General features: G+C 68.5%; 44 protein-coding genes and 2 pseudogenes (1 of these 46 only partly in view). 12 read left to right on the top strand and 34 right to left on the bottom strand.

What is annotated here, in order from left to right; genetic code table 11:
- The 9 genes from MMR14E_RS28950 to MMR14E_RS28910 form a co-directional block, all read right to left on the bottom strand.
- Positions 1-201, bottom strand: a 201-nt coding sequence (locus tag MMR14E_RS28950; RefSeq protein ID WP_331319095.1) for a hypothetical protein, incomplete at its 3' end; no start/stop codon positions are given.
- Positions 185-1,312 (bottom strand): hypothetical protein, encoded by a 1,128-nt coding sequence (locus MMR14E_RS28945; RefSeq protein ID WP_331319094.1) that lies wholly within the window; start codon positions 1,310-1,312, stop codon positions 185-187. The genes MMR14E_RS28950 and MMR14E_RS28945, both read right to left, overlap by 17 nt.
- Positions 1,309-1,722, bottom strand: a complete 414-nt coding sequence (locus MMR14E_RS28940; protein WP_331319093.1) for a DUF4383 domain-containing protein — start codon at positions 1,720-1,722, stop codon at positions 1,309-1,311. The genes MMR14E_RS28945 and MMR14E_RS28940 overlap by 4 nt, the downstream gene beginning before the upstream one ends.
- Positions 1,723-1,737: 15 nt before the next feature.
- A complete protein-coding gene (locus MMR14E_RS28935) occupies positions 1,738-3,192 on the bottom strand; it encodes an FAD-binding oxidoreductase (protein ID WP_331319092.1) in 1,455 nt (484 codons plus the stop codon).
- 589 nt (positions 3,193-3,781) lie between these two features.
- Positions 3,782-4,114, bottom strand: a complete 333-nt coding sequence (locus MMR14E_RS28930) for a nitrile hydratase accessory protein (RefSeq protein WP_331319091.1) — start codon at positions 4,112-4,114, stop codon at positions 3,782-3,784.
- Positions 4,115-4,125: 11 nt separating this feature from the next.
- Positions 4,126-4,749, bottom strand: coding sequence for a nitrile hydratase subunit alpha (nthA, locus tag MMR14E_RS28925; protein WP_331319090.1), 624 nt, complete (start codon positions 4,747-4,749; stop codon positions 4,126-4,128).
- Between the two features lie 10 nt (positions 4,750-4,759).
- A complete protein-coding gene (gene nthB, locus MMR14E_RS28920; protein WP_331319089.1) occupies positions 4,760-5,494 on the bottom strand; it encodes a nitrile hydratase subunit beta in 735 nt (244 codons plus the stop codon).
- Between the two features lie 29 nt (positions 5,495-5,523).
- On the bottom strand, positions 5,524-6,531 hold the full coding sequence (locus MMR14E_RS28915; protein ID WP_331319087.1) for a GTP-binding protein: 1,008 nt from the start codon (positions 6,529-6,531) through the stop codon (positions 5,524-5,526).
- A 215-nt stretch (positions 6,532-6,746) separates the two neighbouring features.
- On the bottom strand, positions 6,747-7,424 hold the full coding sequence (locus MMR14E_RS28910; protein ID WP_331319085.1) for an HD domain-containing protein: 678 nt from the start codon (positions 7,422-7,424) through the stop codon (positions 6,747-6,749).
- Positions 7,425-7,542: 118 nt separating this feature from the next.
- On the opposite strand from MMR14E_RS28910, the gene MMR14E_RS28905 reads away from it, so the two are divergent.
- Positions 7,543-8,508 (top strand): GlxA family transcriptional regulator, encoded by a 966-nt coding sequence (locus MMR14E_RS28905; RefSeq protein WP_331319083.1) that lies wholly within the window; start codon positions 7,543-7,545, stop codon positions 8,506-8,508.
- Between the two features lie 82 nt (positions 8,509-8,590).
- Here MMR14E_RS28905 and MMR14E_RS28900 read toward each other — a convergent pair whose 3' ends face one another.
- The 7 genes and pseudogenes from MMR14E_RS28900 to MMR14E_RS28870 all read right to left on the bottom strand — a co-directional run bounded on the left by MMR14E_RS28900 (position 8,591) and on the right by MMR14E_RS28870 (position 15,014).
- Positions 8,591-8,785 (bottom strand): tautomerase family protein, encoded by a 195-nt coding sequence (locus tag MMR14E_RS28900; protein WP_331319082.1) that lies wholly within the window; start codon positions 8,783-8,785, stop codon positions 8,591-8,593.
- A gap of 82 nt (positions 8,786-8,867) precedes the next feature.
- Positions 8,868-9,134 (bottom strand): annotated as a pseudogene (locus tag MMR14E_RS28895) (SDR family NAD(P)-dependent oxidoreductase); the annotation flags it as partial.
- A 26-nt stretch (positions 9,135-9,160) separates the two neighbouring features.
- Complete coding sequence (locus MMR14E_RS28890; RefSeq protein WP_331319080.1) at positions 9,161-9,865, bottom strand: ABC transporter ATP-binding protein; 705 nt, start codon at positions 9,863-9,865, stop codon at positions 9,161-9,163.
- Positions 9,862-11,751: a branched-chain amino acid ABC transporter ATP-binding protein/permease gene (locus tag MMR14E_RS28885; RefSeq protein ID WP_331319078.1), complete on the bottom strand. Its 1,890-nt coding sequence runs from the start codon at positions 11,749-11,751 to the stop codon at positions 9,862-9,864. The genes MMR14E_RS28890 and MMR14E_RS28885 overlap by 4 nt, the downstream gene beginning before the upstream one ends.
- A complete protein-coding gene (locus MMR14E_RS28880) occupies positions 11,751-12,626 on the bottom strand; it encodes a branched-chain amino acid ABC transporter permease (RefSeq protein WP_331319077.1) in 876 nt (291 codons plus the stop codon). Before MMR14E_RS28880 ends, MMR14E_RS28885 begins: the two co-directional genes overlap by 1 nt.
- Positions 12,627-12,636: 10 nt before the next feature.
- Positions 12,637-13,944, bottom strand: a complete 1,308-nt coding sequence (locus tag MMR14E_RS28875; RefSeq protein ID WP_331319076.1) for an ABC transporter substrate-binding protein — start codon at positions 13,942-13,944, stop codon at positions 12,637-12,639.
- 44 nt (positions 13,945-13,988) lie between these two features.
- A complete protein-coding gene (locus MMR14E_RS28870; RefSeq protein ID WP_331319075.1) occupies positions 13,989-15,014 on the bottom strand; it encodes a carbon-nitrogen hydrolase family protein in 1,026 nt (341 codons plus the stop codon).
- A gap of 137 nt (positions 15,015-15,151) precedes the next feature.
- Here MMR14E_RS28870 and MMR14E_RS28865 point away from each other — a divergent pair, with 137 nt between their 5' ends.
- From MMR14E_RS28865 to MMR14E_RS28840, 6 genes are all read left to right on the top strand, one after another.
- Positions 15,152-16,135, top strand: coding sequence for a LysR family transcriptional regulator (locus tag MMR14E_RS28865; RefSeq protein ID WP_331319073.1), 984 nt, complete (start codon positions 15,152-15,154; stop codon positions 16,133-16,135).
- A gap of 418 nt (positions 16,136-16,553) precedes the next feature.
- Complete coding sequence (locus MMR14E_RS28860) at positions 16,554-17,666, top strand: ABC transporter substrate-binding protein (RefSeq protein WP_244435107.1); 1,113 nt, start codon at positions 16,554-16,556, stop codon at positions 17,664-17,666.
- 11 nt (positions 17,667-17,677) lie between these two features.
- Positions 17,678-18,538 (top strand): ABC transporter ATP-binding protein, encoded by an 861-nt coding sequence (locus tag MMR14E_RS28855; RefSeq protein ID WP_331319072.1) that lies wholly within the window; start codon positions 17,678-17,680, stop codon positions 18,536-18,538.
- A 97-nt stretch (positions 18,539-18,635) separates the two neighbouring features.
- Positions 18,636-19,385: an ABC transporter permease gene (locus MMR14E_RS28850; protein WP_419149842.1), complete on the top strand. Its 750-nt coding sequence runs from the start codon at positions 18,636-18,638 to the stop codon at positions 19,383-19,385.
- A 47-nt stretch (positions 19,386-19,432) separates the two neighbouring features.
- The gene (locus tag MMR14E_RS28845; RefSeq protein WP_331319071.1) at positions 19,433-20,353 is read left to right on the top strand and encodes an acetamidase/formamidase family protein; all 921 of its coding nucleotides are present in this window, start codon (positions 19,433-19,435) and stop codon (positions 20,351-20,353) included.
- 269 nt (positions 20,354-20,622) lie between these two features.
- Positions 20,623-20,778: a hypothetical protein gene (locus MMR14E_RS28840; RefSeq protein WP_331319070.1), complete on the top strand. Its 156-nt coding sequence runs from the start codon at positions 20,623-20,625 to the stop codon at positions 20,776-20,778.
- On the opposite strand, the gene MMR14E_RS28835 is transcribed toward MMR14E_RS28840, so the two are convergent.
- The 3 genes from MMR14E_RS28835 to MMR14E_RS28825 form a co-directional block, all read right to left on the bottom strand.
- Positions 20,775-21,302 (bottom strand): hypothetical protein, encoded by a 528-nt coding sequence (locus tag MMR14E_RS28835; RefSeq protein WP_331319068.1) that lies wholly within the window; start codon positions 21,300-21,302, stop codon positions 20,775-20,777. The two genes, MMR14E_RS28840 and MMR14E_RS28835, sit on opposite strands and share 4 nt — an antisense overlap.
- A gap of 119 nt (positions 21,303-21,421) precedes the next feature.
- Positions 21,422-21,754 carry a DUF302 domain-containing protein gene (locus MMR14E_RS28830; RefSeq protein WP_331319066.1) on the bottom strand — a complete coding sequence of 111 codons (333 nt, stop codon included), beginning with the start codon at positions 21,752-21,754 and terminating at the stop codon, positions 21,422-21,424.
- A 311-nt stretch (positions 21,755-22,065) separates the two neighbouring features.
- Positions 22,066-22,833 carry an alpha/beta fold hydrolase gene (locus tag MMR14E_RS28825; protein WP_103986509.1) on the bottom strand — a complete coding sequence of 256 codons (768 nt, stop codon included), beginning with the start codon at positions 22,831-22,833 and terminating at the stop codon, positions 22,066-22,068.
- A 209-nt stretch (positions 22,834-23,042) separates the two neighbouring features.
- On the opposite strand from MMR14E_RS28825, the gene MMR14E_RS28820 reads away from it, so the two are divergent.
- Entirely contained in the window at positions 23,043-23,987 is a 945-nt protein-coding gene (locus MMR14E_RS28820) for an AraC family transcriptional regulator (protein WP_331319061.1), read from the top strand.
- Between the two features lie 179 nt (positions 23,988-24,166).
- Here the strand turns inward: MMR14E_RS28820 and MMR14E_RS28815 are convergent, their stop codons facing one another.
- The 4 genes from MMR14E_RS28815 to MMR14E_RS28800 all read right to left on the bottom strand — a co-directional run bounded on the left by MMR14E_RS28815 (position 24,167) and on the right by MMR14E_RS28800 (position 28,776).
- Entirely contained in the window at positions 24,167-25,243 is a 1,077-nt protein-coding gene (locus MMR14E_RS28815; protein WP_331319099.1) for an NAD(P)/FAD-dependent oxidoreductase, read from the bottom strand.
- Positions 25,222-25,875 (bottom strand): methyltransferase domain-containing protein, encoded by a 654-nt coding sequence (locus tag MMR14E_RS28810; protein ID WP_331319059.1) that lies wholly within the window; start codon positions 25,873-25,875, stop codon positions 25,222-25,224. Before MMR14E_RS28810 ends, MMR14E_RS28815 begins: the two co-directional genes overlap by 22 nt.
- Before the next feature lie 337 nt (positions 25,876-26,212).
- On the bottom strand, positions 26,213-27,286 hold the full coding sequence (locus tag MMR14E_RS28805; protein WP_331319057.1) for a type III polyketide synthase: 1,074 nt from the start codon (positions 27,284-27,286) through the stop codon (positions 26,213-26,215).
- Positions 27,283-28,776: a DHA2 family efflux MFS transporter permease subunit gene (locus MMR14E_RS28800; protein ID WP_419539465.1), complete on the bottom strand. Its 1,494-nt coding sequence runs from the start codon at positions 28,774-28,776 to the stop codon at positions 27,283-27,285. The genes MMR14E_RS28805 and MMR14E_RS28800 overlap by 4 nt, the downstream gene beginning before the upstream one ends.
- A gap of 407 nt (positions 28,777-29,183) precedes the next feature.
- Here MMR14E_RS28800 and MMR14E_RS28795 point away from each other — a divergent pair, with 407 nt between their 5' ends.
- A complete protein-coding gene (locus MMR14E_RS28795) occupies positions 29,184-30,770 on the top strand; it encodes a sensor histidine kinase (protein ID WP_331319056.1) in 1,587 nt (528 codons plus the stop codon).
- A complete protein-coding gene (locus tag MMR14E_RS28790) occupies positions 30,763-31,353 on the top strand; it encodes a response regulator transcription factor (protein WP_331319054.1) in 591 nt (196 codons plus the stop codon). Before MMR14E_RS28795 ends, MMR14E_RS28790 begins: the two co-directional genes overlap by 8 nt.
- Positions 31,354-31,500: 147 nt before the next feature.
- On the opposite strand, the gene MMR14E_RS28785 is transcribed toward MMR14E_RS28790, so the two are convergent.
- The 4 genes from MMR14E_RS28785 to MMR14E_RS28770 form a co-directional block, all read right to left on the bottom strand.
- Positions 31,501-32,280, bottom strand: coding sequence for an alpha/beta hydrolase (locus tag MMR14E_RS28785; RefSeq protein WP_331319053.1), 780 nt, complete (start codon positions 32,278-32,280; stop codon positions 31,501-31,503).
- A gap of 233 nt (positions 32,281-32,513) precedes the next feature.
- On the bottom strand, positions 32,514-33,734 hold the full coding sequence (locus tag MMR14E_RS28780; RefSeq protein ID WP_331319051.1) for an IS256 family transposase: 1,221 nt from the start codon (positions 33,732-33,734) through the stop codon (positions 32,514-32,516).
- Positions 33,735-33,959: 225 nt separating this feature from the next.
- Complete coding sequence (locus MMR14E_RS28775) at positions 33,960-34,355, bottom strand: tautomerase (RefSeq protein ID WP_331319050.1); 396 nt, start codon at positions 34,353-34,355, stop codon at positions 33,960-33,962.
- A gap of 14 nt (positions 34,356-34,369) precedes the next feature.
- Positions 34,370-35,182, bottom strand: a complete 813-nt coding sequence (locus tag MMR14E_RS28770; RefSeq protein ID WP_331319097.1) for an SDR family oxidoreductase — start codon at positions 35,180-35,182, stop codon at positions 34,370-34,372.
- 118 nt (positions 35,183-35,300) lie between these two features.
- Here MMR14E_RS28770 and MMR14E_RS28765 point away from each other — a divergent pair, with 118 nt between their 5' ends.
- Entirely contained in the window at positions 35,301-36,254 is a 954-nt protein-coding gene (locus MMR14E_RS28765) for a GlxA family transcriptional regulator (protein ID WP_331319048.1), read from the top strand.
- 425 nt (positions 36,255-36,679) lie between these two features.
- A complete protein-coding gene (locus MMR14E_RS28760; protein WP_331319046.1) occupies positions 36,680-37,405 on the top strand; it encodes an alpha/beta fold hydrolase in 726 nt (241 codons plus the stop codon).
- Positions 37,406-37,783: 378 nt separating this feature from the next.
- Here MMR14E_RS28760 and MMR14E_RS28755 read toward each other — a convergent pair.
- The 7 genes and pseudogenes from MMR14E_RS28755 to MMR14E_RS28725 all read right to left on the bottom strand — a co-directional run.
- Positions 37,784-37,891 (bottom strand): annotated as a pseudogene (locus MMR14E_RS28755) (IS110 family transposase); the annotation flags it as partial.
- Between the two features lie 323 nt (positions 37,892-38,214).
- Positions 38,215-39,996: a patatin-like phospholipase family protein gene (locus tag MMR14E_RS28750; protein WP_331319044.1), complete on the bottom strand. Its 1,782-nt coding sequence runs from the start codon at positions 39,994-39,996 to the stop codon at positions 38,215-38,217.
- Positions 39,993-41,219 (bottom strand): pyridoxal phosphate-dependent aminotransferase, encoded by a 1,227-nt coding sequence (locus tag MMR14E_RS28745; RefSeq protein ID WP_331319042.1) that lies wholly within the window; start codon positions 41,217-41,219, stop codon positions 39,993-39,995. The genes MMR14E_RS28750 and MMR14E_RS28745 overlap by 4 nt, the downstream gene beginning before the upstream one ends.
- Before the next feature lie 8 nt (positions 41,220-41,227).
- Entirely contained in the window at positions 41,228-41,926 is a 699-nt protein-coding gene (locus MMR14E_RS28740; RefSeq protein ID WP_331319040.1) for a glycosyltransferase family 2 protein, read from the bottom strand.
- A gap of 3 nt (positions 41,927-41,929) precedes the next feature.
- Positions 41,930-42,982, bottom strand: coding sequence for a radical SAM protein (locus MMR14E_RS28735; protein WP_331319039.1), 1,053 nt, complete (start codon positions 42,980-42,982; stop codon positions 41,930-41,932).
- A complete protein-coding gene (locus MMR14E_RS28730; protein WP_331319037.1) occupies positions 42,979-44,337 on the bottom strand; it encodes a glycosyltransferase 87 family protein in 1,359 nt (452 codons plus the stop codon). The genes MMR14E_RS28735 and MMR14E_RS28730 overlap by 4 nt, the downstream gene beginning before the upstream one ends.
- On the bottom strand, positions 44,334-44,951 hold the 3' portion of the coding sequence (locus tag MMR14E_RS28725; protein ID WP_331319035.1) for a TIGR04282 family arsenosugar biosynthesis glycosyltransferase. The gene runs 75 nt beyond the window's last position; only the last 618 of its 693 coding nucleotides appear in the window; the start codon falls outside the window, past its right edge; it ends in the stop codon at positions 44,334-44,336. The genes MMR14E_RS28730 and MMR14E_RS28725 overlap by 4 nt, the downstream gene beginning before the upstream one ends.

The raw sequence follows: 44,951 nt of genomic DNA, 5'->3' as shown, positions 1-44,951 counted from the left end.
CACCAGGTACGCGCGGCCGGCCGAGACCAGGGCCCCGTTATCGGCGGCCGCCAGGGCGGCGGGGTTCCCGAGCGCCACGACGGTCTCCGGCTGGACCGCGAGGGCGGTCAGCGCGGTCACGCCGAGCCCCCCGGCGAGCGCCGCCGCGACGGCGCCGACCGGCAGGCCGCGCCGCGGTCGCCGATCAGTAATCGTAGGCATGCTCGAACCGCCCCCCCGCGGCCTCCACGGCGCGGATCTGCGCGACGAGCTGCTCCACCGCGGTGTCGTAGCCGACGCGCTGCCAGCCCGGCTCGGACTGGATCGGCATCGCGAACAGCGGCTCGGCCCCCGCGAGGGTGACCGTCCGGCCCGGCGGCAGGAGGACGGTGGTGAGGATCCGGCGGTTGCCGGCGATCTCCAGGACGGTCCGGCCCCGCGCGCCGAGGCCCCGGACGATCTCCGTGAAGGCCCGGTAGCGCGGCGTCTCCATCAGGGCGGCCGGGCCGCCGTCGCCGGCCGGGACGGGGCCGAGGAGGGTGATGCGTGGGTCGGCGGCCGCGTCGTCGGCATCGAGCCCCGCCACGACGCTGCGGATCGTCAGGCCGGCCGGGTCCATCCCGGCGAGCCACGCGATCCCCCGCGCGTAGGCCCATTTCACCCCGTACTGCAGCGTGAGCGCGCCGCGCCGCTCGACCGCCCGCAGGGACGGCGTGAACGGGACCTCGTGCCAGAGCCGGGACAGCGCCGCGTCGAACGGGTAGCGGTACCAGGGGGTCTGGCGCAGGAACGCGGCGTAGTCCGCGAGCAGCCGGGCGTTGAACCGGTCCTCGTCCGTCGGCTCGGGCCCCCGCCACCGCGCGGTCAGCGCGCCGAGGGTGCGCTCGTAGGCCCCCTGGATCAGCATCTCGGCCGTGAAGCTGAGGCCGATCACGTAGTTGGTGACTTTCTGGCCCGCGGTGACGTCGCCGGTGCGCCCGGCCGCCCGGGTCGCCCCGCACAGGCTCGTCCAGAAGCCCGTCGTCGCCGCCCAGTAGTCGAAGGCCGATTCCGAGGCGGAACGCGTCACCCCGGCGAGGTCCGCGTAGGCGTGGACGATGTCCCATTCGGGGAAGGTGAGGTAGCTGTCGCCGGCCGCGCGCTTGTAGCCCTCGGGGGCGATCCCGAAGCGCCCGCCGCCCGCCGCCCGGACCTGCAGGGCGGGGTCGGGCGCGGCCGCGCAGCCCCCCTCGATCGCCGCGACCGGCAGCGCGCAGGCGAGCGCGAGGACGGCGAGGCCGGCGGCCGCCCAGCGGGCGAGCCGCCAGCGGCGGCGGCCGGGCCGCGGGCTCACGCCGCGACCGTCGCGGCGCSGCGCCGCGGCCACCAGCCGAGCACCACGCCGGCGAGCCCGAGGCTCAGGTGCGGGCCGTTCGAGAGGAGCGGGCTGTCCTGAAACCCCTTCAGGAACAGCGACAGGTCGAGGAAGCTCGACCCGGTGAGCACGCCGACGACGCCGTCGAGGAGGTAGATCGCCCCGAAGGCGCGCAGGAAGGTCACGGCGGCCGACCGCGACCACAGGGCGGCGGCGAGGGCCCACAGGCCGGAGGCGAGGTGGAGCGCGTCCTTGTAGACGTCGAGCCGGAACAGGCCGAAGACGCGCCCCTCCGCGTCCCGGAAGGCCGGGACGTAGTCGGTGCCGGCGGCGAACAGCAGGATGGCCGCGAAGGCGAGGGCGGCCGCCCGGGGGAGTGAGACTGTCACGGCGGATCCTCGCGTTCAGGCCATGTAGGTCGACCACAGGGCGTTCCGGAACAGCAGCCCCGGATCGTAGCGGCGCTTGGCCGCCACGAAGGCGTCGAGTCCGGGATAGGCCCGGGCCATCTGGTCGCGCCGGGCGTGCAGGCGATAGGGCAGGTAATAGGCCCCGCCGATCGCCACGACCCGCTCGATCAGGGCCTCGGTCATGCGCATCATCGCGGCCTCGTCGCCGGGGGTGAGCCCCTGCGAGAACGACATCACCGCGCCGATGCGTGGGGACGGCGCGTAGGCCAGCGTCGAGTCCGGGTCCGCCGCCACGTAGCGCAGGGTGACGTTGAGGCAGTCGCAGCCCGAGCGCGGGATGGTCTCGCGGCAGGCGGCGAGGAACGCGTCGAAGCGCTCGGGCGGGACGAAGTACTCGTGCAGGATGTCGGTGCGGCCGCCGTCGCGGGAGGCGAGGTTGGCCACCGGCTCGTTCATCAGGGTGTTGCGGGTGGCGAGGCCGGGATCGAGGGCCGGGTTGAGCCGGGTCTCGGCGATCCAGCGGGCGCGCTTGCCGAATTCGCTGCCGACCTGGGCGCGGTAGATCTCGCGCGAGACCGCCGTGAACGCGCCCTGCTGGGTCGCCGCGGGCAGAACTTTCGGCGGGTGCTCCGCCTCCGCGTAGGTGACCAGGATCGCCTCGTCGAAGAACCCGGCCCGCGCCACCGAGAGCCGGCCATAGGCCATGCGCAGCCGCGGATCGCGCTCGACCGCGGCCACGAAGGCGGGGGCGAAATCGGCGGCCGGCATCACCGCGTAGGTCGGTGCCAGGAGGACGTTCGGCACCATCTCGACCACGAGGTCGACCAGGATCCCGAACAGGCCGTAGCCGCCCATCGCCAGCCCGAACAGCGCGGCGTTCTCGGTGCGGGAGCAGGTCACGAGGCTGCCGTCGGCCAGGACGAGGCGGAGGGCGCGGACGGTGGAGCCGAACGGGCCGTGCGGCGCGGGCCACCCGTGGGCGTTGACGCTGAAGGTCGAGCCGACCCCGAAATCGCTGTTCGACTGCATCACCGCGGGCGAGAACCCGATCCGGTCGAGCTGCCGGATGACCTGCGACCAGCGCGCGCCGGCCCCGACCCTGTAGAGGCCGGCGGCGGTGTCGGGCTCGATCGGGCCGCCCTCCAGGGTTACGGCGGTTCCGTCGCGGGCGAGGCTCTGGCCGCCCATGGAGTGGCGGGCAACGCCGACGGCGACCGGCCGCCCGGCGGTGGCGGCGTCCCGGATCTCGGCGCGCACGGCCTCGATCAGGGCCTCGGTCGAGTCCGTCGGGAGCACGGCGTGGCGCATCACCGGGGTCGGGTTGAGGCCGCTCGCGTCGTTCAGGATGGTCCGCGGCGCGGCCCGGGCCGCCCGCGGCAGCAGAGCGGCGGCCGCCACGGCGCCGCCGCCCGCGAGGATCCCGCGCCTGCTCGGTCCTGTCCCGGCCATGCCCGCCCTCGCTTCGCGCCGACGGGGCGACCGACTCGCCCCGACGGCCAACCCTGCGACGGGTTCGGATCCGGCGGCGTGAGATCGCGCACGGTGCGCCGCCCGCCGGTACAGCGGTGCGCAATCAGCAGCATGGGCAGAGCGCGGTCAACACCCCGATGCGGACCGTCCCGGCCGTCGCCAGGCCTCCGGGACGGAGGCATCCCGGACAGCGCTCGAACCGGCTCGAACGATGTGCTCGAGAACCCTGGCGCGCCAGTCCGAACAAAAATGCGAACACTTATGTCATTGAGGTGGCCCGATAATTTTTGAGGCCCCGCTGCTCCGTAGCTCGGCATTATCAGCGGATGATCTTATCCAACTGCAACGCATCCTCACAAACCGGACGTTCCGCTATGCGCCCATCTCGGCTGCTCAGCCGCGTCTCGCGGATTCTCCGAAGTGGTCGCTGTGGCAGCACAGCTTGTGTGTCTCAGCCTCGTCCATTGCTGCCGAACAGTAGTCCGCGGCCGAATCCCGAGATTAGACTTTACTCAGCAATGAGCCAGAACACAGAACATACGCATCCGTGTGGCCTTATAAGAGTGCTTTAGGTCGTTGGCATTGTCGAGACCAAAGCGGCGGCCTTGCCTGAACCGAAATGGATCCGCGTGACGCGTTCAAGAGCGTTCAGCCAGCATTCGTAGTAGTCCCAACCCGGGTCGTCGCGAGAATGGCATGATTCCCACGCCGCGATCTCCGCAATCAATGCCTGCCGGAAGTCTTCCCACTCGAAGTGGCCGTCCCGGGCAAGGGCCACCGCCAAACCGAACGCCTGCCGCTCCCAAGGTTGATGGAAGCAGAGGCTGCCGTTGGCACGGGGTGGGGTGTCGGGTTGCCCCATCATGCTGGCGACGGCGAAGTGCTCGAAGCTCGTTTGCACGACGGATGCCCTCAAGCCGCCTTCGGCATGGCAACGGCCACGCCCATCATCGCCTCGGGCGTAACCAGCTTCGCGAGGTCGTCCTCGCTCATTCCCTGGGTGCCGTCCGGCCGCTCGGGCACGACGAACCAGCGGATCTGGGCCGAGCTGTCCCAGGTGCGGATCTCTTTCGCGGGGTCGACCTCCAGGCCGAACTCCTTGAGCACCGCCCGCGGCTCCCGGGCCGCACGGGCACGGAAGGACGGGTCCTTGTACCAGTAGGGCGGCAGCCCCAGCACCGGCCAGGGATAGCAGGAACACAGCGTGCAGATGATGAGGTTGTGGACCTGAGGTGTGTTCGCGACGGCGCGCATATGCTCGCCCTCGGCGCCCGCCGCTCCTGTAGGCAGACCGAGTTGGGCGACGGCCGCCATCGTGTCGGCCACGAGCAGCGCCTTGAACGCGTCGTCGGTCCACGCTCTCGCCACGAGCTTGGCGCCATTGAACGGGCCCATCTCGGTTGCGAAGGTCTGCATCACTTTGTCGACGGTCTGGTCGGTGATGACGCCCTTCTCGATCAGCAAGGCTTCGAGCGCCCGCACACGCGCCGCGTTGCGCGCCTCACGGTCCGGGGGGTAGGCGAAGCGGTCGGTCATCGGTTCTCCCTCACGCGGCACCCCGGTCCTCGACCGGGCGCAGGTAGGCGTCGAACAGGTCGGCGTAGATGAAGAAGCCGGGCTCGGCGTTGCCGGGCCAGAGGTGCTGGGGGTCGAACTTCACGCAGTAGACTGGCATGGGTGGGCCGATGCCGTCGGGCCCGGTCGAGCACAGGTAGCTGAATGCGTCGTCGTAAACGGTCTCGACGACCCCGACCTTGTTGCGCAGGTAGCCCGGTAGGCGGGTGTGCTCGACCGTCGGTGGATCGGCGACCCGCACCGTGTCGCCCAAGGCGAAGCGTGGCTTGTGCGCCCACTGGTGCCAGGGTGAGTCGCCGTCCATCAGGTACTTGTGGATACGGTCGTCAATTTCCGGCGTGCCGCCCGACGGCAGCGGCCTGACCGGGTCGGCGAGGTACTCGTCCGTGCGCGCGTCGAGCTCGGCCTGCGTGATGTACCCGTTGGCGACGCAATAGCCCGAGATGCCGCCGAGCCATTTCTCGTAGTAGCGGTACTTGAAGTAGTCGAACGGGTTCATGGCCTCGGCGCCTTTGCGCAGGTCGGCCCAGGTCCAGAAAGTGCGGAAGGTGCTCGACGTCTGCGGCAGGTTGAGATGCGGGCTGAGCGCCATCATGGCGGTATGGATGCCGAAGATGCGCTCCTCCCAAGTCTCCACGAAGACGCGCAGCTCGGGCTGAACGGGGTCGAGGCCTTCGAGGCCGCCAAGGGTGTGCTGGAGCTTCATGGGGCCTCCGTTCAGCTTCGTGAGCTCGCTCAGGCCGCCTGCGCCGCACGGCACTGCGCAAGGCCGGCCGCGATCTCCTGGGCATCGAGGTTGCGGCCGATGAACACGATCTCGCCGCGCCGTAGCTCGCCGGGTCTCCAGGGTTTGCCGGGCCGGCCGTCGAGGGTCATGTGCACGCCGTGGAAGACGTAGCGCCGAGCCTCGCCGACGAGGGCGACGATGCCCTTGATGCGCAGGATGTCGGCGCCCTTCGTCTGCACGAAGCGGTTCAGCCACCCGAAGAACGCCGTTGCATCGAGATCGCCCTCGGGGCGGAGCGAGACGCTCGCGATGGCGTCGTCGTGCGTGTGCTCCATGTCCGACAGGAGGTCAGGCTCGATGGCCAGCGCGTTCTTCAGATCGAAGGCGCCGATGCCGAGCACCTCCGCGGCTGAGACCGTCCCGTCCCGCATGCGCCGGATGCGGGCGAGCGGATTGATGCGGCGAAGCTCGGTCTCGCAAGCCTTCAGAGCAGCCTCATCGACGAGGTCGATCTTGTTGAGGAGAAGGAGGTCGGCGAAGGCGATCTGCTCCCGTGCGACGTTCTCTCCGCCCGCCGCCTCGGCCTCCTCGCCCATCGACAGCCAGAGCGGGTTGTGGCGGGCATCAACCACAGTCACGAGCGCGTCGAGTTCGGTTCGGGCCCGGAGATTCTCGTCGAGCATGAAGCTCTGAATGACGGGGGCCGGGTCGGCGAGGCCCGTGGTCTCGATCAGGATGCGTCGCACCTGCTGCGGCCGCGCGAGCAGGCGCCCGATCGTGGTGACGAGGTCGGCGCGGACCGTGCAGCAAATGCAGCCGTTGTTGATCTCGATCACGTCCTCGTCGACGCCCACGACGAGGTGGCCGTCGATGCCGACCTCGCCGAATTCGTTGACGATGACGGCCGTCTTCTCGGCCTCGCCCTGCGCGAGCAACTGGTTGAGAAGAGTGGTCTTTCCTGATCCCAGGAAGCCCGTGAGCACCGTGACAGGCACTTTTACCGCCGTCGCCGCCATGCGTCACCTCGACCTTGTTCCGCTTCGGTGCCGCGAAGATTAGGCGGTCGCTCGTGCCGGCGTACAGTTCGGCGTCACGACAGATCCTGCCAGATCAAACGCAGTTTCGGACACGCCCGAATGGGATGGGCACCGACCGGGAACCGATGCCGCGATCCCTGCAGGCGGCGTGCCATGCGGCCTGCCGGCCGGTCCGAGCGACCGGCCGGCGACGCTCAATCGTGCCCGCCGCAGCCGCAGCCCGGGGCATGCGTCCCGCCGAGCCAGCGGGACATGCGGATCACGCTACAGAAGTTGCCCTTGCGGAAGCCGGGCTCCTTGTCGGCGATGACGTCGGCCTTAACGTTGCCGAAGGTGGTGTCCGGCTTGTGCTTGATGCCGTCGTAGAAGGCCTGGATGATGTCCTCCTTGAAGTCCGGCGTGCGGGGGAAGGCCGAGACCACCGCCTCGCGCTCCGCGTCGGAATACTGCGCGTAGGTCAGGCCCAGCACGTCCATCTCGACGCCGGCCGTGACCAGGGCGACCACCGGATGCATGTGGACGGGGATGCCCGGCGTGGTGTGGAGCGCGATGGCCGTCCAGACAGTGTAAACGTCCGCCTCCGACACGCCGTGCGCCTTCAGGAACTCGCGGGCGGCGTTGGCGCCGTCCACCTCGAAGCGCTCCGCCGTGCTGCTGTGGTCCGGCATCAGGCCGAGATCGTGAAACATGGCGCCCGCGTATAGCAGCTCGCGGTCGAAGGTCAGGCCGCGATGGACGCCGGCGAGGGCGCCGAACTGATAGACCCGGCTCGAATGGTTGAAGAGCAGTTCGGTCTCGGTGTCCCGGACGAACTCGGTGATCGCCCGGGCGAGCTTGCTCTCGGGAATGGCGGCTTCGGACGAAACGCTCATGGACGAGGCTCCTTTGCGCTGCATGTCCTGTTGAGCTAGGGGGAACCGAGCTTGGCATCAATCGTCGTGATACGATTATTTCTGCCAACGTTCCTACATCCTCGGACACCGGATTCCCATGCCGTCCCGGTCAGTCGCCCTTCTCGCCTTGCCCGACGTCCAACTCCTCGACGTGGCAGGCCCCCTCGACGTCTTCGCCGAGGCGAATGCCCAGTGCGGTCGGGAAATCTACAGCCTCGCCCTCGTCGGGACCGCACCGGGCCCGATCACGACCTCGTCGGGACGGCGGTTGCTGCCGGACCTCATCGCTCCCGCTGAAGCGGGCCCGGCCTTCGACACGCTCCTGGTCGCTGGCGCACCGCGGATGCACGAGGCAGCGCTCGGGGCCGAGCTTCTCGCGTGGCTCCGCGCTGCCGCCGCCCGCTCTCGCCGCTACGGCTCGGTCTGCAGCGGGGCCTTCCTGCTCGGCCAGGCCGGCCTTCTGGATGGTCGCCGCTTGACGACGCACTGGGCCGTGGCAGAGGTGCTGGCCGAGCGCTTCCCTGAAGCGCAGATCGAGGCAGATGCGATCTGCCTGTTCGATGGGCCGCTTCGGACCGCCGCCGGCGTCACGGCGGGGCTCGACCTCGCGCTGGCACTCGTGGAGGAGGACCTCGGGGCTGAGGTCGCCCGGCGGGTGGCGGCTCAGCTCGTCATGTTCTTCAAGCGCGGCGGCGGCCAGCTCCAGTTCAGCCGGCGCGGGGTCAGCGCACCATCTGGTCGCTCGGCGCTACAGGAGGTCCAGCGCTGGGTGGCCGCGCACCCGGCCGAGGATCACGGTGTCGACAGGCTGGCTGCCCGGACCGGCATGAGCCCTCGCCACTTCGCGCGAGTATTCCGGGCCGAGACCGGCCTGACCCCGGCCGCCTACGTCGAGACCGTCCGGATCGAGGCTGCTCGCCGCCTCCTGGAGACGGGCGAGGTGGCCCTCAAGCAGGTCGCTGGCGCGTGCGGGTTCCGGGACGCCGACACGCTCCGGCGCGCCTTTGTCCGGCGGGTCGGCACCACGCCCGCCGAGTACCGGCGCCTGCATGCCCCCGGGTGACACTCAACCATGACGGCCACAGGAGCGCGTCTGTGGCGCGCCGCTTGGGAAGCCGCATGACTGTTTCGGCCGCGACGGGCGGTCATGGCTTCGGTGCGCGATAGTCTCGCAAGGGTAGACTGCCCTGCCCGAGGTCCTTGATCCCGTACTCGTGGAAGATGACGGTCGTGTTCTCGCGGGGCTCGCCCATCACGTCGAAGAGCAGATCGGCGATGCCCTCATAGACTGCGGCCTTCTGCGCATCGATGGTGCGGTCCGCACCCGGAGGCGTGCCCACGGGTCACGAGGATGTTCACGATTGGCATGCGGCTCTCCAGGACAGACGGGGAGAGCGCCCGATGCGTGCTCCCCGTAATGGGTCAGCGACCCGCGATCAGGCCACCGTCGACGTGGAGGATCTCGCCCGTCGTGAAGGAGACGTCCTCAAGATAAAGCACGGCGCGGACGATGTCCTCAACTGCGCCCATCTTGTTCATGGGGTGGAAGGCGGCCAGGGCACCGTAGTCCTCCGGCGCATGCATCGGCGTCTTGATGACGCCGGGGGCGACGGCGTCCACGCGGATGCCGCGCTTGACGTACTCGATGGCCAGGCTCTTCGTGGCGGCATCCATGCCCCCCTTCGTCAGCATTGAGCCGGTGTCTGTGGTCTCGCTCACGGCGCCAAGCCCATGAAATCTCGCATCGGAGCGGGATCCGTCCGGAGAGCCGAGGCCTGTCCCTCATAGACGATATGGCCGTTGTTGAAGCCGTAGACCCGGTCGGCGAAGCTCAGGACCGCCGCGACGTTCTGCTCGACCACGACGATCGTGCGCCCTTCCTGGACAAGACGCTTCGTCAACTCGACCAGATCCTGCACGATCAGGGGGGCCAGCCCCTCGAAGGGCTCGTCGAGGAGCAGGATGCGGGGGTCGCGGATTAAGGCGCGGGCGATCGAGAGCATCTGCTGCTCGCCCCCCGAAAGGGTCCGCGCCCGCGAGGTGCGCCGTTCCTTCAGGCGGGGGAAGATCTCCCAGATCCGCTCGATAGGCCACGCCCCGGACGCGGTCAGGCGGGCGACGCGGAGATTTTCCTCGACTGTCAGGCCACCGAACACCGCCCGCTCCTCCGGCACAAGTTGCATGCCAACGCAGGCGATCTTCGAGGGGGGAAGACCGTGGATCGGCTTACCGTCCAACCGAATCGTCCCGCGCCGGGGGCTCAGCACGCCCATGACGGTGCGCAGCGTCGTGGTCTTGCCCGCGCCGTTGCGGCCGAGCAGGGCCACCACCTCGTTCTCCTCGACCCGCAGGGAGACGCCGAACAGGACGTGCGAATCGCCGTAGAGGGAGTCGATGCCCTCGACTTCGAGCAGGCTCATGCGGCGCTCCCGAATTTGGCGCCGGCTTCCGCAGGTCCGGCTCCGAGATAGGCCCGTTGCACGGCGGCGTCCCGGCGGACGAGGTCGGTGGGGCCGTCGGCCAGCAGGCGGCCCTCGCACAGAACAGTGATCCGCTCGGCCAGTTCAAAGATGGCGTCGAGGTCGTGCTCCACGACGACGACCGTACAGGCCTTTGCGATGCGCCGGATCAGGGCGCAGGTCGCCGCCCGCTCCGACAGGCTCATGCCCGCCAGCGGCTCGTCCAGAAGCAGGACGTTCGGGCTGATGGCGAGCGCCATGCCGATCTCCAGCCTTCGCTTCTCGCCATAGGCCAGGACGCTTGCCGGGGTTTCGGCCCGCTCGCCGAGATCGAGAAGGTCCATCAGGGTCGCGACCTGCGCCTCCACCTGGGGGCGGCCATCGGCGGGGGCGAGGAGATCCAGGCGGAAGCCGCCCCGCGCCCGTGACAGCGCCGCCACCCGCAAGTTCTCCCGCACCGTCAGATTCATGAAGAGCTGGTTGAGCTGGTTGCTCTTGGCGACGCCTCGCCGGGCCGCCCGGCTCACCCCGCCCCCGGTCAGCCGCTCTCCGAACAGCAGCACCTCGCCCGCGCTCGGGCTCACCTCGTCGGAGAGCATCTTGAACAGGGTGCTCTTGCCCGCCCCGTTCGGCCCGATCACCGCATGGATCGCCCCCCGGCGCACGGTGAAGCTCACGCCGTCCACCGCTTTCAGGCCGCCGTAGTGCCTGGCGAGCCCGCGCGCCTCCAGGGCGATCTCCCCGTGCGCGCTGCGTCCGTCCACCGCCGGGCGCGGCATCGGCAGGGCGATCTCGGCCGGGATGGCACGGGCCGGTGCCCCGCCGGCCGCCTCAATGGCCTCCGTCCGGGCGAGCTGCGCGCGGAGGCGCCGGGCCTCTTGGCGGCGGTTCCAGAGATGTACGATCTCCCCGCAGATGCCCCGGCGCAGGCCGATCACGAGGCCGATGAAGGCGAGCCCCAGGACGAGCTTCCACAGGGGTCCGAGGCCGGGGATGAGTTGCAGGTTGTCGCGCAGCCAGAGCCAGAGGGCCGCGCCGACGAGCGGCCCGACCAGGGTGCCGACCCCGCCGACGATGGTCTGCACCACGAGCTGCCCCGAAGTCTCCAGGGCGAAGGCGTCCGGCGGCATGTAGCTCTGGAACGGCCCGAGCATCGCCCCGGCGAGCCCGGCATAGAGGGCGGCGATGGTGAAGGCGGCGAGCTTGTAGGCCGGGACGTCGTGGCCGAGCATCGCCACGCGGGCGGTGTTCTCCTTTACCGCCCGCAGGATCAGCCCGACGGGAGATTTCGCGATGCGGCGGGCCAGGACGAAGCCGACGAGGAAGGTGGCCGCCAACAGCGCGTACATCGGCAGCCCGGCGGTGATCCGCACCGCGTTCGCCCCGAAGCCAATCGTCGGAAGGGGCACCCCGGCGATGCCGTTTTCGCCGCCAGTCCAATCGGAGAGCGGGGAATTCTCGATGAAATAGGCCATCTGGCCGAAGGCCAGGGTGATCATGGCGAAGTAGATGCCGATGCGCCGCACGGCGAGCCAGCCGACGAGGAGGCCGAACAGGCCCGCCGCCAGCGTCCCGGCCAGGAGGGCGAGCCAGACGCTCCCCACCGTGCCGGAGACAAGGAGGGTGGCGGCGACGAAACCGCCCGTCCCGTAGAAGGCCGCCTGCCCGAAGGAGAGGAGGCCCGCGAGACCGAAGAGGATGTCGAGCCCAAGGCCGAACAGCGCCCAGTTGAGCGCCCGCGACAGCAGATCGTGCGAGAAGCCCAGCGGCGGCAGCAGGACGGGGGCGAGGACCAGGAAGGCAGCGAGGGCCAGTTCGGGGAGGATGCGGCGAAGGGCAGGGGGCATCACACGCGGCCCTCCGTGCCAAACAGCCCTTGCGGGCGCGCCACCAAGACGAGGGCCATCAGGCCGTAGAGCATCACCTCCGAGTAGGCGGAGCTGAAGGCGCTCGTCAGGCTGATCACCTCACCCGCGATAAGCCCGCCCACCACGGCGCCGGGGAACGAGCCCAGCCCGCCCAGCACGATGACCACGAAGGATTGCACCATGAAGCTCGCGCCCATGTCGGGCGTCACCGAGACGACGGGGGCGTAGAGCATGCCGGCTAGCCCCACCGCGACGATGCCGATGGCGAAGACGAGGAGGAAGGTGCGGCGTACATCGATGCCGAGGATGCCGACCATGCCGGCATTCTCGATCCCCGCCCGCACCACGAGGCCGATCGCCGTCCGGTAGAGGACGAGGTAGAGCCCGACGAGGAGGGCCGCGACGATGCCGATGAGCTGGAGCCGGTAGGTCGGGTAGATGAGGAAGCCGAGCTTGGTCGCCCCGACGCCCCAGGAGGGCACCGGCACCCGCTGGCTGTTCCCGCCGAACCACGCGCGCAACGCCTCCACGAGGACGATGCCGATGCCGTAAGTGACGAGGATTTGGTCCTCGTCGGGCCTCGCGTAGAAGTGGCGGATCACCAGCCGCTCCATGGCGAAGCCGAGGATCAGCATGATGGCGCAGCCGCCGAGCAGGGCGAGCAGGAAGGAATGCGTCGCCGACATCATCACGAAGGCGGTGTAGGCCCCCACGGCGAACAGCGCGCCGTGGGCGAAGTTCAGGACACCGAGCGTCCCGAGGATGATGGTGAGCCCGCTGGACACGAGGGCCAGAAGGCTTCCGAGGGCGAGGCCGTTGAAGGCCTGGGAGAGGAGAACCGCCGTGCTGGGCATGGCCGGTCCCTCAGGTGTAGGGGCCGAGCTTGCAGCCGAACAGGTCGGGCGCGTTCATCACGCTCTCGCCCTCGACCACGTCCACGATCTCGTAGAAATCCTCTGGCCCCTTCATCGCGCCGGGCGTCTTGCCCTTCAGGATCGGGATCGGCCGGACCATCTGATGGTCCTCGGCGCGGTAATAAACCTTGCCGATGGTCGAGTCGTAGGGCTGGCTCTTCGAGGCCTCCATCGCCTTGATCATATCGACCGGGTTGAACCCGCCAACCCGTTCCGCCGTGAGCGCCCAAAGGTAAGTCTGCATGTAGGCGATGTGGGCGCCCCAGCGCGGGTGATACTTGTTCTTCTCCAGGAAGCTCGCCACGAACGTCTTGGCCAGCGGATAGCGGTCCTCCAGCGTCCACCAGAAATCGCAGGAACCGTAGACGCCCTGCATCAACTCGGCGCCCAGTTCCTTGTCCTGGAAGGAGGACAGGTTCGGCACGACGAGCTTCATGCTCGACAGGACACCGAACTGCTCGGCCTGCTTTGTCGAGGCGACCGCATCCGCGCCGAAGCAGATGTTCACGAAAACGTCGGCGCCGCTATTGGCGATGTTAAGGAGTGCCGAGCTGTAATCGGCGGTGCCCAGCGGCACGGTTTCCTTCAGAACCTGCGTCCAGCCCGCCTCCTTGGCGAACTTGGCGAAGGATTCGTAGACCGTCTGGCCGTAGGTGTAGTCCGGCACCAGAAAGGCCATCTTGCGCTTGGGGCCCAGCGCCTTGGCGACCACCGGGGCCAGCGCCTTGGCGGCCATGTAGGCGTTCTGCTGCGAGCGGAAGCCGTAGCGCTGGCAGTTCTTGCCGGTGACGTCGTTCGAGCCGGCGATGCCGACCATGTAGAGAACCTTGTCGCGGCTCGCGAGCTCTTCGAGGGCGATGGCCTCCGAGCTGCTGACCGAGCCCGAGAACTGAATCGCCTTGTCCCGCTGGATGAACTGCGTCGCCGCCTGCACCGCGACGTTGGGTTTCCCCTCCGTATCGGCGACCTTGTAGCGGATCTGGCGCCCGAGGACGCCCTTGCCCTTGAGGCCCCAGGCGGTCGGGATCTCGCCGCCCGCATTGATCTGTGCGATGGCAAGTTCGTAGCCGAGCTTGAGATCGCTGCCGTCACCGGAAAAGACTCCGGTCAGGGGCATGGTGAGGCCGAGGAAGACGGACTCGGCGCCGACGCCCTCCGGGAAGGTGCCGATCGTGGCGGGCGCCTGCGCCCGGGCCAAACCCGGCAGCATCAGTCCGGCGGCGCCCCCGAGGAGCAGCTTGCGACGGTCGAACAGCATGGCACATCTCCGCTCAGGCAGGGGTCGGGGCAAAGCTCAGCAAGTCACGCGCCGTCGCCGGGGACGGGCGTGAGGACGGCCGCCGCGGGCGGAGCCGAGGCGGTATCGCGAAAAGTCGCAGGGGCGAGGCGGCGGCGGTTCACCGCGAGGTCGAACACGTCGAAGCGGTTGTAGTAGCCGACCACATCGTGGAACTGCTTCGGCTCGATGCAGGCCGCAAGGTCGATCTCGGCGTAGAGGATTCCCTCCTCCTGCAGCGCCTCGCCGATCTGGGTCCCGGTGGGATCGAGGAAGAACGAGGCCGCGCGCGGGGTCCCTTCCAGCACTTCGGCGGCCCGGGGATCGCAGGCAGCGATGGTATCGAACGCCGCCCGGTCGAGCACGCTCGCGGTGACGAGGCCGAAGACCTTGGCCTCGAAGCAATGGGCGCCCGCCCGGAGGCGGTTGGCGGCGAGGTTGTCGTAATTGCCCCCACCCGCCGGGCGCCGCGTCGGCCAGACCGGCGGCCAGGACGAGATGTGGAGCTGCTCGCCCTGCGCCATCAGGCTGTAGCGGGCCAGCGGGTTGGTGTTCTCGCCGCAGATGAGCTGGCCGATACGCCCGATCGCGGTCTCGACCACCCGCAGCCCGGCCCCGTCCCCCGCAGCCCAGATCAGCTTCTCGTAGAAGGTCGGGACTAGCTTGCGGTGGTGGTTGAGGATGTCGCCGTCCTCGCCGATCAGCAGGTTGCTGTTCCACAGGCATCCGACGCTCACGGGCGACCGCTCGCTGATGCCGATGGACACGACGATCCCCGCCGCCTTCGCGGCTTCGCGGATGCGGACGACTTCCGGCCCGTCGACCAGGATCGACTGGTCGGCCATGCGGGCGAACAGGTCGTGGTTGTCGATCGGCGCCGCCAGGGCGGCCCAGACCGGAAAGGCCGGGATGAAGGTTTCCGGGAAGGCGACGAGGGCCGCGCCGGCCCTGGCCGCCTCGTGGACGAGGGAGACCGCCTTGTCCGTCGTCGCCGTGGCGTCGAGGAAGACCGGTGCGGCATGGATGGCCGCCGCCTTGAAACGGGAATGCATGAACGGGGATTCCTGGATTGCCCTTTCGAGGCCGAGCTTAGGCAGCCTGTCCGCCGCTTGAAGCGGTCAATTCCGCAAGCGCCCTTGCACGGATCCCGAGCCGCAGACGTGGCGCGACTCTTGCGGCGCGCGAGGCTATGCGTGCCCTCGATCAGCTCGACTGGGATGACCTGAAGGTCTTCGTCCATGCCGCCCGTGGGGGCAGCCTCGCGGGAGCGGCCAAGAGGCTGAGGGTCGATCAATCGACCGTCAGCCGGCGCCTCGCCCATCTGGAAGCCGCCCTGGGCGTCTCCCTGTTCGAGCGCGTGCCCTCCGGCCTGCGCCTGAGCGAGGCCGGCCAGCGCCTGCTGCGCCACGCGGAGCGGGTGGAGAGCGCCATCATCGCCATGGAGGAGGAGGTCACTCCCGGCTCCGGGCAGGCCGGAGGCCGCGTCCGTCTCGCGACGATGGAGGGCATCGCCTCCCTCTATCTCGCCGAGCGGTTCGTGCGCCTGCACGAGACGCATCCCGACCTCACCGTCGAGCTACTGACATCGCCCCAGACGGTCTACGTGAACCGCCGAGAGGCCGACCTCTTCCTGAGCTTCTTCGAGCCACCGGGGCAGGGGCTCGTCTCCGAGCGGATCGGCCGCTTCCGGCTCGGGCTCTACGCCTCACCGGGCTACCTCGACCGGGCGGGAACGCCACGATCCATCCAGGAGCTGGAGCGCCACGCCTTCGTGACCTACGTCGAGGATCTCGTGCAGGTCGATTGCGTGCGTTGGCTCGACGAGATCATCGCGAACCGGCGTACTGTGTTTCACTCGACAAGCATGATCGCCCAGAAGCAGGCGGCGGCCGGTGGGCTCGGCATTGTCCTTCTCCCAAGCTTCGCGGTTGCTGGACGTGACCTCTTGGTCCCCGTAATGCACGATGACCTGTCGACGACCCGAGATCTCTGGCTTAACGTCCACACCGACCTGCAATTCTCGCCCCGCATCAGGGCAGTCTCGGCCTTCCTGAAAGCCCTGTTCCGCTCCGATCCCTCGCTGCAGGTTGGTCTTCGGCTTTCGCAACCGGTCTCAGTTTCAAGGCCTGCAATATCTTCGAGGGACTGGCGCGAGAATGCCAAGGCCGTTTGATTCTTGAAGATGAAAAGCATATTCAACTGTTGTTTGATGGTAATTTTTCGAGCTAGCCCAGTGGACAATCAGCTTCCTTGCGGTTGAGTCGATTCTTTTCTGCGATCCATCTTCCATTGCGATGAGAATATACGTTTTGGGGAACCGCGCCGATCATGTTCTGTGACCAGGTTGGGTCAATAGAAGCTTGTCCGCTTTTCCGGCGGCCCAACTCGGAAGCCACTCTTCCGCTTCCGGCCAGATCTGGTCGACTGCTTCGGACCTGCTGCAGCCAAATGCAATCCTACAGCGCAAGCTGTGATGGCGGTGCAGCGAATTGGAAGCAATTGCATGCGCCTTCCGTCGCGGGCAACCCAAGGAGCAGCTTGGCCTCCCTAATGCACGGAGCACGCGCCTGATCTGGCAGCTAATTTGCGTCGTGAACCGGCCGACGGCGGTAATCGTACAATCATATACCGAAGCCATCGCACGTCTGCAGCAATCTACCGATCGCTTGCTCACGTCTCCCGGAGATCGTATGCCTCAATCTTGGTCGCCCATGCTCCATCGGCGCTCGATCCTGAAAGGCATCGCCGGCCTGGCGGTCGGCGCGCCGCTGGCGCCCTCGATCGCGCGCGCCGCGGGCCTCAAGACCGTCCGCTTCAGCGAGGCCGTCCACAACCTGGGCTACATCAACCTCTACGTCGGGATGCACGCCGGCATCTTCGAGAAGAACGGCCTCGCCATGCAGGTGAGTGCCGCCGGAGGCGACACGCAGACCTTCGCGGCTGTGCTGGGGGGCTCGGCAGATTTCGCCATCGGAGATCCCACGATGGTAGTGATCTCGCGCGAGAACGGCGGCCCCGGGATGGTCGTCGGGACCGTCGTTCAGCGGGCCCACTACTTCGCGGTCTCGAAGACGGTCGAGCCCTTCACCGACCCGAAAGGCTTCAAGGGCAAGCGGATCGCCACCTCGCCGGAGCCCAACACCAATTTCAGCGTCACCAAGCGGCTCCTCGAGAGCAACGGCATGAAGCTCGGCGCCGACGCGACGATCGTGCCGGTGAGCCCTGGAACCGAGATCGCTGCCATGCTCGCCGGCGCGGCCGACATCGCGGTCGCCTATCAACCCGGCGTCGCTCAGGCGGTGGCACAGGGCGCGAAAATCGTCTTCGATTTCTCGAACTACGTCGGGCCCTTCTGCAACACCGGGATCATGGTGCTGCCCGGCACGATTCAGCAGGCCCCCGAGACTGTGCAGGCTCTGGTGACGTCCTTCGAGGAGGCCGGACGCAAAACCTACAGCGATCCGGACTACGCCAAGAAGGTCGCGCGGCTGGAATTCCCGGATCTGCCGGGCGAGGTCGTGGATTCGGCAATCGACGCCGAGCTGAAGTACAAGATCCCGGCCTCCAGCGTCGTGACCGAGAAGGACGCCTGGGAGAGCCTGATGGGCATGCAAAAGTATCTTGGAAACATCAAGGGGACGCTCACTTTCGATCAGGTCGTCGACAATACGTTTGCCGACAAAGCCGCGAAGCGCGCCGGTTGACCGGCGCTCCCGTGTCCCAAGGTCCCCTGCCCGCCGCGCCCCACGTCGCACGCCCGCTTGCCGTAGAGCATCTCGCCAAGGCGTATAGGACGGGCGGCCGCCTCCTGCCGGTTGTCGGCGATCTCACCTTCGCGCTCGCCCGCGGAGAGATCGTCGCGATCGTGGGGCCCTCGGGCTGCGGGAAGACGACGCTCCTCAACGCCGTCTGCGGTCTCACGCCGGCGGACTCCGGCCGCATCCTCTGGAACGGTGTGCCCCTCGAGCGCCGCGGTCGCACGCCCAGCGGGATCGGTTACATGCTGCAGAAGGACCTCCTGCTGCCCTGGCGGACGGCCCTCGACAACGTGAAGCTCGGCACCGAACTGCGCGGGATGCCGCGCGGGCAAGCCGATGAGCGGGCGCGCGCGCTCCTCGACCAGCTCGGTCTGCACGGTTTCGCCGGGGCCTATCCCGCGACCCTGTCGGGCGGCATGCGCCAGCGCGTGGCGCTCGCCCGCACCCTGATCAACGATCCGGATGTCCTGCTGTTCGACGAGCCCTTCGCGGCGCTCGACTTCCAGACAAAGCTCCTGATCGAAGCCGACACGGTGCGGCTCGTGCGCGACGGGGCCAAGTCCGCGCTCCTGATCACGCACGACATCGAGGAAGCCGTCTCGATCGCCGACCGCGTCCTCGTGCTGAGTGGGCGGCCGACCACCGTCAAGGCCAGTTACGCGATCGACCTCGACTGTGCGCCCGACGACATGATCGGAGCCCGGGAGAGCGCCGGTTTCGGCGATTACGTCCGCCAGATCTGGGCCGATCTCGACATCCCACGCTCCACGCTCGGCCGCGCTGGGCAAGGCATCAGCCGTGCTGCAGCGAGGTCCTGAGATGTCGGATGCCGTGACCGGACCCGCGACCGTTGTCAGGACGAGCCGGGATGACCCGCCCGCACCGCCGCGCGACGGTGCGCGCCTGCGCTCAGGCGTGCTCGTTCTGCTCGTGCAGATCGTGCTCCTCGCGGCTCTGCTGACGGTCTGGGAATGGCAGACGCGCCTGAGCCCGCAATCAGCCTTCCTGTTCGGCTCACCCTCGGCCATCGGCCGGTTCCTCTGGCAGGGCCTCGCCGACGGCACGCTCCTGCGCGATGCCGGCGTGACGGCCCTCGAGACGGGGCTCGGGTTCCTCATCGGCAACGTCGTCGGCACGCTCGCCGGCCTGTCGCTCTGGTACTCGACCTTCGTGTCGCGGGTCGTCCAGCCCTTCATCGTCGCGATCGGCTCGATCCCGATCATCGCGCTCGCGCCGATCATCATCATCTGGTTCGGCACCGGGCTCGCCTCGAAGGTCGCGATGTCGACGCTCTCCGTCGTCGTGGTCGCCCTCGTGACCTCCTACAAGGGCGCGCTCGGCGTCGACCCGGACCAGATCAACCTGCTGCGGACTCTCGGCGCGCGGAAGCCGCAGATCTTCGCCAAGCTCGTCGTGCCGTCGAGCCTCGCCGACATCTTCGCCGGCCTGAAGCTCACCGTCGGCTTCGCGCTGATCGGCGCCATCGTCGGCGAGTTCATGTCCTCGTCCGTGGGCCTGGGCCATGCCATCTTCCAGGCGGGATCCCTCTACGCGATCCCGAAGGTCTTCGCCGCGCTGGTCGGCACGATCGCGCTGGCCCTCGTCCTGACCTTCCTGGTCGGCCGGGCCGAACGGCTGCTCATGCCCTGGCGGTATCATCTCTGACCCGCGCCACCCCTCAAGACCAACGCCATCGCCACCAGGAGCTCCATGTGACGCAGCGCATCAGCAAGCAGGGAACGATCAAGTACGCCCTCTCGGGCGACGAGCCCTTCGTGGCGACGATCGCACCGGGTGAGATCGTCACGGTCGAATGCGTGATCAACATCGGTGACGGCGTCATCAAGGAGCTCGGGCAGAATCTGACCGAAGCCGACGTTACCTTCCCGTTCGTGAACGGGGCGACGGGGCCGATCGAAGTCGCGGGCGCCAAGCCCGGCGACATGCTGAAGGTCGAGATCCTCGACATGGAGCTCGGCCAGCGCGGCTACAGCTCCCTCTGGCCCGGGCACGGCATGTTCCCGGACTGGGTGCGCCGCAAGGAATGGGGCATCCGGACCAAGGTCGTCGACGTGCACGACGGCCATATCATCTGGAACGACCGGCTCCGGCTGCCGGTGAAGCCGATGGCCGGCGTCATCGGCGTCGCGCCGGTCCACGGCGCGGTCCTCACGGTCGACAACGGCACGCATGGCGGCAACCTCGACGTTCAGGAGGTCACCACCGGCAACACGGTGATGCTGCGGGTGGAGAAGCCCGGCGCGCATTTCTTCATCGGCGATTGTCACGCGCTCCAGGGCGACGGCGAAGCCGTCGGCATGGGAGCAATCGAGATCGGCGCGAACGTCACCCTGCGGGTGAGCCTCGTGCCCGCACCGGCGCGACTCGGCCACCCGCGGATCGAGACGCCCACGCATCTCTGCACGCTCGGCTGCGCCCGCCCGCTTGAGGATGCGATGCGCATCGCCTTCGCCGACATGATCTACTGGCTCGCCGACGAGTGGAACATCCCTGAGCCGGAGGGTTACCTGCTACTTGCGCAGATCGCCGAGGCGCGCTGCACACAAATGGTCAATCCGAAATACACGTACATCTGCAAGGTGCCGAAAGCGATCCTTGCCGCTTTCGGATAAAATTGGAGTACATTGGTTCCAGCGCCCAGGTCTAGCCAGTTGAAGCCTGCCCACTTGCCCGGCCATCTTTCTCAGAAGCAGACTGGCGGCGTGCTGCCAGACTATGCCATGCCCGATGGCAGACGATCGCAAAACCGGCCGTTCAGCTTTGCGCCCGACCCGGTCATTCATCAGCTTGAGACGGCCGCCTCGAAGCAGACGTGATCGTAGCTCAGCTCATGCATCTGGGATTAGGCGTTCCGCGAAGCGAGATCTTACGGCACGGAGGCATGGCGGACCTCCCCGCAACGAACGTGAAGCAGATCGTGCGGGAGGCCCTCGCGATGATCGAATGCAGGGAGGCCGTGCTGGGAATCCGGGGCGCGACCACGCCGGTCAACGCACCGGCCACTATCCCGTCGCAACACCGCCGGGAACAGCTCTAGCCCTTCGACGCGGGTGCCGGCGGTACGGGGAGAATGATCTCAGCGGCGACCTTCCAGTCCGTCCCGATGCGCAGCCAATTGATGATCATGAGAAACGGTCTGGGCGTTCCGTCCTGTCCCGCGTACGAAACGGTGATGTTCATCGGCACGTAAGACTCCGCGACATCGTGCGTCAGTCCGACCACCTTGAGCTTCGAATAGTCTGGCTCGAGCACCACCGGACCGGAGCTGCCGATGTCATGCAGCTTCTGATCGATCGCCTCGTTGCCCCAGTAGCCGGCCCAGTTTCCCTCGGCCGGGTTCGCGCTCTTCGCCACCAACAGCGTTGTCGGCGATTGCCAGAACATATCATGCAACGATCTGAAATCGTGCTTGTTGGCCAGTTCCATCAGACGACTGAACTGCGCCCTGATTGCACCGAGGCTCGCAGAATCCAGAGGCTCCGCCTTGGCCTCAGAAGCTCCCGCGACAGCCGCGCTGAAAAGAACCGCGGCGGTGAAGCTGGCAAGACAGCGCTTGGACATGCCGAAAATTCCTCTCCCTTTCGAGCCTGTCGGCCCGGACAGCCGAACGATGGACCATTCCTGTGTTGCAGTCCCGTACCTCCGAGACGCCAGGGCCAGCCGCACCGTGATCAGACGGTCTAGCCTGCACAGTCCCGCAGCAAGGCCGTCATCTTCGCATCGAGGTCGCGGGCAACGGCGAGAGCTTCCGTGTTGCCATAGGGCAGCAGATAGCTCTCCATCCTGTCATAGGAGAGGTGCACGCCATCGGGCCGCTCATCGATAAGGATCGTGACCGGAGCATAGGATCCCGTGTCGGGCACGTGCTTGACCATCTCTTTCATGATGAGGGGATTGCCCACCAGAAAAGGCAAGCTCTTGGGTGCATCGGATTTGGATTCGCGCCGCAGAACGGCACCCAGATCGAATTCGGCAAAGAGCATGAAGCCCGTGCGGCCGAGTCCACGCTGCACGACACGCTCGAAATCGGACGCGGAGTTGCAGCCTGCGACGCCCGAACGAATTAGTTCCAGTACGGCTGACCGACCGAGGATTTGAGCGCCGTCACGACAGCGTCGAACGGTCTGGATCTCAGAATTATAAGCCGCTCGACCGCAATTTTATCCACATCCATTATCGCCTCCGTACGAAATACACTCGATAGACCGCGCGCGACCGTCAGGGAATGCCAGGACGATCACGCAATCGCCGGCGTGTTATTCAGACAGCACCTCTCTCGGCAGGCGCGGCCGCTCCCGACGCGGACGGGCCGGGAGCGGCCCTGTTACTTGGCGAGCGTGGCCTTCTCGATCGCCGCGGCGACTTCGTTCGCGTGAACGACGAGCGAGGCATGGCTGCCGGCAACTTCCGTCGTCTGGGCCTTCATCGCGGCGGCGAATAGTTTCTGGACTTCCGGTGCGATTACCTTGTCCTTCGTGGTGATCACGTAGAACGTCGGCTTGTGGTGCCACGCGGCCGCATCGACCGGCGCTTCGAACGCCGTGTGGCTCAACGGTAGTTGATGGTCCGCCAACGACTGGGCGATCTGCGGGGGAAGGTCGGCCGCGACCGCTGAGGGAAAGACTTTGGGATCGATGTACAGATTACCTTTGTCGTCGGGATGTATCGCCGCAGCACCTTCAGTGGCCGGACCGCCCTTGGCGAGGGCCGCCAGCGATTGGCCCACATCCGGCGCAAAAGCGGAGACGTAGACGAGCGCCGAGACCTTGGGATCGTTGCCGGCCTGCGTGATGACGACGCCACCCCAGGAATGGCCGACGAGAACCGTCTTGCCTCTCTGCTTTGCCAGCGCCTGCTCGGTGGCCTCGACGTCGGCGGCAAGAGAGGTCAGCGGATTGTCGACGCGCGTGACGTTGTAGCCCTTCTTCGTGAGAATATCCGCGACGGGCTTCCAGCTCGATGCATCGACAAACGCGCCATGGACAAGGACAATATTGTGAGTCGCCCCCTTGGGCAGCTCTGTGGCGCGGGCAGCGGCCAATGTCGTTGCAGACATCAGGGCTGCGGCCAGGGACAGAACAACACCTTGCATAACAACTCCTGCCGACGGGCGGATAAAGCGAGGTCGCGGATGTTCAAGCGCTGCGAATTGTCCACGTCCTGAACCTTGCGTCAGGAACGATGGACGATTGCACGATGCGTCAACGCCCTCGGCAGGACCTAATATGACGGCACCTCGAACGGTAGAGCTTGATCGTCCGCGTGTTGTGTCCGATCGTCCGGGACCTTATCGTCGCTATTATGGACGTCCTCGCCGAAGTACTCGACCGCGTGCGCCTGGGGGGGACCCTGCTGTTCCATTTCGAGCTCGGCCATCCCTGGAACCTGGCCCTCCCGCAACGCCCGTACGCGCTGTTCCATTACGTCAGCCATGGCTCGGCGACGCTCGCGCTTGATCAGGAGCGCGAATTCCACATGAGCGCGGGCGACCTTGTCGTAATCTCGCGCGGCGAGCCTCACGAATTCTATTCGGATCGCCGAGCAGAACCATTCTCGATCACAGATCTGGATCGGTCGTCCGCGCATCACGGCATTGTTCGCCACGGCGGCAGCGCCCCGCCCTGTTCCACGATGATTTGCGGCAAGTTCACCGTGGCACAGCCATCGCGGAGCAGCCTGTTGGATCTGCTTCCGCCCGTCCTCCACCTCAAGTCGACGGAGGAGGGTGCGTGGCTCGAACTGATCCTGCAGCGCATGGTGCGTGAGTCGGCGCAGCCGCGCCCCGGTCAGGACGTGGTCCTTTCCCGATTGACGGAGGTCCTCTTCGTCGAGGTGCTGCGAAGCTGGTCGACATCGCTGCGTCCCGGCGAAGGCGGCTGGCTCGGGGCGATCACGGACCCGCATATCGGACCGGCGCTTCGATTGATCCACAAGCACTTGGATCGGTCCTGGACACTGGACGAGTTGGGACAGCAGGTCGGGCTCGGTCGCTCGGCGTTCTCGGCTCGCTTCACCAAGCTCGTCGGCCAATCGATGTACCGCTATCTGATCGCGCGACGGATGTCGGAAGCTGCCTTCTTGCTCGAGACGAGCGACCTGGGGATTGCACGCGTTGCGACCGGCGTCGGCTACGAGTCCGTCGCCGCGTTCTCAAAGCTTTTTCACCGGCATCATGGTCTATCACCTGGTCGTTACAGAGCGACCCGACACCTCGAAGGGGATGCGCAGCCGGAGAACGGCCTGTAACGCCGGTACTTCGACCGGCCGAAGTCCGGGCCAGGCGGAGCAGGCCGGTCCCGCATCGGCGGCGATTCCCCGGAGCGGTGGAGCGCCTGGCGTGACGAGAGCCGCAACCAGCCTGCCCGGGTGACCCGATCCACCTCGGTCATCAGCGCCACCGGTGTCGGGTGGGAGGCAAGCTGAGGTCAGATCCGCGTCAGCCGCGAGGCCAGATGCCCGAGCGCCGGCGCGGAGGCGACTGCGCGCACCAGCTGCCTGGCGGCTTTGGGGGTCTCCGCCGCGCGCCAGAGCCATCCGGCCAGAGTGATCGGGACGGACGACCTTCGCGAGAACGATCGCTGGAAGCGCTCGGCCGGCTCGCCGCGCACGATCGCGGTGGCCGCGGCCAAGCCGCTGCACAGCGCAATGGCGATTCCTTCGCCCGCGAGAGACGGGATGACTCCGGCCTGATCCCCGATCCGGTAGAGGTTCGCCGGTCCGGCACCCGCGCGCCAGCCGTAGGGTACGTTCGCGACCGCTTGGGCGCGCCCGAGCGTCGCCGCGGCCAAGCGCAGACCGAGGGCGGGCGATTCCTCCGCGACAGCCTGGAGGAGCCGATCCGGTCCGCCGTCGACCTCGCTGAGGCGGCTTCGTCGGACGGCGAGGCAGAGGTTGGCACTGCCGTCCTCCTGGATGACCAATCCGGCATATCCGCCGCGGAACAGGTGCAGTTCCACCCGGTCGGAGAGCAACGTCGCGAGCGCCCGGCTCGCACCCAGGCGCCAGCGCAGCCCGACCGCGGCGTCCCCGTCCGGACGCGGGCGCAAGACACCGCGCAGATCATGCTTGCCGGTCGCGAGGATCGTGCAGGGCGGTCGGATCTCGCCCCCGTCGACAAGACGCACCCGGCCCTCCGCCAGGGCCCTCGCCCCGATCCCGGTCTCGATCGCCGCGCCCGCCGCCCGGGCGCGCGCGCGCAGGGCCTCGTCGAGGACGCGGCGCGAGAGGGCGACGGCAGGTGCGGGCAGCCGAGCTTCGGCTCCGTCCCGCCCCGAGAACAACGCCAGCGCCCCGACACGATGGGCGCCAAGGGAAACGGGATCGACGCCCAGATCGATCAGGCGCCGGGTCGTCGTCCAGCTCAGGAAGCCGCCGCACAGAGCATTCTGCGCTTCGGGATTCCGTTCGATCAGCAACGGCCGCAGGCCCGCCCGGGCAAGTCCGATGGCGGCGGCGGCACCGGCCGGGCCGCCCCCGATGATCAGCGGAGGCGCTCGACGCATAGCCGGAACGGGAAGCAACGAGTGACAGAAGCTTCGGCGATCCCGGCCTCGGCCAGGATCGGCGGCCATTCCGCCGGCCGGTATGCGCGCGCGATCGAGAGCGTGCCGTCCTCGCGGACGATCCGATGCCATCCCATGGCCCGAGCCAGGATCGGAAAGCCCGCATAGGGCAGGGCGTGGCGATGCAGGTCGTTGATCAGCCAGCCGACACGCGCCTCGCGCTCCATGAAGCGAAGGAACGCCAGCAGTTCCGCGTGGTCCATGTGGTGCGCGACCAGGCTCGAGACGATCACGTCCCAGCCCTCTCCGGCGAGGTCCGTGTAGGCGCCGGTGCGGTACTCGATGCGGAGCGCGTCGTCGGTTGCCGCGCGGGCGACCGGCGCCGAACGGGAATTGATGTCGATCCCGACCAACGCGACGGGAACGCCTTCCCGGGCCGCCCAGCGCGCGATCCGACGCAGCATGTCGCCCTGCCCGAAACCGACGTCGAGGAGCCTGAGCCGCCCGGTGCGCCGAGCCACCCGCCTCAGGAAGGCCAAGGTTGGCCGCGCCGCCAGCGTCCACCGGTTGACGCGCGCGAGGTCTGCAAGGAGCGCAGCGTATGCGGCCTCGGGCAGATCCGGAGCATCCATCTGTTCTTGGTCCGAGGCCCGGACGGCCAGCGAGCGAGGGCGCGCGGGCTCGTGCCGCCCGGCGGTTCCAGAGGGCCCGGAACCCTGCGGAGCCGGTGCCCTGTCGGGGCTCCGCGTCGGCGGCTCCGGCCATCGCTCGATCCCGGTGTCAGTCGTCGTTGGCATCGAACACCTCTCCCGCGTCGATATCGAAGGATGCCTCGCGCACCGGAACGTCCGCGACCTGCGTCGGGAGACGGGCGGAGTCCGGGCGCCGACATCCCGCCCGGTATTGGAATGTCTTCGAATGACGGCCGGCGAGCCCGGGATGCCGGACCCGGGCGCCGGGAGCGCGGAGCTAGGCCGCCTTTCGGAACATCATCGTTTCGGCGACGAGACCCGGGCCGAACGCCATCGCACAACCGACCTGACCCGCCGTCGCCCGATCCATGAGCGCGGCGAGCACGAACATGACGGTCGCCGACGACATGTTGCCGAACCGACGCAAGATATCGCGCGAGACCGCCAGCGCGCTGGGCGGCAGCGCGAAGGCGCGCTCCACGGCGTCGAGCACGGTTCGGCCGCCCGGATGGACGGCCCACGCGTCGACGTCCGGGATCCGATGTCCCGCCAGGAACTCGTCCGCGCGACCGCTGATCCCTTCCTGCACCGCCGCGGGCAGGCGGCCCGACAGGACCATGTCGAACCCGGATTCGCGGATATGCCAGGTCAGGAGCTGTCGCGTGTCGGGCGTGAGCAGGGCGTTGAACGCGTCGAGCCTCAGCCCCGTCGGATCGGCGGAGACGATGCTGGCAGCGCACCCGTCCGCGAAGAGGAGGAATGTCAGGATCTGCTCGAGATCCGAGGTCTCCTGGAGGTGCAGCGTGCAGAGCTCGATGTTCAGCACCAGGACCCGGGCCTGCGGCTCCGAACGAACGATGTGCCGCGCGATCTTCAGAGCGTTGATCGCCGCGTAGCAGCCCATGAACCCGACCATCGTCCGCTCGACAGCCCCCCTGAGGCCGCAGCGCTCGATGATGTCGATGTCCAGGCCGGGTGCCGAGAAGCCGGTGCAACTCGACACCACGAGATGGGTGATGCGGTCCCGCTGATCCCCGAGTTGGAGTTTTTCGACCGCACGCGTCGCGAGCGCAGGGGCGTGCTCCTCGTAGAGTCGCATGCGGGCCGCGGTCGTCGGGAAGCTCCCGGGTCGGTAGAGGCCGTCGGCATCCACGGCGTCGTGGCCCGGGTCGAGCCCGGGCGCGAGGCAGGAATACCGATGCTCGATCCCGCTGCGCTCCACCATGCGGTCCAGGATGCGCAGCTTGCGCCGGTCGTCGGCGAGCTGAGATCGGGCGAAGGCCGCGAAGGCTGCGTGGACGTCGTGGGGCGGGACGGCCGTCTCGATGCGGTTGAGGTAGGCTTCCGTCATGGCTTCGGCTCCAGGCTCGGCTCGGCGCGTCTGCGAACGAGCAGCAGGGCGGCAATCGCGACCACGTTGAGGGTCCCGACGAGCATCCAGGCATCGCCGATCGAAGCGGTCAGGGCCGCCTTCTCGACGAGCGGCGCGACGTGGGCACGCGTCGCTTCGCTGATCGGCTTGCCCGACTGGGCCGCGAAAACGGCCGGCGGGATGCCAACAAGTTTCGCGGCGTCGAGATCGCCGGACGCGAGTCGCGCGACGAGATCGGATACGTGGCCGGGGATCCGCCCGTAGATCACGGTGTCGATCAGCGAGAGGCCAACGGCACCGCCGAGATTTCGCATGAGGTTGAACAGCCCGCTTGCATCCGGAACGCTCTCGGCCGTCAGATGACCCAGCGCCAACCGTGTCGGCGCCAGCAGGCAGAACATGATGGCGAGCCCGCGTACGATCTGCGGGACGACCAGCGCGCCAGGATCCATCGAGGCCGTCTGGGTCGTGCTCAGGAACGAGCCGACCGCGAACAGACCGAATCCGAGGACGGCGAGCACGGTCGCGTCGACGCGCTCGTCCAGGGCGACGGCGAGTGGAGACGCGGCGAGTTGCGCCAGGCCGGTGACGAGCATGATCTCGCCGATCGCGAGCGGCCTGCGTCCCTGCACGTAGCCGAGGAAGACCGGCATGAGGTAGACGCAACCGTAAAGGCCCACCCCGCACGCGAAGCTGAGTGCCGAGCCCACGGCGAAGCGGCGATCCGCGAACATCCGGAGCTCGACGAGCGGATGGGCCGCCGCCAGGGTACGGCGGACGAACACGAGCGCGGCCACCGTGCTCGCGCCGAGATGTGCGACGGCTGCAGGCGCCACCCAGCCGGATTCCGGGGCCGCCTTGAGGCCGAGCTCCAGATTGCACAGGGCGACGGCCAGGAGCCCTAGGGCTGTCACATCGAGTTCGCCGAGCCGTCCGCGCCGCCGGTCACGCGGCAGCAGCCAGTACCCGCCGAAGGCCGAGACGAGACCGGCGGGCACGTTGATCAGGAACAGCCAATGCCAGGTCGCCGTCTCAGTGATCCAGCCGCCGACGACGGGGCCGGCGGTCGGGGCGAGGACGGCGAGCGTTCCCGCGACGGCCGTGGCGATGCCCTGGCGGTTCGGCGGGAACAGCAGGAAGACGGCTGAAAACACGGTCGGGATCAACGCGCCCCCGGACGCGCCCTGGAGCGCGCGCCAGACGATGAGCGAGGCAAAGCCGCCGCTCGCGGCACAACCGCACGACGCGAGCATGAACAGGGTCACCGATGTCACGAAGAGCCGGCGCATGCTCGCCAGGCGCGTGAGGGGACCCGTGAGCGGAATGACGAGCACCTCGGCGGTGAGATACGCCGTCTGGACCCAGCTGACCCGGTCCGGCGGGATCCCGAGACCCGCCTGGATCCGCGGAAGGGATGTCGCGACGATCTGGATGTCCAGGATGGCGATGAACATGCCGACGCACAGGATGGCGAAGCCGGCCCATGTTCGGGTCCCGGCGGTCGGCGCAGGCGCACTGGCCCCACCCCGGTCCGTTGGAGCCGGTCGATCGGCGGCGTCCGCGACGTCGCGGACGATCGGGACGGCAGCCCGGGCCGCGTGCCGGATATCGGGCATCCGCGAGCGAACGGCACCGACGGGACGCGGCGCCATTTCAGGGGCGTCCAGCCGCGGGCAGGCGGCCCGCCGGCGTCACGGCGTCCGAAATCACGGCGATCCTCATGTGACCCCTCTGAGCGACGGACCGTCCGCCGGCTCGCGGTCTACAGATCAGTTCGTGGCCCCCGGCGTCATCCTGTGAAATCTGACAGGCTTACGTCGGGCGGGGCGGGCCTAAGCCTTCGAAGCCGGGCCACCGGGTCCGCTGGGGGATCGCCATGTCGTTGCTGCGCAAGACTCTGGCTTGGCGCCACTCCCTGGTCGCGAAGCTCGGTCTCATGGTGCTCCTCTTCATGGCCGCGACGGAGGGCGCCCGCCTGCTCAGCCTGGATAGGCTCGAACATGCCGACGCGCTCTCCCGCGAGATGCACCACCGCTGGCTGGAGCGCATCCGGGTCCTCGGGAGCCTGAACCACGGGATCTCGGACGCGCGCACCGCGGAGGCCGAAATCCTTCTCGGCCCGGATCCCGCGGACCGCCCCGATCGCTTGGCGTCGCTGCAGCGCGTGTCCGCCCATCTCGCGGAAGTGATGACACGCTACGCGGCGCTGCTCCGACGAGACGAGGACCGGAGCGAGCTCGTGCGGCTGCAAAACCTGTGGCGCGCGCACGCAGCCGTGGCGGAGCGCGTGGCCGCGCTGAGCCGGGACGGCGAGGCCGACCAAGGAATCCTGCTGTTCAACGGCGCGTCGAAGACCACCTTCGACGCGGCCCGCGACGCCGCCTTCAGGCTAACGCTCGCTACAGAGGCGCGCGCGGAGGCCGACCGCGGCCGGGCGGCCGCGGCCATCGCGGAAGCTCAGGACTGGGTCTCCGACCTGATGCTTGGGACCCTGGCCCTGTTCTTCGCCATCACGGTCTACGTCTGGCGCGCCATCTCGCAGCCGCTCCTGCGGCTCGCCGATCGCATGCGGCGTCTCGCGGATTACGAGACCGACTTCGCGCTCCCCGACGAGAAGCGGCCAGACGAGATCGGGGCGATGGCGCGAGCGCTTGCGGTGTTCCGGAGCAATACCACCGAGCTTCTTGAGTCGCGCAAGCGCCTAGCCATACAATCCGGGGCGCTAAGCACCGCCCTGCAGAAGGAGCGGGCGCTCGCCGTTGAGCAGCGCAACTTCATAACGACGGTCTCGCATGAATTCCGCACGCCGCTGATGGCGATCGACGGGAACGCGCAGCGGCTGATCGCGACCAAGGACCGGGCCAAGCCGGGCGACATCGCCGATCGGGCACACCGCATCCGGTCCGCCGTGTTCCGGATCGCGAGCCTGATGTCGGGCCTAGCGCGGGCGCTGGAGGATACCGGCGGAAACCTCCGCCCGCGCATGCGCCGCTTCGATCTCGCCGCGATGCTGCGGTCGTTGTGCCGGTACTATCGCGAGATCGGGATGGGTGGTGAGTTGGTCGAAGACATGTCGGATGCATCGCTGGAGATCGTCGGCGATCCCGACCTTCTGCATCTGGCCGTCAGCAACCTTCTCTCGAACGGGTTCAAGTATGCGTCGGACAGCGACCCCGTCCGACTGCGGGCATACCCGTCCGGCGCCGGCGTCGAGATCGTCGTCGAGGACGAGGGCGTGGGCATCCCGCGCGGCGAGATCGGACGCATCCGGGAGCGCTACTACCGGGCGAGCAACGTCGGCACGATACCGGGCACGGGGATCGGGCTGAGCCTCGTGGAGGAGATCGCACGCCGCCATGGCGGCCGCCTCGTCATCGAGAGCGAAGAGGGCCGCGGAACCCGTGCTATGCTGGCGCTGCCGCGAGACGGGGCGCTGTCATCCCCGGAGCCGGAGCATGCCTAGGATACTCTGCGTTGAGGACGACGAGGAAACGGCGAGCCTGGTCGCGGAAGCCCTGGTCGACCTCGGCTACACGGTGGAACGCGCCTCGGACGGGGAGGCGGGTTTGTCGGCCATCCAAATGTCACCTCCGGACCTGGTCCTATGCGACGTGCGCATGCCGGGGATGAACGGCCTGGACTTGCTCGAGCAACTGGCTGCGGCCGCCCCGCACCTCGCGCGGATCCCTTTCGTGTTCCTCACGGCGCTCGACGATCGCGGCAGCGAGATCGCCGCGCGCCGGAAGGGCGCGGATGATTATCTCACCAAGCCGGTCGACTTCGAGATGTTGGCTGTCGTGGTGGAGCATCGTCTCCGCGCGGGTCGAGGCGGGCAGAGCCAAGACGCGTTCGGCCATCTGACCGGCCGGGAACGGGAAGTGTTGACCTGGGCCAGCCGCGGGAAGACGTCCGCGGAGATCGCCCTGATCCTCGATCTGCGGGAGCGAACCGTCAACTTCCATTTCGATCAGGCCATGAAGCGCCTGAACGTCGTCAATAGAACGCATGCGGTGGCCCGTGCGCTCTCGTTGCGGTTGATCAATTGACGGATTTCGGCCGCGTTAACGGTTCCGGCAGACGGTCTGGTCGCGCACTCCCCATGATGATGTCCTTCGTGCGATCGGACATGCGCCGGTCCTTGCCTGCAGCCCGGGGCAGCCGTGGCTCGGAACAGCATGCGTGGGACTGTCCGGTCAGCGACGTCCTTGGGGTTGGCCGGCAGCCTCAAGGATGAGGTCCGCGACGTATGGTGCCTGCGAAATTAGGGACAGGTGGCTCGCCGCGAGTTCCACGGTCTTCGCGTTCATGCGCTTGGCCATGAACCGTTCGAGGTCCGGGTTGATGGTCCGGTCCTCGGTCGACACCGCGTAGAAGCTCGGCTTCGATCGCCACGCCGCCTGGGTTGTCCTCCCGGCCAACAACGCCTTGTGGAACGGCTGCTGGACCGCGAACAGAACCTTGGCTCGGTCCGCCGGTAGGTCGCCCGCGAAGTCTCTCAGGAAGGCCGCCTCGCTCAGGCGCCCCTCGTCGCCGTCGAACACGATTCCGGCCGAGGCCGGCGGTGCCGGATAGGTCTTGGCCAGCGCGGTGTAATCCTCGCCGGCATCGGGCGCCCGGGCCGCGACGTAGACGAGGGCGGACACCTTCGGGTCGATCCCGGCCTCGGTCACGATCATGCCGGAGAACGAGTGGCCCACGAGGACGGTCGGTCCCTCCTGCCGGGCTAGAACCCGCCGTGCGGACGCGACGGCCTCCTCGAAGGTGGTCAGCGGGTTCTGCACGGAGGTGACGTTCAGGCCCTTCTCCTGCAGCCGCGGGATCACCTCGGACCAGCACGACCCGTCGGCGAACAGTCCGTGGACCAGGACGACGCTGCGCGCACGCGGCAGATCCTGGGCCGGCGCCGTCCCGGGAAGCAGCGCGGCGGCGGCGCCGGCGAAGAGCGTTTGGCTGAACAGTCTCCGAGTCATCATGGCGGCCATCTCCGTTCCGGTTCGACAGGTGCAGGATGTGCCGTCCCTGTTCGTCGCCGGTGCGGGAAGGATACATCCGTCGACGGCCGGCGCCCGCTGTGGGCAGAGGCGGGCGGCCACAATCTCCGTCTGCAGATAGATCTCACGTAACTGTTGAATGCGAGCGCTCCAGCGCGGCGATCCGACCGGCCTGGGACTGTCAGGAATTCCGTGTGCGGGCGGCAGGTTAAACATCAGGCCGCCATGGCCCGGGTGAAGCGCTCGCCGAAGATGACGGCGAACTGCGCCTTGGCTATGACCCATTCACGCGGCCCCATCTTCCACGCCTTCTCGGAGCGGTTCAAGACCAGGTAGAGCAGCTTCAGCGCGGCCTCGTCGGTCGGGAAGTGCCCGCGGGCGCGCACAGCCCGGCGCAGCGTGGCGTTCAGGGCCTCGATGGCGTTGGTCGTGTACAGGATCCGGCGCACCTCCCCGGGGAACGCATAGAACGGGATCACCTCGCCCCAGGCCCGTCGCCAGCTCTGGGCGATGGCCGGATAGCGCCGACCCCATTCGCTCGTCTCGAAGGCCGCCAAGGCCGCCTCGCCAGCCGCGGCATCGAGCGCGCGGTAGATGTCCTTCAGCGCACCCGCCACGAGCTTGCGGTCCTTGTAGGACACGAAGTCGAGGCTGTGGCGTAGCAGGTGGACGATGCAGGTTTGGACCAGCGCCTCGGGGAACACCGCCCGGATCGCGTCGGGGAAGCCCTTCAGGCCATCGACCACGGCAAGCAGCACGTCCTCGACGCCGCGGTTCCTGAGCTCGTTCATGACCCGCAACCAGAACTTGGCGCCCTCGTTCTGCTCCAGCCAGAGGCCGAGGATCTCCTTGGCGCCGTCGGCGCGCACGCCCAGCGCGATGTGGACGGCCTCGTTGCGGACGACGCCCTCGTCACGCACCTTGATCCGCAAGGCGTCGAAGAACACGATCGGGTAGACCGGCTCCAGCGGCCGGGCCTGCCAGGCAGCGACCTCCTCCAGGACCGCGTCGGTCACCGCGCTGATCAGGTCGGGTGAGACCTCGATCCCGTAGAGCTCGCGCAGGTGCGCGGCGATCTCCCGGGTGCTCATGCCGCGGGCGTACATCGACACGATCTTGTCGTCGAAGCCGGGAAAGCAGCGCTGATACCGGGCGATCAGCTGCGGATCGAACGTCGCCTGCCGGTCGCGCGGGATCAACAGTTCGATCCGGCCCGTCTCGGTCGTGACCGTCTTGCGACCGTAGCCGTTGCGCGTGTTGCCAGCCTCCTCGCCCGCCAGATGGTGGTCCATCTCGGCGTTGAGCGCCCGCTCGGCCAGGGCCTTCTTCAGCTCGTCCAGCAAACCATCGGCCTCGAAGGCCGTCTTCGGATCGGCCCCGGCCAGGAGCTGGTCCAGGATTGCGTCAGGGATGCGGGGTGCTTTGCGTCGTGCCATCGGGAACCTCCTTCGGATCCACTATGGCCGCCCGCACACGAAATTCCTGACAGTCCCGACCGGCCTTCAACCGTACTGCGCGCAGCTGCAGCCGAGAGCACGCGCATTACACCGCCCCCCGACGGAGGGACGCATCGTCGAGTGAACCGCGGAGTGTCCACTTCGATACCCGGGCTATCCGAGAGCGGACCTGCCGCTCTCGGCCAGAACCGTTTGCGACACGGATCATCGCTCGTCCGGAGACCACTCGGGGCTGTAGCCCCCGAGGGTCGGGTGATACATCTCGTCGCCGGAATGCTGCGTGAACTCCACGTTGAGGCGATCCTTGTGCAACCCGAGGATCTCGATGCAGTGGGCGCACAGCGCCTTGGCGACCTCCATCCGCAACTCGGCCGAGCGTCCCTTGCGGATGTCCAGCATCATCACGGACACCGGCACCGGCTCGCCGCCGGCTTCCGGTATCCGCCACACGCCGCCCTCGCCGAGTTCGCGGATGGCGACGCTGATCCGCCTGATGTCGACCGCCATCATCTCCGCATAGGTCCGGCTCATCTGCGCAGCGAGGCGCTTCTTAGAGGCCACGGAATGCGGGCCGACGACATCGAGCTGAAGGTACGGCATGGATGGCCTCAGGTTCAGGCTGCGTTCGCGGTCGTAAGCCCGTAGCGCGCCGACGGCCTGGCGTTGTTGAACTTGGCGGAGATCGCCCGGCGATCCTCCTCCCAGCGCGTCCAATCGGCCGCGTCCTGCAGGCCCGGGATGGTGACAAGCTCGCCCTGGTCGAGACCGGCCAAGGCCGCATCGACCAGATCGGCCGCCGACATGGTGATCGCGGACGTCTTCTGCGCCGCATAGCCGGCGACATCCCAGAACTCGGTGGCCGTCGCGCCGGGCAGCACGGTCTGGACGCGGACGCCCTTGTCCGCGAGGTCCTTCTGCAACGCGTGGCCGAAGCTGAGGACGTAGGACTTCGAGGCGCTGTAGACGCCGTTCAGCATCTCGACCGCGATGCCGACCACGGACGAGATATTGATGATGGTCCCCGATCCGCGCGCTACGAAAGCGGGAGCGACCGCGTAGGTCAGGCGGGTCAGCGCGGTGATGTTGAGCTGGATCATCGCGTCCATCGTCTCGACGTCGGCCTGAAGAGTCGAGGCGACGGAGCCGATCCCGGCGTTGTTGACCAGCATGGTGATGCTCGCGTCCTCGCGCAGGCGAGCCTCCAGGCGCGCGAGATCGTGCTTGCGCCCCAGGTCGGCCTTGAACGGCTCGACCTTGCGCCCCGTCTCGCGGGTCAGGCGGTCGGCCAGCGCCTGCAGGCGCTCATCGTTTCGAGCGACTAGCAGCAGGTCATACCCCCGTCTGGCGAGGCGGTCGGCGTAAACCGCGCCGATGCCGGCAGATGCACCGGTCACGACAGCGAGGCCCTTCGTGGATCGAGTGGTCATCGTCGTTCTCCTCGTCATGCGCGCCACAGGTTGGCGGCCTTCGATGGGAGGAAGCTACCGTTGCCCTGGCGCGGCGCAAATGTCATAGTTGCGTCGATTTAGGTCATTGGAGTCGGGCATGCAGCGCGTGGGCTTCGTCGTCTATCCCGGCTACTCGATGATGGCGCTGGCGGCCGTGCCGGCCTTTGAGGTCGCCAACCTCGCGGCTGACGAAGCGACCTACGACATCCACTTCATCTCCGAGCATGGAGGTCCGGTCGGCACCTCGGCCGGCATGAACGTGGAAACGGAGACATTTGGCGAAACGCCCTTCGACACGCTCGTCATCGGCGGCGGCACCTTCGTGCAACCGTCGACGCTGGGCCTCGTCGCGCTCGTTCAGCGTGCGGCCGCTCGGGCCCGGCGCGTCGCCGCCATCTGCACGGGAGCCTTCGTCCTCGGCGAGGCCGGACTGCTCGACGGGCGGCGAGTCACAACGCACTGGATGCATGCGCGGGAGCTACAGGCCCAATTCCCACAATGCACGGCCGACACGGATCGCATCTTCATCAACGACGGCCCGATCTGGACGTCGGCGGGCATGAGTGCCGGCATCGACCTCGCGCTCGCCCTGATCGAGGCGGATCTCGGCCACGCGGTGACGAAGGAGATCGCCAAGAAGCTCGTGCTCTACCATCGCCGGGCAGGTGGCCAGTCGCAGTTCTCGACCCTGCTCGACCTCGACGCGAAGTCGGACCGCATCCAGGCGGCCCTGACCTATGCCAAGCGGAACCTCCACCGCCCGCTCTCGGTCGAGGAATTGGCGCAAGCCGCCCACCTCAGCCCGCGCCAGTTCAGCCGTGTGTTCCATGCCGAGACCGGCCAGTCGCCGGCCAAGGCGGTCGAGAACCTCCGGGTCGAGGCTGCGCGAGTTTTGATGGAACGCAGCCGGCATCCTATTGACGCCGTCGCCGACCAAACCGGCTTCGCAGACCGCAACCGGATGCGTCGCGCGTTCCTTCGAGCGTTCGGGCAGCCGCCACAGGCTATCCGGCGCAATGCGCGTGGGGATTTGAATACGGCAAATGCGTAGCGTTGGCCACCCGCGGTCAAACACCCCTTGCAGAATAATTCGCCCCGAACGTCTGCTTCATTGCGAAGATTCGATAACTAAATCTGTCTGATTCGAGTTTTGGCAGCTCGTCCGATTTTCCAGCAGGTCAGCGCAGAGGCAGGCTAGCGGTTTTCAACCACATTTGCCATCACGAAGCGCTTACCTAAACATCTCAGATGGGCGGTTTCGAGACGGTCTACTTTCGGACAACAACGTCTTGAAGCCGACATCGCCGCCGGGACCGCTTTCGACCCACATGAGCCGTCCGCGGTTCAGGAAGCTCGATCTGAACGCCGACGTCCAATGGGACCTCAAACGCGCACTACGTGATCGAACCCCACCTGAAATCATACTGTAACGAGGCATGACAAAGATACACCGACGTCCGCCAGAAAGGGTGTCGAATGGCTATCTACATACTCGTTGCTGGATCGTGGCACGGTAGTTGGTGTTGGTCGCAGGTCGTGCCGCTGCTCGAGCGAGCCGGACATCGCGTTCTGACACCCGATCTGTACGACGTGATCTCCGGTCAGCACTCCATGGCAAAACAGCCGCTCCAAGCTTGGGCGGATCAGGTTGCCGCGATTACCACCGCCCAGAGCGAACCGGTCATTCTCGTCGGGCACAGCCGCGCCGGCCTCATCATCAGTGAAGTGGCCGAACGCATACCTCATAAAATCGCGTCACTCGTTTATCTATGCGCCTTTCTTCTCAAAGATGGTCAGACGTTAAATGATATCGTACAGGAATCGGCCAATGCCGAGGCCTTTATTAAGGCGCTAATATTTGACGATGACGGAAACTGTACGGTCAGTCGCGAAGGCGTCAAAATATTTTTCTACAACGAAACGCCTGAACCGCTCGTGCAGTTCGCGTGCGAACGCCTTGTTCCCGAGACTACCGAGATTTGGTCGACGCCGATCCACGTTACTGAGCCTCGCTTCGGGTCGGTCCGACGAGCCTACATCACGTGCGCGAAAGATCAGGCGATCCCGATCGCTCAGCAGCAAGCCATGCAACGCGCCACTCCAGTTTCGCACACCGTCACGTTGGAGAGCGATCACTCGCCATTCTTTTCTCAGCCCAGCGAATTGGTCGCTGCGCTTGAGCATATTCGGCAAGCAGACTGAGCGCGGAAAAGCTTCTTGCGATAATAGCAGCGTCCGCTTTCCAGCAGTGCCTCTACCATACCGTTCCGACCGGGTTGGGTCGCAAGCAGGATGCCCCCTGAGGGTGGTTTTGTGCCTGTCCTGTGTGGATGGCTCCCGCAGCGCAAGTGGCGAATTGAGCTTCTGACGCGTTGGTCGGGTGCAGTCTTGTGTCCGGCCTGTCGATGCAATCGTTCATGTTGACTGCTGGCCCTAATGGTATCCGCGAGCTGGGTCCCACTCCGCTTTACGGGCTATGACGCACTGGACAGACGGCGGGGTGTCCCGGCTCCCGATCTGACCGGTTCGCCATCAACTCTCATCGTCCTCGCAACCTGGAAACGTCTCCTCTGCGTGCTGTCAGGCAGCCCTGGCCGCCGGTGCGCGGTAGCCGCCGCCGCGGGTCATGATCGCCCAGGCGATCCGCGCCGTGCGATTGGCCGCCGCAACGGTCACCACGCGCAAGGGAGGCGCCTACCAAGACAATGCCCGGTCTGTGGCCGCCGTTCACAGTTTCATCGCCTCGGGGAAGCCGCCAGGCTCGACTGCGATGACCCGGACCGGGCAGGTCTCCTGAGCCCGCTCGATCTGCGCCCGCTTCGGATCCGGGGGCACCGGATCATAGAACGGGATCTCGTCCCCCCGAATCTCGAAATGGTCGGGCACAGCGTAGCAGAACTTTGCTTAGCCCTGGCAGCGATTGAGATCGACGACACCCGCTCCCGAGCGCCGAGGCAGGATACGGATGATCGGTGGACCGGAAGCCGCGATCGCGCGACGTCCGGATTGGCTCATGTCCAGGCGCGCAGGCGGCCGGAGGCCAGTGCTTCCTGTGCGCAGCGATAGCCGAGCTCGGCCGTCGTCTCGAAGCTCGACCACGCCCGCAGGTCGACTCCGGCCAGGGCGGGTCTGAGCAGGACGGCGGCGCGGGTGACGGCCGCCATGGTCTGGGCGCCGCTCGACACCATGGCGGAGCGCAGGAGCAGGTGGGCGATGCCGGGAAGCTGGTCCGAGATGCCCAGGAAGCGCCGGAACGCCTGCGCGCCCCGACCCTGCCGCGCCATGACTTGGAAGGCGGCGTCGCTGCCGACATCCACCGCGAGGACCGGCCCGCGGTCGAGGTCAGCCATCACGTCGGCGGGCAGGTTGTTCATCATGCCGCCATCCACGAGGATGCCGTCCGCGCTCGCCACCGGAGGCAGCAACCCGGGAATGGCGATGCTGGCCCGAACCGCCCGGTCGAGGGGGCCCGCCCAGTGGACCATGGCGGTGCCGGTGGTGAGATTCGAGGACACGCAGAAGAACGGGCGCCAGAGATCCTCGATGCGGGCATCCCCGAAGCGCGCGGCCAATCCCGCATCCACCTTGGCTCCGCGCGTCAGGGCGTGGAACGGCAGGGTGTAGTCGTCGAGAGGATTGCGTCCGACGAAGGACGCGACCGTGTCGGCCTCGATCGCGTCGAGGCTCCAGTCCAGGGCGACGCTGGCGGCCAGGATCGAGCCCATGCTGGTGCCGCCGACGAGATCGATGTCGAGCCCGGCCTCGGCGAGCGCCCGCAGGACGCCGAGATGGGCGAGGCCGCGGGCCCCGCCTCCGCCGAGGACGAGGGCGCGGGCATGGCCGGACGCGATCCGGGCGAGCCGGGCGAAGTCGCCGGCGTGGTTCTCGCGGACCTGGAGCCGCAGGGAGAAGGGGAGCGCGGCGACGTCCGGATGCAGGGGGCGCGGCAGGCGCGCCTCGGCGGGCTGTGCCACCGCGAGGTCCATGCGGATCCAGGGAGAGCGGATCGCGGCCAGGTAGGCCGCCGCGCCCGGCCGCGGTGGCGCACCAGGCTCGGCCAGCAGCAGGACGTGGTCGGCATGACGCAGGCAGAGCTGGCACCAGGGGCAGTCGATCCGGTGGGCGACGAAGACCGTGCGGTCGTGCGCCTGCTCGTAGCGGTGGAACCAGGCCTCGTCGGCCTCGGGCGGCCATTCGGACAGGCAGCCGGTCCGCCCCGGCAGCGCGGCGTCGAGGGCCCGCGCCAGCCGCTCGCCGAAGGCCGTCGCCGTGCGGCCCTCGGTCACCGCCAGGACGGCGAAGCTCCGCGGCGCGTGGCGCAGGGTCACGCCCGTATGGGCGATGCGCAGCCGCGCGGCCAGGATCCGGGCGAAGTAGAGCAGCGTCCCGGGATGGGCGGCGATCAGATCGGCGAACGCGTCTCGGGAGAGCCGCAGGAGGTGCGTGTCGCGCAGGGCCGTCGCGGTGACCGAGCGCGGCTCGCCGGTGAGCAGGGCGAGTTCGCCCACGGTGTCCGGTGGGGACAGGCGGATGAGGCGGCGCACGCTGCCGTCGCGCGGGTCGCGGGTCGAGAGGCCGACCGCGCCGCTGACCAGCGTGTAGAGCGCGTCGGCCTCGTCCCCCTCCTCGAACAATGGCCGTCCCCCGGCGACCGCGACCGAGGTCATCCGCGCCCGGACCGCGTCGGCGGCCTCTCCGCCGAGGTCGGCCAGGAACGGGATCTCCGCGCGCCCCGACGCGATGGCGGCGGGGCCAGGCACGAGGTCGCAGATGTCGAGGCGTTCGGTGCTCATCGGCCGGCGCGCCGCAGCAGGTGATCCGCGAGGATCCCGAGCGCCGCACCGCTGCCGACGCGGCCGAGGCCGAGGCGCAGGCGGTCCGCGGGGATCGACGCCAGCGCAGAGTGCCACAGGGCGGAGGGCAACACGAGGACGCCGTCCTCCGCCGCGAGAATCCGCGCGAAGGTCGTCGCCCCCTCCCGCCCGCGGAAGCGGGGACAGGCGAAGGCGAGGTTCCTCGGCTCGTCCGGATCGAACAGGTCCGGATGGCGGTCGAGGAGTGCCCGCAGGCGGTGAAGGTTGCGTTGCCCGATCCCGCGGGCGCGGCCGGTCAGGTGCGGCTCGGCCTGCAGCGCGACCTGCGCCAGGATCTCGCTCGGCCGGGCGAGGCAGCTCGACAGCAGATTCTTGGCCGCGAGGATGCGGTCGAGCAGCGCGCGGTCGCGACAGGCGGCCCAGCCGACGCGCAGCCCCGGGAGCCCGAACCCCTTCGACAGCCCGTTGATGGAGATTCCGCGCTCGTACAGGTCGACGACGGGCGGAACGGCGCGCTCCGGGTCGCGGTCCGTCTGGCGGTAGACCTCGTCGTTGACGAGCCACAACCCGTGTCGGCGGCAGAGGTCGATCAGGCCGGCCAGGGTCGCTCGATCCAGCACCGCACCGGTCGGGCTGTTGGGGAAGTTCGTCAGCACGAGCCGCGTGTTCGGCCGGATGGCCGCCGCGAGGCGGTCGAGATCGAGGGGCCAGTTTCGGTCCGGGCGGAGCGCGACACCGTCGGCCGCGCACAGGCTGGTCACGACGAGTTCCGAGGGCTGGTAGATCGGCACCACCACCACCGCGTGGTCGGCCGGACCGAGCAGCGCGCTCAACACGCAGGTCACCGCTTCCTGCGCGCCCGCGCTGATCAGCACATCGTCCGCCTCGAGCCGGTGGTAGCGGGCGGAGACGGTGGCGCGCAGCCGGGGGGCGCCGCGCGGGTCGGCGTAGCCGAGATCCGCCGCCCGCCAGCGCCGACGATCCTCCGGACCGGCGAGGTGCAGCAACGCGGCGAGCGTCAGCGGTTCCGAATCCGAGGCCGCGAGGGCGTGGTGCGCGCAGCCCGACCAGCGGTCGAGATACGCCGCCAACGCGAACGCGCGCGATGGCACGATCCCGTGATCCTGCCGCGTGTCGGGGACGGCCTCCTCCGTCCGGGGGGCGGCCCACAGGCCTGGTCCAGCGTCGTCCTCGAGCGCCATCGTCGACCTCACGCGCCCCGCGCCGGCCCTGCGGCGACGCGCAGGTAGGTCGCGCCGATCCGCGTGGCGGCCCGCAGCGTCCCACCGAGCGAACCGGCCACCTTCGAGGATCCGCCGAGACGGCGGCGGTAGGGCATCGGCACCTCGCGGACGCGCAGGCCCGCGCGGGCGGCCTGCATCTGCATCTCGATGTTCCAGCCGTAGGTCAGCTCGCGCAGGTCGAGGGCCCTCAGCGCGGCGCGGTCGATGGCGCGGAAGGCGCACATGTCGGTGTAGCGGACGCCGTAGCGCAGGCCGATGCCGAGGCCGGCGAGGCGGCCGGCGAGGACTTGGTGCCAGAGCATCGATCCCGGCTCTCGGCTCCCCAGCGTGCGCGAGGCGAGGACGAGGTCGTGGTGGCCGGCGAGCACCGGCTCGGCGATGCGGTCGATCAGGTCGCCGCGATCCGCGCCGTCGCCGTCGAGATAGACGATCGCGCGCGAGGCCGGATCGGCCGCGGCCGCACCGAGCGCGCAGGCCCGGCCGTAGCCGCGCCCGGCCTCGACCACCCGCGCGCCCGCGGCCCGGGCGATGGCCTGCGTCCCGTCGGTCGAGCCGCTGTCGGCGACGACGATGTCGGCCGCGTAGGCGGGCGGGATCTCGCGGATCACCGCACCGATCGCCGCGGCCTCGTTCAGGGTCGGGATGACGATGCTGACCGGGTGCATCGCTCAGAGACTCCAGCGCAGGCCGCAATTGCGGCACGGGGCGGGCGGCGCGTCGGAGAGGAGCGACGTGCGGAAGTCGCGATAGGCCGGTCCGTTCCAGATCTCCCGGAGCGTGGCCTGCGTGGCGTCGCCCAGCGTGTAGTTGGCGTAGCCGCGCACCGAGAAGGGCGCGATGCAGCAGGGCAGCGCCCGTCCGTGGGCGGTGACGTACATCAGGGACCAGGGTCGCCGACAGGTGGCCCAGGCGCGGTCCTCCTGCCGCTTCAGGCTGATCCCGGGCTCGGTCGCGCCCGAGGCGTCGAGCGTCACCCCCAGCGAGCGGCCCAGGGCCTCGGCCTCGGCGATCGCCGCGGTCTCCTCGGCCCGCGCGCTCTCGAACAGCGACAGGTCGGCGCGGGCCATGCCGTACCCGGCCTCGTCGAAGACGAGGCGCTGCAGGTGCACCTCGGTCACGCCCATCTCGGCCGCCAGCCGCACGAAGGCCGGGAGCTGGTCCACGGTCTCCTTGAGGCCTGTCAGCCAGAGCGAGACCCGCGGCGTCGTGGCGCCACTCGCCTTCTGGAACGCGACGAACTTGCCGACGTCGCGCACGATCCGGTCGAAAAAGTCCTTGCCGCGCACCCTGCGGTACGAGGCCCGGTCGGCGGCGTCGAGGGAGACGCGCAGCTCGTCGAGACCGGTCTCGATCAGCTCCCGGAAGCGCTTCGGCTGCATCAGGGTGCCGTTGGTGTTGAACAGGACGTAGGTGCCGCGATCCTTGAGGTAGCGGACCATCCGCGGCAGGTCCCTCACCAGCATCGGCTCGCCGACCCCGTGGAGCACGACCCGGGCGACGTTCGGCACCTGGTCGACGATCCGCGTGAACAGATCCCAGCTCATGTCGGCCGGGGGCTCGAGGGTCTCGAAGGTGCGCGGGCAGGTCTCGCAAAGCAGGTTGCAGCGGTTCGTGACCTCCAGGTAGAGGCAGACCGGCGGCGCCACGGCCTCGGAGGCGCGGTCGGCACCGATCGCCTCGAAGTAGCGGCGCGGATCCTTCAGGGCGGCTGAGGCCGTCATCGGGCGGTTCCTTCCGGGAGGGCGGCGAGGGGTGCGGTGCGGGCCTGCCACAGGGAGCGGGCGGCCAGGACGAGGGCCGGGACGAAGACCAGCGACGGCCAGAGGAAGCGGTCGTTGAGCGGATCGATCAGGAACAGGATCGGCGCCGCGCCGAGCCAGATCAGGGCCGGGGCCGGCGCGACCACCGCGGGCAGCGCCAGCCAGGGGTAATACCAAGCGTAGTGCGGGCTCGCCGCGCAGGTGGTGAGGGCGGCGAGGAGCCCGGCATCGCGGCACAGCGCGACCGCGTCGCGCGCGGGTGCCCGGTCCCGGCCGAAGGCGATCCGGAGCGCGAGCGCGGCGAGCGTCAGGCCGGCGCAGACCAGGTAGGTCCGCAGCAGGCCCGGGGGGCCGAGCCCGAGATGGCCGAGCCCGGCGAGCAGCCAGTAGCCCGCGCCGGTCTCGTACCCCTCCTCGGCTCCGTAGCCCCCGGCGAAGCCGAGCACGTTCGCGCCGGCGCCGAGATAGGGCAGGTAGAGGACGGCGATCACGGCCGCTCCGACGAGCATCGGCCGCCACAGCCGGCCACCGCGCACGAAGGCGGGCGCCACCGCGACGGGCAGCAGCTTCACCAGTGTCGCCGCGCCGAGGAGCGCGCCCGCGAGCCCGTACCGGCGGCGGGTGCGGGCCAATAGCGCGAGGCCGAGGAGACCGATCGCCACGGCGTCGACGTGCCCGTCGCAGGCGAAGGACCACAGGGCGAGCGGGTTCCAGGCGTAGATCAGGATGCGCGCCGACGGCAGGCCGGCGCCGCGCAGGATCGCGAGCATCGCCAGCACGCCCAGGGCCTCGAAGCCCAGCATCGCCAGCTTCATCCCGGTGACGCCGTGCGCGAGCTGGCCGACGGCGGCGAAGACCATCTGCGCCGCGGGCGGGTAGATCGTGCGGGCGTAATCCTTCCGGTTGATCAGCGGGTAGACCGCCGGATCGCGCAGCCGTTCGAGGGCCGGATCGGCCGGGATGTAGCGGTAGGGGTTGATCCCGGCCGCCTGGACCTGCCCGTCCCAGACGTAGCGGTAGATGTCGCTCGACAGGAACGGCGGCACCGGCAGCAGCGCGGCCCGCATCAGCACGGCGACGCCGAGGATCGTCCACAGGGCCGCCCGCGGCAGCCGCTCCCGCAGCACGAGGCGCACGGCGACGAGGTAGACCGCGAGGCCGACCGCCACGGTGCCGACGAAGACGTTGGCGCGGGTGACCGAGCCGACCGTGTCGGCGCCCGGCACGTGGACCGCGAGCGCGCCGACATTCACGACGAGCAGCAGGAGGCCGAGGGCCGCGAGCCGGCGCGCGGGGCTGGCGAGGAGCCGGGTCATGCGGGCACGGCCTCCGACGTCTCCGCCAGCCGCGCCAGGACCGCGCGCGTCGCCGGGGCGGCGAAGCCGGTCCTGTCGGCCGAGAGCCGGGCGAGCGCGGCCGCGTCGTCGACGTCGAACCAGGGCTCCAGCTCGACGAGATCGAGGCCGATCTCGCGCGCCCGGGCGCGGGTCGCGGCCGCGACGGTGTCGGTGCTCCAGGCGATGTCGGCGAACAGGCGGGCATGGGCCTGCTTGAGGCCGAGAATGTAGTAGCCGCCGTCGTCGCAGGCGCCGACCACGGCGCGGTCTCCCGGCGCGAGCAGGATTCGGGCGGCCTGGACGAGGCGGCGCGTCGGCAGCGTCGGGATGTCGGCGCTGAGCACGCAGGCCGCCGCATGGCCCTCCGCGAGCATGCTCCCGACGGCCTGCAGCAGGCAGCGGCCGAAGCCCTCGACCGCCGGCGGGGCCGGGATGTCGCCGTCCGCCGGGACGAGCTGCGTGCCACGTGCGAGGTTTGGGATCACCAGCGCCTCGGCGCCGCGCGGCGCGTAGGCCGCGTAGGCGGCGATCGGCGCGGTGCGCGCCGCCTCCAGGATGTTGGCGGTCGTGTCGCGCAGGAAGGCGGCGCTCAG

The sequence above is a fragment of the Methylobacterium mesophilicum genome, assembly GCF_036441335.1.
Lineage (GTDB): Bacteria > Pseudomonadota > Alphaproteobacteria > Rhizobiales > Beijerinckiaceae > Methylobacterium > Methylobacterium mesophilicum_B.
This window is presented reverse-complemented; position numbering and strand designations above follow the sequence as displayed.

Bases quoted from the DNA above. Each gene is read 5' to 3' on its own strand.
- MMR14E_RS28785 (WP_331319053.1), bottom strand. From the start codon at position 32,280: ATGATGACTCGGAGACTGTTCAGCCAAACGCTCTTCGCCGGCGCCGCC.
- MMR14E_RS28915 (WP_331319087.1), bottom strand. From the start codon at position 6,531: ATGGCGGCGACGGCGGTAAAAGTGCCTGTCACGGTGCTCACGGGCTTC.
- MMR14E_RS28805 (WP_331319057.1), bottom strand. From the start codon at position 27,286: ATGACGGAAGCCTACCTCAACCGCATCGAGACGGCCGTCCCGCCCCAC.
- MMR14E_RS28790 (WP_331319054.1), top strand. From the start codon at position 30,763: ATGCCTAGGATACTCTGCGTTGAGGACGACGAGGAAACGGCGAGCCTG.
- MMR14E_RS28745 (WP_331319042.1), bottom strand. From the start codon at position 41,219: ATGGCGCTCGAGGACGACGCTGGACCAGGCCTGTGGGCCGCCCCCCGG.
- MMR14E_RS28840 (WP_331319070.1), top strand. From the start codon at position 20,623: ATGGCGGACCTCCCCGCAACGAACGTGAAGCAGATCGTGCGGGAGGCC.
- MMR14E_RS28765 (WP_331319048.1), top strand. From the start codon at position 35,301: ATGCAGCGCGTGGGCTTCGTCGTCTATCCCGGCTACTCGATGATGGCG.
- MMR14E_RS28880 (WP_331319077.1), bottom strand. From the start codon at position 12,626: ATGCCCAGCACGGCGGTTCTCCTCTCCCAGGCCTTCAACGGCCTCGCC.
- nthB (WP_331319089.1), bottom strand. From the start codon at position 5,494: ATGAAGCTCCAGCACACCCTTGGCGGCCTCGAAGGCCTCGACCCCGTT.
- MMR14E_RS28735 (WP_331319039.1), bottom strand. From the start codon at position 42,982: ATGACGGCCTCAGCCGCCCTGAAGGATCCGCGCCGCTACTTCGAGGCG.
- MMR14E_RS28810 (WP_331319059.1), bottom strand. From the start codon at position 25,875: ATGGATGCTCCGGATCTGCCCGAGGCCGCATACGCTGCGCTCCTTGCA.
- nthA (WP_331319090.1), bottom strand. From the start codon at position 4,749: ATGACCGACCGCTTCGCCTACCCCCCGGACCGTGAGGCGCGCAACGCG.
- MMR14E_RS28870 (WP_331319075.1), bottom strand. From the start codon at position 15,014: ATGCATTCCCGTTTCAAGGCGGCGGCCATCCATGCCGCACCGGTCTTC.
- MMR14E_RS28865 (WP_331319073.1), top strand. From the start codon at position 15,152: ATGCGTGCCCTCGATCAGCTCGACTGGGATGACCTGAAGGTCTTCGTC.
- MMR14E_RS28905 (WP_331319083.1), top strand. From the start codon at position 7,543: ATGCCGTCCCGGTCAGTCGCCCTTCTCGCCTTGCCCGACGTCCAACTC.
- MMR14E_RS28820 (WP_331319061.1), top strand. From the start codon at position 23,043: ATGGACGTCCTCGCCGAAGTACTCGACCGCGTGCGCCTGGGGGGGACC.
- MMR14E_RS28875 (WP_331319076.1), bottom strand. From the start codon at position 13,944: ATGCTGTTCGACCGTCGCAAGCTGCTCCTCGGGGGCGCCGCCGGACTG.
- MMR14E_RS28750 (WP_331319044.1), bottom strand. From the start codon at position 39,996: ATGAGCACCGAACGCCTCGACATCTGCGACCTCGTGCCTGGCCCCGCC.
- MMR14E_RS28740 (WP_331319040.1), bottom strand. From the start codon at position 41,926: ATGCACCCGGTCAGCATCGTCATCCCGACCCTGAACGAGGCCGCGGCG.
- MMR14E_RS28885 (WP_331319078.1), bottom strand. From the start codon at position 11,751: ATGCCCCCTGCCCTTCGCCGCATCCTCCCCGAACTGGCCCTCGCTGCC.
- MMR14E_RS28795 (WP_331319056.1), top strand. From the start codon at position 29,184: ATGTCGTTGCTGCGCAAGACTCTGGCTTGGCGCCACTCCCTGGTCGCG.
- MMR14E_RS28815 (WP_331319099.1), bottom strand. From the start codon at position 25,243: ATGCGTCGAGCGCCTCCGCTGATCATCGGGGGCGGCCCGGCCGGTGCC.
- MMR14E_RS28730 (WP_331319037.1), bottom strand. From the start codon at position 44,337: ATGACCCGGCTCCTCGCCAGCCCCGCGCGCCGGCTCGCGGCCCTCGGC.
- MMR14E_RS28835 (WP_331319068.1), bottom strand. From the start codon at position 21,302: ATGTCCAAGCGCTGTCTTGCCAGCTTCACCGCCGCGGTTCTTTTCAGC.
- MMR14E_RS28775 (WP_331319050.1), bottom strand. From the start codon at position 34,355: ATGCCGTACCTTCAGCTCGATGTCGTCGGCCCGCATTCCGTGGCCTCT.
- MMR14E_RS28780 (WP_331319051.1), bottom strand. From the start codon at position 33,734: ATGGCACGACGCAAAGCACCCCGCATCCCTGACGCAATCCTGGACCAG.
- MMR14E_RS28825 (WP_103986509.1), bottom strand. From the start codon at position 22,833: ATGCAAGGTGTTGTTCTGTCCCTGGCCGCAGCCCTGATGTCTGCAACG.
- MMR14E_RS28760 (WP_331319046.1), top strand. From the start codon at position 36,680: ATGGCTATCTACATACTCGTTGCTGGATCGTGGCACGGTAGTTGGTGT.
- MMR14E_RS28935 (WP_331319092.1), bottom strand. From the start codon at position 3,192: ATGGCCGGGACAGGACCGAGCAGGCGCGGGATCCTCGCGGGCGGCGGC.
- MMR14E_RS28890 (WP_331319080.1), bottom strand. From the start codon at position 9,865: ATGAGCCTGCTCGAAGTCGAGGGCATCGACTCCCTCTACGGCGATTCG.
- MMR14E_RS28910 (WP_331319085.1), bottom strand. From the start codon at position 7,424: ATGAGCGTTTCGTCCGAAGCCGCCATTCCCGAGAGCAAGCTCGCCCGG.
- MMR14E_RS28770 (WP_331319097.1), bottom strand. From the start codon at position 35,182: ATGACCACTCGATCCACGAAGGGCCTCGCTGTCGTGACCGGTGCATCT.